The organism is Mesorhizobium sp. NPDC059025, assembly GCF_042739655.1.
Classification (GTDB): domain Bacteria; phylum Pseudomonadota; class Alphaproteobacteria; order Rhizobiales; family Rhizobiaceae; genus Mesorhizobium.
Genome location: NZ_JBHYIM010000008.1, coordinates 185,624 through 241,257, shown reverse-complemented (window position 1 = coordinate 241,257; position 55,634 = coordinate 185,624). Strand labels below are relative to the sequence as shown.

Sequence of the window (55,634 nt, the reverse complement as noted above, 5' to 3'; positions counted from 1 at the left end):
GCACGATGGCGCCGGGCGATAGTTTCAGATCGCGCGTGTCGGTATCGTCGGCATGCCGCGCTTCGATCGTCGTCGATGCACGGCGATAGTCCTTGATGCCGCACAGCGCGAGCGCCTGGGTGATCGAATGGGTCCGGGCGAAATAGTTGGCAATGTCGGGGAAATGCGCGGCGCGAAACCACGCCGTCGAGCGTGAAACCGGAACGCCGTCGGCCAGTCCGCGCATCTCGAGGCGGATGACCTCTTCGGAGACCTCAAGCCCGAGTGCTGCGGCAACCGCGGCGTTGGCAGGCTCGCGGCCCTGATCGAGCAGTTCGATCTGACGGTCCCGCGCCTGGCCTTCAAGTCCGGCGGAGAAGCGAGTCCTGGCACCGATCGGATAAGTGAGGCGCTTTTGACGCCGCACATAGGTGCCGCGTCCCTGTTCGCTGCGAAGCACACCTTCATGGACGAGGGCGGCGATGGCGGCACGGACCGTATGCCGGTTCACGCCGAACCGCATCGCAAGCTCGGCCTCGGGCGGCAGGCGGCCGTTCTCGTCGGCAAGGCCGCTACCGATGCCCCGCCGGATCTCGTCGCCGATCTGTCGCCACAGCGCGACGCCCACCCCTCGATGCAATGCCGACTTCGACATTTTTCCTCACATGCAGGGGGCCCGGCCCGCATCTATTTCGGTCAAAATAGTGCGGTCCCGCCCTTGTTGTCATTCTTCCGTCATTCAACGGGTCTAAGACAGGTTAAGTTATCTAGTTGTCTAGATCAATAGACAAATTTGAGGTTGGCATGAACATCACGGCGGATCAAACCGCGCGGCGGGACCGGATGGCGGTCCTGGCGCGCTGCAGCAGCGAGCGGCTGAATGCGTTGTGGACGACGCTCGGACTGCAGCCCGGGCACACCCCTTTGCGCGGACCCGAGGCTGGCCTGGTGATGCTGCGCGGACGTGTCGGCGGCACCGGCGAGCCATTCAATCTCGGCGAGGCGACCGTTACCCGCGCCAGCGTCAAGCTGGAGGATGGTTCGGTCGGTCATGCCATGATGCTCGGTCGCGATCACGCCAAGGCGCGGCTTTCGGCGGTCATCGATGCGCTCTGCCGCAATGCCGAGACTGCCGCGCGCATCGATGCCGAACTGATCCAGCCGATACGGCGCGAGCTCGACGTTGCCGACGAGACGCGCCGGCAACAGACAGCGGCCACGCGCGTCGACTTTTTCACCATGGTGCGAGGAGAGGACTGATGTTGAGCGAAGCGACCGGCTTGAAGGCGGTCACCATGGTGCGAGGAGAGGACTGATGCTGAATGAAGCGACTGCCCTGGAGGGCGGGTTCTCTGATCCGGTCCTGAATGCCCAATCCGTCTTTCGGGCCGTCATGGATGCGATGGCGAAGCCTGCGGCGATCGTCGAGGTCGACGCGGTGGTGACGCCACCCGCACCGCTCGGCCGCGCCGCCGGCGCCGTGGCCTGTGCCTTGATCGATGCCGATACGCCGTTCTGGCTGGATGCCTCGCTGGCTGAGCATGCCGCGCTGCGCGCATGGCTTGCCTTCCATACCGGCGCCCGCGAGATGGCGACCTGCGGTGACGTTGCATTCGCCCTGGTCGGCGCTCCCCTGACCATGCCGCCGCTGGAGCGCTTTGCTCAAGGGACCCAGGAATATCCCGATCGTTCCGCCACGCTGATCCTGCAGGTGCCGGGCCTCGAAGGCGGCACGCCGCTGACGTTCGAGGGGCCGGGCATCCGCGGTCGCGTCACGCTGGCGCCGCGTGGCCTGCCACGGGATTTCGCCGCGCAATGGAAAGCCAATCGTAAGCGGTTCCCGCGCGGCGTCGACCTCATCCTCGCCGCCGGCGATGCCATCGCCTGCCTGCCGCGCTCAGTGCGCCTCATCGAGATGGAGGGTTGATCGATGTATGTTGCAGTCAAGGGCGGCGAAGCCGCCATCGACAATGCCCACCGCCTGCTGGCCGATCGCCGTCGCGGCGACAGGTCGGTGCCGGCCCTGACGCTCGAACAGATCACCGAACAGCTTAGCATCGGCGTTGACCGCGTCATGAGCGAAGGCTCGCTCTACGACCGCCGGCTGGCGGCGCTCGCGATCAAGCAGGCGCGGGGCGACCTGATCGAGGCAATCTTCCTGGTGCGCGCCTATCGCACCACGTTGCCGCGCTTCGGGCATAGCGAGCCCGTCGATACCGGCGCCATGCTGGTCGAGCGGCGCGTGTCCGCCTGCTACAAGGATCTGCCCGGCGGCCAGTTGCTCGGACCGACCTTCGACTACACGCATCGCCTGCTCGATGAAGAACTCGAAGGCGATCCGCAGATCGAAACCGGAGCGCTGCGCGGTGGTGTCCAGGAGCCGGTCATGCGCGTGGCCGACATCCTCGGCCAGGAAGGGCTGATCGAGGACGACGGTTACATCGATCCCGCGCTCGAGCCCGGCGACATCAACCAGACGCCGACCGAGTTTCCGATGTCGCGCGCCATGCGGCTGCAGTCGCTGTCACGCGGCGATGAAGGGTTCCTGCTGGCGCTCGGCTATTCGACCCAGCGCGGCTATGCCCGCAGCCATCCCTTTGTCGGCGAAGTGCGCATCGGCGAGGTCGACGTCGAGGTGTTCATGCCGGAACTCGGCTTCGCCGTGCCGATAGGTCGCGTCCAGGTGACCGAATGCCAGATGGTCAACCAGTTCAAGGGATCGGCCAAGGCGCCGCCGCAGTTCACACGCGGCTATGGCCTTGTCTTCGGCCAGTCCGAGCGCAAGGCGATGGCGATGTCGCTGTGCGATCGTGCATTGCGGGCCGAGGAACTGGGCGAGGATCTGGTCGCAGCACCGCAGGACCAGGAGTTCGTGCTGTCGCATTGCGACAACGTCCAGGCCACCGGCTTCGTCGAACATCTGAAACTGCCGCACTACGTCGACTTCCAGGCCGAGCTCGGTCTGGTTCGCACCATGCGCTCCGAATACGAGCAGCGTACCGGCGAGGCGGTTCTTGAAACGAGGGAAGCCGCCGAATGAACGCGCAGGCATCAAACTACAACTTCGCCTATCTCGACGAACAGACCAAGCGCATGATCCGGCGCGCCATCCTCAAGGCGATCGCCGTGCCGGGTTACCAGGTGCCGTTCGCCAGCCGTGAAATGCCGATGCCCTATGGCTGGGGCACCGGCGGCGTCCAGGTGACGGCCTCGATCCTGGGGCCGGACGATGTGCTGAAGGTCATCGACCAGGGCGCCGACGATACCACCAACGCGGTCTCGATCCGCAAGTTCTTCCAGAAGGTTGCCGGCGTCGAGACGACTACGAGCACGCAAGACGCGACGATCATCCAGACCCGTCATCGCATTCCCGAAGCGCCGCTGCAGGAAGGCCAGGTGTTGGTCTACCAGGTGCCGATCCCCGAGCCGTTGCGCTTCCTCGAACCGCGCGAGACGGAAACCCGCAAGATGCATGCGCTGGAAGAATACGGCCTCATGCATGTGAAGCTTTATGAAGACATCGCCAGGAACGGCCATATCGCCACCACCTACGCCTATCCTGTGAAGGTCGAGGGTCGCTACGTGATGGATCCGTCGCCGACACCGAAATTCGACAATCCGAAGATGCACATGTCGCCGGCGCTGCAGTTGTTCGGCGCCGGGCGCGAGAAGCGCATCTATGCGGTGCCGCCGCATACCGAGGTGATCAGCCTCGATTTCGAGGATCATCCCTTCGAGGTGCAGCGTTTCGACAAGCCTTGCGCGCTGTGCGGCGCCGAGCAGGTTTATCTCGACGAAGTCGTGCTCGATGATCGCGGCGGGCGCATGTTCGTCTGCTCCGACACCCACCATTGCGAAAGCCGCCAGGCCGCTGGCCATCGCGGCGAGATGTCCGGCGAGGCCCTGTCATGACTGTTTCGGTGAGGATCGACCATTCGGAGGTCGAAACCGACAATCTGCCGTTGATGTCGGTCCGGTCGGTGAGCAAGCACTACGGCCAGCGCATCGGCTGCGCCGATGTCGATTTCGACATCTGGCCGGGGGAGGTGCTGGCGATCGTCGGCGAGTCCGGTTCGGGCAAGACGACATTGCTGAACTGCATTTCCACGCGCCTCGCCCCGACCGCGGGAACGGTGTCCTACCGCATGCGCGACGGCGAGATGCGCGACCTGTACGGGTTGGGCGAAGCCGAACGCCGTCTTTTGCTCCGCACCGACTGGGGCTTCGTCCACCAGAACCCGGCCGACGGCCTGCGCATGACGGTTTCTGCCGGCGCCAATGTCGGCGAGCGGTTGATGGCGGTCGGCGACCGGCACTATGGCAACATCCGCGACACCGCCACCGACTGGCTCGGCCGTGTCGAGATCGATGCAGACCGCATCGACGACCAGCCGCGCGCATTCTCCGGCGGCATGCGCCAGCGCCTGCAGATCGCCCGCAATCTGGTCACCGCGCCGCGCCTGGTCTTCATGGACGAACCCACCGGTGGCCTCGACGTCTCGGTGCAGGCGCGCCTGCTCGACCTGCTGCGCGGCCTCGTTCACGACCTCGGCCTCGCGGTCATCATCGTCACACATGATCTCGCCGTCGCGCGCCTGCTGTCGCATCGCATGATGGTGATGAAGGACGGCCGGGTCATCGAACACGGGCTGACCGACCGTCTGCTCGACGATCCGCAGGCGCCCTACACGCAACTGCTCGTTTCTTCGATCCTGCAAGTCTGAGGCGCGGTGATGACGCTACTTCTCAATGTTTCCGGTCTTGCCAAGACCTTCACCATGCATCTGCGCGGCGGCATCGAACTGCCGGTGATCATGGATGCCGCCTTCATGCTGGAAGGCGGCAAATGCGCCGTATTGGGCGGCCCGTCCGGCGCCGGCAAAAGCTCGATCCTGAAGATGCTCTACGGCAACTATGCCGTGAATGAAGGCAGTATCGAGATCCTGCATCGTGGCCACATGGTCGACCTGGCGACAGCCGCCCCGCGCACGGTGCTCGAGATCCGCCGCGAGACGATCGGCTATGTCAGCCAGTTTCTGCGTGTCGTGCCCCGCGTCAGCGCGCTCGACATCGTGGCCGAGCCGCTGGTCGAACGTGGCACCGATCGCAGCAAGGCAGCCGGCAAGGCGCGCGAGTTGTTGAGCCGTCTCAATTTGCCCGAGCGCCTCTGGGCCCTGCCGCCCGCGACCTTCTCGGGTGGTGAACAGCAACGCGTCAACATCGCGCGCGGTTTCATCACCGATCATCCGGTTCTGTTGCTTGACGAGCCGACCGCATCGCTCGACGCCACCAACCGCGCTGTCGTCGTCGAGATGATCGCGGAGAAGAAGCGGGCAGGGGTGGCGTTGCTCGGCATCTTCCACGACGCCGACGTACGCAATGCGGTGGCAGACATCGTCATCGACGTCACCGGCTTCGCGCCGGACCGAAAGGCGGCCTGACCATGCCGCGTCTTTCCGAAACCCCGGTTGTCGATCCGACAGCCCGCCTCGAGAACTGCACGCTCGGCCGCTACACCGAAGTGACCGAGGGTTGCCGTCTCACCGAAACGGAACTCGGCGACTACTCCTATATCATGCAGGACGGCCAGACCTGGTGCGTGACGATCGGCAAGTTCGCCAACATCGCCGCTTCGGTGCGCATCAACGCCACCAACCACCCGATGTCGCGCGCCACGCTGCATCACTTCACCTACCGCGCCGGCGACTATTTCGAGGACGCTGCGCATGAAGACGATTTCTTTGCCGCGCGCCGCGCCAACCGCGTCGTGGTCGGCCACGATACCTGGATCGGTCACGGCGTCACCATCCTGCCCGGCGTGACCATCGGTGACGGCGCGGTCGTTGGCTCCGGCGCCGTCGTCACCAGGGATGTCGAACCCTATACGATCGTCGCTGGTGTGCCGGCTAAGTTCATGCGCCGCCGCTTCGAGCCGCAGATCGCCGAACGCATGCAGGCACTGGCCTGGTGGGACTGGGACCACGCCGACCTGCGCGCCGCGCTCGATGATTTCCGCAACCTGAGCGCTGAAGCCTTCCTCGAACGCTACGAGGGCCGGTCCGGCAGTGCGATATCGGTGAATGGTCACACAGCTGACACGAACGGTACATCCGACCGTCATCGAGAAGCGGTAACCGGGTAACGAATTCCGGCCGGGCGTCGCGGCCTTGCCGGTCGCGGTCGCATGCCCGGACAGCCGAGCAACACGCGTCCATCGACGACCACTCAATTGGTGCTGGGGCCGTAGGCCCAAACCAGGAGCGATTTCATGAACGCCATCAGCATACGCAACCTTTCGAAGAATTTTGGCAAGAAGCGTGCACTCGACAATGTCAGCCTCGACATCGGCAAGGGCGAGATGGTCGCGCTGATCGGCGCCTCCGGTTCCGGCAAGAGCACGTTGCTGCGCCATATCTGCGGGCTGGAGACCGGCCAGACCGGCTCCAGCACGATCGAGATCTTCGGCGCCAGCCTGCAGAACAATGGCCGGCTCTCCGGCGGCGCCCGCGGTCTTCGCCGCAACATCGGCGTGATCTTCCAGCAGTTCAACCTGGTCAGCCGGCTTTCCGTATTGTCCAATGTGCTGATCGGCAATCTCGGCCGCATCCCCGTCTGGCGCGGTACGCTCGGGCTGTTCAGCGCCGAGGAAAAGCGGCTCGCCCGCGAGGCGCTGGCCAAGGTCGGCATCCCCGAAGTGGCCTGGCAGCGCGCCTCGACCCTGTCGGGCGGACAGCAGCAGCGCGCAGCGATCGCCCGCACGCTGGTGCAGCGCTCCAACATCCTGCTCGCCGACGAGCCGATCGCCTCGCTCGATCCGTCTTCGGCGCGCCGCGTCATGGAGGTGCTGGCTGGCGTCAATCGCGAGGACGGCATCACCTGCGTGGTGTCGTTGCACCAGGTCGAATATGCGCGCCGCTATTGCCCGCGCACCATCGCCCTGAAGGACGGCCGCGTCGTATTCGACGGCCCGTCCTCCAGGCTCACCCACAGAACACTGGTCGAACTCTACGGCTCGAATTCCGAAGAGTTGATCCTGCCCGAGGCTGTTCCGGATTTCGTCCCCGAATACCCGGAACCTGCAACCACCAAGAACCCGGACATGGCGCCGGCTTTCGCCTGAACAGAGAACCAACAGGAGACGTTGACATGAACGCTATGCTCAAGGCCATCGCCGCCACGGCGATCGCCTTCACCCTCACCGGTGCCGCTTATGCCGAGGAGATCAACTTCGGCATCATCTCGACCGAGTCCCAGCAGAACCTCAAGCCGAAGTGGGAGCCCTTCCTCGCCGACATGAAGAAGGAAACCGGCCTCGACGTGAAGCCGTTCTTCGCTTCTGACTATGCCGGCGTCATCGAAGGCATGCGTTTCGGCAAAGTTCAGATGGCCTGGTACGGCAACAAGTCGGCCATGGAAGCGGTGGATCGCGCCGATGGCGAGATCTTCGCCCAGACCGTCTCCGTTGACGGCAACCCTGGCTACTGGTCGCTGATCCTGGCGCCGAAGGACAGCAAGCTGAACACCGTCGAAGATCTGCTGAAGTGCGACAAGACCCTGAACTTCGGCCTCGGCGATCCGAACTCGACCTCTGGCTACCTCGTTCCGACCACCTTCGTCTTCGCGGCCAACAAGGTCGATCCGAAGAACTGCTTCAAGGCGGTCACCAACGCCAACCACGAGACCAACGCCATGGCCGTTGCCAACGGCCAGCTCGACGCTGCCGCCAACAACACCGAGAACCTCGCCCTCATCGAGAAGAACCAGCCTGCAGCCTTTGCCAAGATCAAGGTGATCTGGAAGTCGCCGCTGATCCCGTCCGACCCGATCGTCTGGCGCAAGGAACTGCCGCAGGCGACCAAGGACAAGCTGAAGAACTTCATCCTGACCTACGGCACCGACAAGTCGAAGGGTGACGTCGCCAAGGAAAAGGAAATCCTGGCCGGCCTGCAGTGGGCGCCGTTCCGTGCCTCGGACAACGATCAGCTGCTGCCGATCCGCGTCATGGAGCTGACCAAGGCCAAGGCCAAGATCGAAGCCGACGCCAACCTCTCGGAAGCCGACAAGAAGGCCAAGATCGAGAAGATCGATGCCGAGAAGGCCGGCTACGAGGCCAAGATCAAGGCCAAGGGCCAGAGCTGATCGGCTCCGGGCCGATCTATCTAGGCCTCGACATATCATGCCGGGCGGATTGACGCCCGGCATGACCCAAAGAGCGGGATGTGATGAAGATGGATTCCGCTCGACCCTCATGTTTTCTCGCATGATCTTTGTCCGGAAAAGTCTTTTCGGGATCATGCTCCAGCGAGCGCGATGATGACCCAAACGACGCATATCGGTGAAAACGAGAAACCACGCCCCGAGATCGGACGCGACTGGACCCGCGATGCCTGGACCGCCGTCACCTGGCTCGGCCTGGCTGTACTCCTGATCTGGAGCTGGGCGCCGGCCGAGATGTTCCGCTGGACCTATCTCTTCACCGATGCCGGCAACATGGCGCAATATGCGGCGGGTTTCTCGCACCCGAATTTCGGGGAATGGCGCTACTATCTGCAGGAGATGCTGGTCACCATCCAGATCGCGCTGTGGGGAACGTTCCTGGCGGCGATCCTCGCGGTTCCATTCGGCATCCTTTCGGCTTCCAACATGGCGCCGTGGTACATCGTCCAGCCGGTGCGCCGGCTGATGGACCTGTTCCGCTCCATCCATGAGCTCGTATACGCCGTGCTGTTCGTCGTCGCCGTCGGCCTCGGGCCTTTTGCCGGCGTCATGGCACTGTTCATCCACACCACCGGTATCCTGGCCAAGTTGTTCTCGGAAGCCGTCGAGGCGATCGACCCGCGGCCGGTCGAAGCGATCCGCGCCACCGGTGCGACACGCCTGCAGGAGGTGGTGTTCGGCGTGGTGCCGCAGGTTCTCCCACTGTGGATGTCCTATGCGCTCTATCGTTTCGAATCCAACGTGCGTGCCGCCACCGTACTCGGCGTCATCGGCGCCGGCGGCATCGGCCAGGTGCTGTTCGAGAGCATCCGTGGCTTCTACTACCCTGAAGCTGCCGCAATGCTCATCATCATGCTGGTGACGGTGTCTTTGATCGACGTCATCTCGCAGCAGTTGCGAAAGCTGTTCCTGTGATGCGCTACGCAGTCTATTTCACGCCTTCCGAGCACGATCCGCTGACCAGGGCCGCGGCCAACTGGCTCGGCCGCGATGCTTTTTCGGGCGAACTGCTTGCGGCGCCGTCCTTCGACGGCTTGCCGGCGGAGGAAATCTCCCGGCTGACGGGCGAGCCGCGCCGTTACGGTTTCCACGGTACCATCGTCGCGCCGTTCCGGCTCGCCGACGGTGTTGGCCTGGCCGATCTCGAAGAGAGCTTCGACCGGTTCTGTGCCAAGACCACCTCGTTCTTCATCGAGGGCCTGCGGATCGGGCAACTGGGTCCGCTGGGACAACTCGGCTCTTTCCTCGCGCTGTTGCCGACGGAAGCGGAATACCAGCTTTCCGCCTTCGCCGCCGATGCGGTCCTGCATTTCGCGCCGGTACGGGCAGCGCTGACGGAAGCCGAAATCGAGCGTCGCGATCCTTCGAAGCTCACCACGCGCCAGGCCGCCTACCTCAGGCGCCATGGCTACCCCTTCGTGATGGACGAGTTCCGCTTCCACATGACGCTGAGCGAGCGCCTGCCGGAGGAGACGCTGGCGCGGGTACAGCCAGCGCTGGAACGCCGCTTCGAAGCGTTCACGGGGCATCCCCTCGCCATCGACGGCCTTGCCCTGTTCATCGAGCGCGAAGCCGGCGCGCCCTTCACCGTGCATTCCTACCGGCCGCTGCGGCCACTTGAAGCCAGAAAGTCTGCCTGAGATGTCCCAAGATATCGTCCTGAAAAATGCCCGCGTCGTCCTCGAGGACGAGATCATCAACGGATCGGTCCTGTTTCGTAACGGCAAGATCGCCGCGATCGATAGCGGCGCGGCGGCAATCGGCGAGGACTGCGAGGGTGACTATGTCGTCCCAGGCCTGGTCGAACTGCACACGGACCATCTCGAGGCTCACTATTCGCCGCGCCCGGGCGTGCGCTGGGATTCCATCGCTGCCCTGCAGGCACATGACGCGCAGGTGGTTGCGTCGGGCATCACCACCGTCTTCGACTGCCTGCGCCTGGGTTCCGACGAGGATGGTGGCTTCCAGAAAGGCGAGATGCGCGCCATCGCGGACGCCATCGAGGTCGCCGTTGCCGAAGATCGGCTGCGCGCCAGCCACCTCATCCACCTGCGCTGCGAAGTCTCGGCAGCCGACGTGATCGATCAGTATGAAGACTTCAAGACCGACGGTTTCGTGCGGCTCGCTTCGCTGATGGACCACGCGCCCGGCCAGCGGCAATTCCAGACGCTGGACCAGTATGCGCTCTACTACAAGACCAAGCGCGGGCTGGACGACGCGGCTTTCGAGCGCTTCATGGCCAAGCGTGTCGCCGCTTCGCAGAAATATTCCGCCACACACCGCAAGACCATCGTCGAGGCCTGCAGCGAGCGCGGCATCGCACTCGCCAGCCATGACGACGCCACGGTCGAGCATGTCGAGGAATCGATCGCCTTCGGCGTCAAGCTGGCGGAGTTCCCGACCAGCATGGAAGCCGCCAGGGCGTCGCATGAAGCCGGCATCTCGGTGATGATGGGGGCCCCCAACATCGTTCGCGGCAAGTCGCATTCCGGCAATATCGCGGCGAGGGAACTGGCCGAGGCCGGCGTGCTCGACGTGCTGTCGTCCGACTATGTGCCGTTCAGCCTGATGCAGGCGCCGTTCATCCTGGCCGATGGCCCGCAAGGCAGGCCGCTCAACGAGACGATCAAGCTGGTGACCGCCGCGCCGGCGCGCACGGTTGGCCTGACCGACCGTGGCCGCATCGCGCCGGGACTGCGTGGCGACGTCGTGCGCGTGCGTCACGGCAAGGGTGTCCCGGTCGTGCGCTCCGTCTGGCGCGAGGGCCGTCGCGTTGCCTGACACAAGGTTGCAAGGGACGCTCGTCGTCGTGGTCGGCCCAAGCGGTGCCGGCAAGGACAGCGTCATCGGCTACGCGCGTGAGCGCCTGGCCGATCGCAGCGACATCCTGTTCGTGCGCCGTATCGTCACGCGCGAAGCGACGGCCGAGGCGGAAGACCATGACAGCCTGAGCGAGACTGCCTTCGACGAGGCGAGGCTAACCGGACGCTTCGCCGTGAGCTGGCGGGCGAACGGGTTGAGCTATGCCTTGCCGCGCAGCTCCATGGATCATGTTGATCGTGGCGGCACCGCCATCGCCAACGGATCGCGCGGCGCGATCGACGACATTCGTGCCGCCTTTGCCAATGTCGTCGTGGTCGGGCTGACTGCCAGGCCGGAGATCATCGCGGCCAGGCTTTCGGCGCGCGGACGCGAGACCGCGGAGGAGATCGGCCGCCGTGTCGAACGAGGACTGAAGCTCGGCGCCTATGGCCAGGACATCACCATCGATAACAGCACCGAACTGCGGACCGCCGGCGAAGCGCTGGTTTCGATCATCACCGGCAGGCTGTCGCTGGCGTCATAGCCTGTCGGCGCGGCGGCCGGCATATCGTCAGCGTCCGGCAAGTCTGGTGAAACCGTCAGCGCTCCAGCGCTCGCTGCCGATGCCGTGATGGCCGAAGAACAGTCCATCAGGATCGTAGCGGTCCTTCACGGCGAGCAGCCGTGGATAATGCGCTCCCCAGAATGCGTCCTGCCAGCGCTCTTCGAAGAAGTTGCTTTCGGCGACATAAGAGCCGGGTTCAGGAACAAGGCGCCTTACCTCGTCCATCGCTTTGTCGATGGCGGTGGCATTCTTCCGTGCCATGGCGAGGTCGGGCTCGTGGCCGGCAACGCCGGGATAGGCGGGGGGTCCTTCGGCTGCGCTGATCAAAAGCGCGAAGGCATCCAGCGCCGCCGGGTTGGTCGCGGTTTCGCGTGCCTGTTCCATGGCTTCGGGGAGAGCTCCGGCGAGCCCTTTGTTGGTGTGCAATGACACGCTTCGGTGGCGGCTTGCCGCAAACAGCATTTCGGCCAGTGCATCGCGCCGGTCATCGGCAAGCAGTGAGGCTGGCAGCCAGGCCGACTGGTAGCCGTGCAACACCTGGCCTGCTTCCTTGAGGTTGCCGGCCCAGAAGATGTTGTCAGCTGACGCGCCGGGACGATCGTCGAGCAGTACGGCGCCGGGAACCTTTTCGAGGAACCGCGGATCCCAGAAATGGCGCGCTGGAGCGGCGATGAAGACAGGATCAGCCTGGAACTGGAAAGCCTGATTTTCAGCACGCAGCCAGTCAAGGAATGGGCCCCAGATTGCCTCGGCCTCTTTCTGGCCTATCCTCTGGAAGAGCATGTTGATGACCAGCACATTGCCGGCGCGGAAGATGATCTGTTCGCCCCAGTTCGGATTGAACAGGGCGTGTGCATAGAAGTCCATGACGCGCGCGATCAGCCGTTTGTAATTCTCGTCGGAACTGGCCCGCACGGTCATCGCGACGACGCCGAAGAACTCCGGCAAGGCATGCGTGCGCAGGGTCAGCCGTGTCACGACACCGAAGCTTCCGCCACCGCCGCCCTTGAGTGCCCAGTAGAGATCGGGGTTGGTGCAGGCATTGGCGATCCTGACCTGGCCATCGGCGCTGACCACCTCCGCTTCCAGCAGGCTCCCGGCAGCCAGCCCATAAGCCTTGGAGAAGCTGCCGAAGCCGCCGCTCTGGATCAGGCCGGCGACACCGACTGTCAGGCAGCCGCCGCCCTGCACGTAACGGCCCGCCTTGGTGCTAACCTCATTGTAGGCCTTGCCCCACAACACACCGGCCCCGACCGAGACCGCGGGCATGGCTTGCCCCTTGCAGCCTGACGGCTGGAAGCTGTCATGGATGGTCACGTCATCCATATGGCGGGTCCAGATCAGGAGCGAGTCCGCCGCGTTGGACGTGCCCTGGTAACTGTGACCGCCGCCCTTGATCACCAGCCGCAATTTGTTGTCGCGGGCGAAATTCACCGCCGCCACCACATCCGCGGTCGAACGCGCAGCCACCGCATAGGCGCTGGGCCGCGACGTCCAGGCGCCGACCCATCCGAGTGTCTGGGTAAGTGACGGGTCGTCGCCGAGGTGGAACGGGTTATGAAGTCTCTGCCAGAATTGTGCACAGTCGGCGCTATCCGCTGAGCGAGCACAGGCATCGAAGGGGGAGGCCAATTTCATAAGCCGGCCGCCGACGCCCTGGCGGAGCTTTTCCCACGCCTGCTGCGACGGCCAGCCAGCGTCGCCCGGACGCACTCTGGCCGGCATCTGCACGGCGCCTGCGGACGCATCACCCCATCCGCCCAGGGCGATGGGAGCGGTCGCTGCCATCATCTGCATGAAATCCCGCCTGTTCATGTCCGTCGTCTCCACGCCAGCTGCGAGCGGAAGGGCTACGGCAAAGGTTCCCCGAGAAGAACAGTCAGGGGATGAGACTTGGCCCGATGGGACGAACGGCGGCAGCGAAAATGTTTCGAGGGACGAGCGGCGGCCCTGCCGGGACCTGTGCCGAACATCGGTCTTTTCCAGTTCGAGCCGGTCGGGCATGATCGTTTCCATGACGAAACCACCCGCCGACCGGATCGACCTCGATCGCCGCATCCTGCTGCGCGTTTTGCTGCTGGCCGCCGCCTTTCTGGCTGTCATCGCCTTCGTCAATGCAACGACGTTGAACACCGACGCGATGCGCAGCGGACGTGTCCTGGATGGCCGCATTCCCTGGATCCAGGAATATTCGAGTGCGATCGTGATCGTGATGCTGGTGCCGCTGGTGGCGCTGTGGGAACGGCACTTTCGGCTGGCCATAGCTGGTCTGCCACGCGCGATTGCTGTCCATGTCATCGGCAGCATCGTTTTTTCGGCGCTGCATGTCGCCGGCATGGTTCTGCTGCGCAAGGTCGTCTTCGCCATCGCCCTGGGGCAGGCCTACAATTTCTTCGATGAGCCGCTGACCGACCTTGCCTATGAATATCGCAAGGACGCGCTGACCTATGCCACGATCCTGCTGATGCTGACGCTGGTGCGTGGCATCGAGTTCAATCGCCCGCACTCCCAGCGGGAAAGACAGAGCGAACCCGCACGCCTGACGCTGAAATCAGGTGGCCGCACCATCCTCCTCGATGCGCATGCGGTCGAGTGGGCACGTGCCGCCGCCAACTACGTCGACGTGCATGCCAGAGGCAGCACGCATCTCGCGCGTATAAGCCTCTCTGCGCTTGAGGCGCAATTGAGGGAGGCCGGTGTCGATGCCGTGCGCGTGCACCGCTCGTGGATCGTCAACCGCGCAAAGATTGTCGAAATCGTTCCGCTGGGCGATGGCGATGTTCGTATCCGGACCGGCGAGGGGGCGGAGATCAGGGGATCGCGGCGTTACCGGCACCTGCTCGATGCGGCAGATGCCGCGAAGCCGGACGCTCGCGTGGCCTGATCTGCGTCTCAGGCGGAGAGCCTCGTCGTTTCTTCACCCAGGCCACCATGCTCGACGATGAAGTCCACAACCTCCTGCAGGCCCTTGCCGCGATGCAGGTCGGTGAACACGAATGGACGCTTGCCGCGCATCCTGGTGGCATCGGCCTCCATCACCTCGAGATCGACATGGACGTGAGGAGCCAGATCGCTCTTGTTGATCACCAGGAAATCGGAGCGGGTGATGCCCGGACCGCCCTTGCGCGGGATTTCCTCACCCTGGCAGACCGAGATGACGTAAAGCGTCAGGTCGGCAAGGTCCGGCGAGAAGGTGGCGGCGAGGTTGTCGCCGCCCGATTCGATGAAGACGATATCGAGATCGGGAAAACGCCGGTTCATCTCGGCGATCGCCTGCAGATTGATGGATGCGTCCTCGCGTATGGCCGTGTGCGGGCAGCCGCCGGTTTCCACGCCCATGATGCGGTCTTCCGGCAGCGCCTGGTGTCGCGCCAGGATCAGAGCATCCTCGCGCGTATAGATGTCGTTGGTCACCACCGCGATCGAATAGCGCTCGCGCAGTGCCTTGCAGAGTTTCTCTGTCAGCGTCGTCTTGCCTGAGCCGACAGGTCCGCCGATGCCGACGCGCAAGGGGCCATTTTTCTGTGTCATGAGCGAAAAAGCCTCGAATGCAGGGTTTCATGTTTGATGGCCATGACCTCGCCAAGGAAGGTCGCAGAGCCGAGATCGTCGAGGGTCGCATGCGCCGCGCGTCGCGCGGTATCGAGAACAACAGGTTCCAGTCGCGCCATCAGCATCGTGACGCCGCTTTGGCCGGTCACCGAGAGACGGATCGAGGCCTGCATCTGGTTGAGTGTGAAGGCCTGCAGGAACGCGGCAAGCGTGCTGTTCAACGTGATATCATGAGCGCCGGCGACCGCACCAACCGCGACCGGATAGGCGCAGGGGAGCGGCAGGCGCTGCAGGACTGCGCAAGGCCAGCTGTGCGCGGCGTCCAGGAAGGCCGAACCCTGCGAGAGGCTTTCCAGATGGCGTTCGCGGCCGCCGGCCAGGGCCTCCGCCAGCGCCACGAGGCCGGCGAGATCTTGATCCTCGCGCGCCAGTCGCCAGCTCTCGGCGAGCAGCACGGCGTCGTTCCAGGCCGATCCGCATTCGACAAGGTCGCTCAGCCAGGCTTCCAGGCCGCCGGTGTCGACGACCAGCCCGTCCTGTACCGCCTGTTCGAGGCCATGGCTGTAGCTGTAGGAACCGACCGGGAATACCGGCGAGAGCCAGGTCAGCAGCCTCAGCAGGGCGTGATCAGTCGTGGTGGTGGCCATGGCTCCCACCGTGATGGTGATCATGGTGGTGGTCGTCATCGTGGTGATGATGGTGCCCACCAAAATAGGCGCCGCGCAATGGGCTGAAGATGGCGTCGATTTCGCGCAGTCTTGCTCCCAGTCCCTCGAGCATCGCCTTGATGACATGGTCGCGCAGGATCAGGATGCGATCGCCTTCGATCTGTGCGGCGAGGTGCCGGTTGCCGATATGCCAGGCGAGTTCGGCTATATGCAGCGCGTCGCGCCCGCGGATTTCCAGCAGAGGCTCGCGCGCAGCCCGGATTTCGATCTCGCGGCCGTCTTCGGTCAGCAGCCTGTCGCCATGTTCCAGCACCACCGGCTCGGTGAAATCGGCCAGCAGCTTTTCGCCGCTCGCCAGCAGGATGAGCTTGCGACGCAGATGCCGTTCGTCGCGTTCGAGCACGGCATGATCGGCGGGTGGTCGCTGGCTGTGTGTCCCGTCGGCGCGGATGATCTCGATGGCCCTCATGATGGGCTTCCCCTCGTTGCTCAGAACAGGAAATAGCGCTGTGCCAGCGCCACGGTTTCCGCCGGCGGGCAGGTCAGCAGCCTGCCGTCGGCGCGCACCTCATAGGTCTCCGGGTCGACTTCCATGGCCGGCATCGCGTCGTTGAGTATCATCGAGCGCTTGCCGATGCCGCCGCGCGTGTTTGCGACCGCCACCATCTGCTTGTCGATGCCGATCTTTTCGCGCAGGCCGGAGGCCAGCGCGGCCTGCGACACGAAAGTCACCGAGCTTGCACTGAGCGCCTTGCCGAAGGCGCCGAACATCGGCCTGAAATGCACTGGCTGCGGCGTCGGGATGGAGCCGTTCGGGTCGCCCATCGGTACCGTCGCGATCATCCCGCCAAGCAGCACCATGTCGGGCTTCACTCCGAAGAAGGCTGGGTTCCACAGCACGAGGTCCGCGCGCTTGCCGATTTCGACGGAGCCGATTTCATGCGCCATGCCGTGGGCGATGGCGGGATTGATCGTGTATTTGGCGACATAGCGGCGGACACGGAAATTGTCGTTGCCGGCAGCATCCTCGGCCAGCGACCCACGCTGCCGCTTCATCTTGTCGGCGGTCTGCCAGCAGCGGATCACCATCTCGCCGACGCGGCCCATCGCCTGGCTGTCGGACGAGATGATCGAGAAGGCGCCCATGTCGTGCAGGATATCCTCGGCCGCGATGGTCTCCTTGCGGATGCGGCTTTCCGCGAAGGCGATGTCTTCGGGGATCGATGGCGAAAGGTGATGGCAGACCATCAGCATGTCGAGATGTTCGGCCACCGTGTTGATCGTGTAGGGCCGGGTCGGGTTCGTCGAAGCCGGCAGCACGTTGGGATACTGGCAGACGCGGATGATATCGGGCGCGTGGCCGCCGCCGGCGCCTTCCGTGTGGAACGAGTGGATCGTCCGACCCTTGAAGGCGGCAAGCGTGTCCTCGACGAAGCCGCTTTCGTTCAGCGTGTCGGTGTGGATGGCAACCTGCACGTCGAAGCGGTCGGCAACGGCCAGGCAATTGTCGATGGCCGCGGGCGTGGTGCCCCAGTCTTCATGCAGCTTCAGGCCGCAGGCGCCGCCAAGCACCATCTCTTCGAGAGCCCCCGGCAGCGAGGCATTGCCCTTGCCGAACAGGCCGATGTTCATCGGCATGCCGTCGAAGGCTTGGATCATGCGCGTGAGATGCCACGGGCCTGGCGTGCAGGTGGTGGCGAGCGTTCCATGCGCAGGCCCGGTGCCGCCGCCCACCATGCAGGTGACACCGGAGGTAAGGGCCTCTTCCACCTGCTGCGGCGAGATGAGATGGATGTGGCTGTCGATACCGCCAGCGGTCAGGATACGCCCTTCACCGGCGATGATTTCCGTACCGGGTCCAATGACGATGCTGACACCGGGCTGGGTATCGGGATTGCCGGCCTTGCCGATCGCGGCGATGCGCCCACCCAGAAGCCCGACATCGGCTTTGTAGACGCCTGTATGGTCGACGATCAGCGCGTTGGTAACCACCGTGTCCATGGCGCCTTCGGCACGCGAGAGCTGGCTTTGCCCCATGCCGTCGCGGATCACCTTGCCGCCGCCGAATTTCACCTCCTCGCCGTAGATCGTGAAATCCCTTTCTACCTCGATGAAGAGTTCCGTATCGGCCAGCCGCACCTTGTCGCCGGTCGTCGGTCCGTACATCTGCGCGTAGGTGGCGCGGCTTATCCTGGCTGGCATCGAATGTCTCCGTCGAAGGAATGCGGAGGCCGGCGAACCGGCCGCAGGCTCACAGTTTTCCCATCACCATCTGGCGAAAGCCGTAGATCGTGCGTTCGCCGCCGAAGGGAACCAGCGAGACGTCTCGCTCCTGTCCCGGTTCGAACCGGACGGCTGTGCCGGCAGCAATGTCCAGTCGCAGGCCGCGTGCCTTTTCACGATCGAAGCGCAACGCCGCATTGACCTCGAAGAAGTGATAATGGCTGCCGACCTGGATCGGCCGGTCGCCGGTGTTGGCGACCTTGATGGTGATGGCTTCAGCCGCCCGGTTCAGCTCGATGTCGCCGTCCGGCGTGATGATTTCTCCCGGGGTCATCATGGCCTCACCCGGTGATGGCCAGTGCAAGACCGGCCAGCGCCGTCGCGCCACCGGCGACGCGCATGGCGACAAGCGCCCTGTCGCGTGCGCCCAGGCGCCCAAGGCCGATGCCGGTCAGGATACCGGCGCCATGGAGAAGCGCGGTCGACAGCGCGAAACCCGCGGCGTAGGAGGCGAATGCTGCGGCGCCGATTTCGGCGCCATGCGCATGGCCATGGAAGAAGGCAAAGAAGCCGACGATGACGGCACCGGCTGCCGTTGGTACCCGCAGCGCCAGCGCGACGAGCAGGCCAAGCACCACCACGGAAGCCAGGATCATCGGCTCCACCAGCGGCAGCGGCATGCCGTAGAGACCGGCGACAAAACCCAGCAGCATCACGCCGACAAAAGCCGCCGGCACCATGAACAACGCCCGTCCGCCGAGCATTGCCGCCCACAGGCCGACCGCCACCATGGCGAGGATATGGTCCGGACCGGACAGTGGATGGCTGAAGCCGGCAGCGAAGGAGCCGTGTTCGGCGGGGTTGAGATGGGCGAAAGCCGGGCTGGCCGCCAGGCTGAGCGCCATCGTGGTGATCATGGTCGTCTTCTTCATGACTGTCGCCTCTCCTCTGTCCTTGCCTTTTCTGCCGTTCTCAACGGATCGGTTCATGCACGGTCACCAGCTTGGTGCCGTCGGGAAATGTCGCCTCGACCTGAATGTCATGGATCATCTCCGCGACGCCCTCCATGACCTGGGCGCGGGTGATGACATGTGCGCCTGCCTCCATGAGGTCGGCGACTGAGCGGCCGTCGCGCGCGCCTTCGACGAGGAAATCGGAAATCAGCGCGATCGCTTCCGGGTGGTTGAGCTTGACGCCCCGTTCCAGCCGGCGGCGCGCGACCATCGCCGCCATGGCGATCAAGAGCTTGTCCTTCTCCCGGGGTGTGAGGTTCATGGTTTCAACCGGCCCGTTTCGTTGTTTCGCATGTCTCTAGATTGACCAAACTTTGGGCAGCGGCTGCCCATTCAGCAGTCGCAGCAAGGGTGCCAGTCGCTTGCGCAAGGTGTAGCTGTCCGGCGCATGAAGCCTCGCCAGCAACTTTTCGACGCCGCTCACCTGCCAGTTGCTGACCGCACCATCCTCGCCGACGATCGCACGCGTCGCGTCCAGGTGGCGTCCGGCCTCGGGGGCGACCAGCAGGACCGTCGCCAGGGCGCGCTGGCCGCCGGCGATGGCGGCGCGTCCCAGTTGCGCGGCGAAATCCGGGCCCAGCCGGAAGTCTTCGGCGTGGATCGGTCGTCCCTCGACGCGAACCCGCCAGCGGTCATGGAAACGCGTTTCCGTCACAATCTCTCCCATCGCCTGCCGTCCGAACACCACGGCTTCCACCAGCAGCACAACGGCGTTGCCGTCCATGTCGACCTCCAGCCGGCGCGACAGTGCCGAACGGTCGAACAGGATCGTCTCCTGAGGAAGCCAAGCAAGATGTGTGCCTTTTCCGGCAGACAGCCGCGTTTCGACGACGGCTGCGCTCTCGGGCGACTTGTAGATGCGCTCACAGGCCTGGGTGGTGATGACTGCCGACGTGCCTTCGTTCGCCTGGACGGTCCAGTTCAGACGATCACCTCCGGTCAGTCCCCCGGCGGTGTTGATGAGGATCGCTTCGAATGGGTCGCGCATCACACGCGGCATGCGGATCTTGGCGCAGCCCTCCTGGAAGAGGCGGGCGATGCGCGATCGACCATGTCGCTGTTCCACCAGGATGCTGCCTTGCCCCTGCGCGCGTTGCGGGGCAAGAGCCGCCAGGCTTTCGGTCTTCGTCAGCATGCGCGCCCCTTCGAGCCTTGTCGCATGCCACTTTAAGAGAGTGCGAAGACTTGTCTACCGATCCTGCAGGATCATCTCGGACGCTTTTTCCGCGATCATGATAACCGGAGAGTTGGTGTTGCCGGAGACGATCGTCGGCATGATCGAGGCATCGACGACGCGCAGGCCGCCGAGGCCGTGGACGCGCAGCCGCTCATCGACCACCGCCATGGCATCCGAGCCCATCTTGCAGGTGCCGACGGGGTGGAAGATCGTCGTGGCGATGTCACCCACCTTGCGCACCAGATCGTCCCGGCCGGTGATCTGCGCACCGGGCAGCATCTCTTCCGGTTCGAAACGGGCGATCGCCTTGGCCTTCATCAGCCGGCGCGCGTGTTCGATCGAGGCGACCGCGACATGCCGGTCTCCTTCCGTCGAGAGATAGTTCGGCCGGATTTTCGCCGCCGCTTTCGGATCCGCGCTTTCCATATGCACGGTGCCGCGGCTTTCAGGCCGCAGGTTGCAGACCGAGACCGTTACCGCCGGGAAACGATGCAGCGGCTCGCCCAGCCGGTCGGTGCTGAGTGGCTGCACGTGATATTCGAGGTCCGGCGTGGCAAGCCTTGCGTCCGAGCGGGCGAAGATGCCGAGCTGGCTCGGCGCCATTGAAAGGGGGCCTGTGCGCCACAGCGCGTATTCCGCACCCATCGCCGCGCGGCGCACGAGGTTGTGATAGCGCTGGTTCAGCGTATCGGCGTTCTTGACCTTGAACACGGTGCGGATCTGCAGATGGTCCTGCAGGTTTTCGCCGACGCCTTCCAAGGCGTGCCGCGTCTCGATGCCCAGGTCGGACAGGAGCTCCGGCCTGCCGATACCGGACAGTTCGAGGATCTTCGGTGAGTTTATGGCGCCGGCTGCCAGGATCGTTTCTGCAGCCTTGGCGATCAGCAATTTGCCTTCATGGTGAAAGACCACGCCGGTGACGCGGCGTCCATCGAAGGCGAGCCGTTCGGTTTCGGCGCCGGTCAGGACGCGCAGGTTGGGGCGGTTGGCGATGCCGCGCAGGAACGCCTTGGAGGTGTTCCAGCGCACGCCTTTCTTCTGGTTGACCTCGAAATAGCCGGAACCTTCATTGGTGCCGCTGTTGAAGTCTTCGGTGCGTGGAATGCCGAGCTCCTCGGCCGCATCACGGAAGGCATCGAGGATCGGCCAGGACAGGCGCTGCTTCTCTACCCGCCATTCGCCACCGGCGCCGTGCATGGCGCTGTTGCCGCCGTGATAATCCTCCGACTTGCGGAAATAGGGCAGCACGTCGTCCCAGCCCCAGCCACCATTGCCGGCCTGGCGCCAGCCGTCATAGTCGGCCGCCTGGCCGCGCATGTAGATCATGCCGTTGATGGACGAGCAGCCACCGAGCACCTTGCCGCGCGGATAGTTCAGGCTGCGTCCGTTGAGGCCGGCATCCGGCTCGGTCTTCATCAGCCAGTCGGTGCGCGGATTGCCCATGCAGTAGAGATAGCCGATCGGGATATCGACCCAGTGGTAGCGATCGCTGCCGCCGGCTTCGAGCAGAAGCACCTTGTTGCGCGGGTCGGCCGACAGGCGGTTCGCGAGCACGCAGCCGGCGGAACCCGCGCCGACGATCACGAAGTCGAATTCGCCGAAGGAAGCGGGTTCGGTCACGGCTGCGCCTGCATCTTGGCGATGCGGTCCCACATCGGGTTCATCGCCTGGTTGATCTCGCCATAGAGTTGGTAGCGCGCGGCATAGGCAGGGGCAATCGAGCCATTGGGTGTATAAAGCCGCGCGGCCGAAGTCATCGCCGCGGCCCCTGTCGCGAAGTCGGTGAAGGCACCAACGCCGGTGCCGGCGGCGATCGCGGCGCCGAGAGCACCGGTCTCGCGGCTCCTCGCCACGGTGACGGGCACGCCCAGCACATCGGCGAAGATCTGCGCCCACACCCCGCTGCGCGAGCCGCCGCCGGACAGCACCGCCTCATCGAAATGCGCGCCGGCCCGGTAGAGTGTCTCGACATGGCGCTTGTGTTCGAAGGCGACACCTTCGAACAGTGCCCGCAGCATATGTGCGCGGCCATGCCAGCCGGCGATGCCGTAGAAGCCGGCGCGTGCGCGCCCGTTCTGCTGCGAGCCATAGAGGAACGGGTGGTAGATCGGCACGTCGCCGGCCGCATCGACGGAAGCGACCAGCTCGCTGGCGAGATCGAACGGTGACTTCCCATCGTCCACCTCGTGTTCGAGGAATTCGCGGGCGATCCATTCGAGGTTGGCGGCCGAAGTGGCACTGGATTCGATCGCCAGGTAACGCTGCGGGTCGAAGGTGGAGAGCATGAAGATCGACGGATCGCGGATAGGTTCGTCGGTGATGACCTGGTTGATGCTCCAGGTGCCGGCGATGATCGAGGCAGCACCCGTGCGTGTCACGCCCGAGCCGATTGCGCTCGCCACCACGTCGAACAGGCCGGCGATCACCGGCGTTCCGGCCTTCAGCCCTGTCAGCGCCGCGACCTGTGCTGTGACATGGCCGGCGATCTCCGCCGACTCCAACGCCGGCGGCAACAGGTCCATGCAGTCGTCGAGACCGTAGGCGGCGAGCAGGCCTTGCTCATAGCGGCGCGCCGGCATGCTGAGCAGGCCGCAGCCCGACATGTCGGTGGTGTCGCTCGAGCGCGCGCCGGTCAGCCGATTGACGACGAAGTCCTTGCACAGGAACACGGTGCCGATGCGCCGGAACAGCTCCGGTGCGAAGCGCTTGATCCAGGCAAGCAGCGTCGGCGTTTGCGCCGCCCAGGGCCGCTGCAGGCAATAGGGATAAGTGCGGTCGCCGACACTGGCCACGGCCCATTCGGCGACGATGCCGACCCCGCGCGTGTCGAGCGACTGGATGCCGATCAGCGGCGCGCCGTCACGGTCCAACGCGTAGAGGCCGTTGCCGTGTCCGGCGCAGCCGATCGCGACTATGTCGCCTGTTTCGATGCCGGCCTGCTCGATGCAGCGGCGGATGACCGTGACAGCGTTGGCCCAGAGTTCATTGAGATCGCGTTCGACATGGCCAGGCTTCGGCATCGACGAGCGGCCGTCGAGCGCGGCAACCGCCAGCTCCCGACCGGTCGTGTCGAAGATGATCGCCTTGATGACGGTGTTGCCGGCATCGAGGCCCAGAATGTAACGACCCATCGGTCTCCTCCCGAGGTGTTCCCTTCTCCCACAAGGGGAGAAGGGCATGGCATCAGTCCTCTTACGCCCGGTTGTACAGGTCCCAGGCCGTGGCGCCATCCGCGTTGTCGTGGATGATCGCCATCAGGCCGCGCACGACGGCGCTCGGGTTGGCGTGCTGGTAGATGTTGCGGCCGTAGACCATGCCGAGCGCGCCCTGCGCCATCAGTGCGGCCGATTTGTCGAACACGGCACGTAGGTCCTCCTTGCCGCCGCCGCGCACCAGCACCGGGCAGCGCGCCGTTTCCACCACGCGATGAAAATCTTCCGCCCGGGTGGTCGGATCGGCCTTGATGATGTCGGCGCCCATCTCGCGCGCCAGCCGCGTCAGCGTCACGATCTTCTCGGCATCGCCGTCCACCATGTAGCCGCCCTGTTCCACCGGCAGCATGGCCAGCGGCTCGATCATCAGCGGCATGCCGTACTTCTCGCAGTCGGCACGCACGCGGGCGATGTTCTGCACGCATTGCCGGAACAGGTCGGGTTCGTCGGGCAGCATGAACAGGTTCACCACCACGCAGGCGGCGTCCATCTCGATCGCGCCGACCAGCGGCTCGGCCTCGTTCTGCAGCACCGCCCACATCGCGCGGTGGCGGATGCGGTTGTAGGGGTTGCCCATGTCGATGCGCATGACCAGCGCCGGCTTGTCCTTGCCCGCAACCTCCTGGAGCAGGTCGGCCTGGCCGTAATTCATCTGGATGGCGTCGGGCCCCGCCTTCACCAGCTTCTCCACCACGCCGGCCATGTCCTCCAGCCCGACCAGGAAGTTCGGCTCGTTGCAAACGCCGTGGTCGATGGCGACGTCGAGGCAGCGGCCGCTGCCGAACAGCCTGTTCATGCGGACTTTTTTGTTCACGCGCATATCGCGCTCCTTTTGTCTGTCTCGGAGGGATTGGATAGGTCGACGCCGTGCTGGTGCTTGAGCAAAGCAAGGAACGCGGCGCGTTCCTGCGCAGCCTGCTCGGCACTCCATATCTTGTGGGCGGCGAGGATATCGAGCACTGCGTCGACAAGCTCTGTCGTCAGGCCGCCGGTGATGGCGATGGTGGTGCGGCGCAGGAAGATGTCGGCCAGCGTCTCGACCTGCTCACGCTCGACGATCAGCCGGATTTCATTGTGGCTGTAGCCGTAGCCCGGCAGCATGGTGTCAGCAGTCCTGGAAAGCTCGTCGGCGATAGCGCGGGCCGAACTGCCGTACCGCTCCAGCAGGGTCTGCGTGCGCGCCTTGCTGATCTTGTATTCGGACGCCAGGGCTGCGCACCATGTCGCGGGGTCCGCAGGGAAATCCCTGCCGCCGCCGATCGCGAGGTCTTCGGTCCCGATTTCGCGTGTCAGCCCCAGTCGTTCCAGCGCCATGTCGGCGGCCATTGCGCCGAAGGAACGGAAGGTGGTCCATTTCCCTCCGATCATGCACAGCGTTGCCGGCAACGCGCCGATCGGTTCGACGAATTCGCAGAAATGGTCACGCGGGATGCGTCCCGTGAAACTGTCCTCGCTGGCCGGCAATGGCCGCACGCCGGAGAAGCGGAAGACGATCTCCTCTTCGGCTATCTTGATCGACGGAAAGACAAAGGCGAGCGACTGCAGGATATAGCGCAGCTCGTCATCCTCGCAACGCACATGATCTGGATCGTCGACACGGATATCGGTCGAGCCGATCAGCACCTTGCCGAGATAGGGGAACAGGATGCAGATGCGTCCGTCCTCGTTTTCGTAATAGATCATCTGGCCGGCGAGAGCGTCGTGCAGTTCCTGGCTGTCGACGATGATATGCGACCCCTTGGTGCCACCCATCATGGTCGGTGCGGATGCACCGATCGACTTGTTGGTGAGGTCGATCCAGCCGCCGGTGGCGTTGATGATCAGGCGAGGGCGCACCGGCAGCGCTTCGCCGGAGATGGTGTCGGTCAGCGTCAGGCCGTCTTCATCGGAACCGACCTGTGCATAGTTGAGTGCATGCGCCGTGGGCGAGGCCGCCATGGCGTCGTGCAGCATCTCCAGGCCTAGCCGTTCCGGCCGGCTCACCCAGGCGTCGTAATAGGTCGCGGAGCTGCGCGTCGCCGGATTGATCGCCGGCCACGTCGCGAGCGTTTTCCGGGCACCACGAAAACTGTGCACGGGCATCAGCCGTCGCGACGCCGTGAAGACGTCGTAGAGCGTCAGTCCCGCCTTGATGACGAGCGCGCCACGCCGGCTCGGACGCCGGGTCAGGCCGAGGAAACGCACTGCGCCGTTGGCGATGCCGGAGAAGATGTCGAAGATCGGCACAGTGGTTGGCAGCGGCGCGACATAGTGGGGAGCATTGCGCAGCAGCCGGTCACGCTCGAGCAGCGATTCCTTCACCAGCTTGAATTCACCATTTTCCAGATAGCGCAGGCCGCCATGCACCATGCGCGACAGCGCGGCGCTGGCGCCGCTGCAATAGTCGCCCTTTTCGGCCAGCAGCACGTCGACGCCCTGCAAGGCCAGCTCACGGAAGACGCTGATGCCGTTGATGCCGCCGCCGATCACCAGCACGGCAATATCCGGCCGCTCTCGCAGCGCGGCGAGTGTTTCGTTGCGCGTCATGTCGGAAATGCCTCGGTTTACTCAGGCATCCATCTGGGTCAGATGCATGGCTATTGCTTTGTCGAGAGCCGCGACTTCATCACGGCTCAGCTTGACTTCGCCGGCACGTGCATTGTCGAGGGCCTGTTCGGGATTGCGGGCGCCGCACAGCGCGAAGGTGATGCCGGGCTGCGCCAGCGTCCAGGCGATGACGATCTGCGCCATCGAGGCCTTGTGCTGTTCCGAGATCGGCTGGATCGCCTGTTTCAGCGCCGCAACCTTCTGCCGGTTGGATGAAGAGAAGCGCGGATTGTCCTTGCGCTGGTCGTCGCCGGAGAAGGCCCGGCCCGGGTCGATCGAGCCGGTGAGCAGGCCGAGCGCCAGCGAGGAATAGCTGAGCGTCGCCACATTCTGTTGCCGGGTGATCGGCAGCAGCGTGCTTTCGATCTCACGGTCGATCATCGAATAGCGCTCCTGGATGGCATCGAGCTGTCCGGCGGTGACGTATTGCCTGAGCTCTTCGGCGTTGACGTTGCTGGCACCGATCGCGCGGATCTTGCCGGCGGCCTTCAGCTTCTCCAGCGCGGCGACCGTTTCGGCGATCGGCGTCGTCGGGTCCTGCCAATGCGTGATGTAGAGGTCGATATGGTCGGTGCCGAGCCGCCTAAGGCTCTGCTCGACCTCATAGGCGATGCCGTCGGCGCCCAGATAGCGGTGCACCGGCTTGTCTTCCTGATCGAAGAAATGGTTGCCCTTGCCGGAATGCCAGTTCAGGCCGCATTTCGTGGCGATCACGACCTTGTCGCGCTTTCCCTTGATCGCCTTGCCGACGATCTCCTCGCTGCGGCCGAGGCCGTAGGCAGGCGCCGTGTCGATCAGGCTGACGCCGGCATCGATCGAAGCTTCGATGGCTTTGATGGAAGCCTGTTCGTCGGTACCACCCCACATCCAGCCGCCGATTGCCCAGGTGCCGAGGCCGACGGCGGACGCCTGGATGCCGGATGCGCCGATGGCGCGCTGCATTTGACTGGAGTTCATGCTGCTTCTCTTTCGGCGAGGTCGATGATGCCGAGGCCGGTCGCCTCGTCGGTGACGATGATGTCGAGATGGTTGCCGCGCATGGCCGACAGGATCGGCGCGACCTTGCTCGGCCCGCTGGCGATGCCGATCGAGCGCGGGATGGTGGCGAATTCGTCCAGCGTCAGCGAAACCAGCGAGCGGTTCAGCGTGTAGTCGCTGAGCCCGCCGTCCCGGTCAATCAGATGCGCCAGCAGTTCACCCGAGGCGCCCGAGCGTTCGATGGCCTGGCGGTCGGCGCTGGAGGAGGGGTGCAGGTCGTAATAGGAGGAATCGTCGGTCAGGATCGAACCGACGCCGACCACGGCGATCGTGGCCTCCCGTGCCCGGCGGAACACGTCCGCCACGGCCCGCACGCTCATCAGCATTTCACGCTGTTCGGGCGTATCGGCGAAAAGCGGTGCATGGATCTGATAGGCACGGCCGCCGAGCTTGTCGGCCATCAGCGAGGCGACGTGGTTGACGTCGGTGTAATGCTTGCCCTGCACCAGTCCGGTCGCCGGGATGATCTCGACATCGTAGCGACGGCCGGGCTTGAGGCCGGCGACCAGCGCGCTGACACCCTTGCCACCGGTGATCGAGATGGTATCGCCATCCTTGATCGTTTCAAGCAGCAGGTTGGCTGCCGCTTCGCCGACACGCTGCAGGGCCGTCTGCGGGTTTTCTGAAACCGTCGGCACCACCACCGCGCGTTCGATGCCGCCAAGCCCGACCAGCCGCGTTTCGAGGTCGACCAGATGGTCGATCGGCGACTTGATCTTGATCTCGACGAGGCCGAGCTGATGGCCACGCTTGATCAGGCGGTTCACCGTTGCATGCGAGATACCGAGTTCCTTGGCGATCTCGGCCTGTGTCTTGCCCTCCATATAGTGGAGGACGAGCGCCTGATGCATCTGGCGCACGGTCGAGATGTCGTCGCGTGTGCTGGGAGGTGCCATGGTATCGCGCCTCAGGATTTCTTGGCGTGCAGGAAGTGGTCGGCGGATACCGCCGCCAGCAGGATGCAGCCCTTGATCATGTCCTGCCAGTAGACCGAGATGTCGAGCAGGATGAGCGAGCTGGTCACCACTGACAGCAGCGCGATGCCGAGGATGGCGCCGAAGATCGTTCCCGAGCCGCCTTTCAGCGATGCGCCGCCGATGACCGCCGCCGCGATGATGTTGAGCTCCATGCCCGCGCCGAAGGTCGGCGTCGCGGCGCCGAAGCGCGCCATGTAGATGACGCCGGCAACGCCTGAAAGCGTGGCGCACAGCACCGTCACCCAGAACTTCACCTGGTTGGTCTTGATGCCGGAGAACTGCGCTGCCTTCTCGTTGGAGCCTGTATAGAACACCTTGCGGAAGGCTGTCGCGCGCCGGAGCAGGAAGTCGAAGATCGCCACCACGACCACGAAAATGATGATGACATAAGGAATGCCCTGGAAGCTGCCCTGACCGATCGCCTTGAACTCCGGGGGCAGTGTGAACAGCGACAGCGGCGTGCCCTTGGTGATGACCAGGCACAGTCCGCGCACGATCACCATCGCGGCCAGCGAGGTGATGAAGTGGTTGAGCCCGACCACGGTAACGAAGAAACCCATCACCGCGCCGATCAGCGCGCTGACCGCGATGCCGATCAGGCTGGCGGTCCACGGGTCCAGCCCCATCAGGAACAGCGCGCCGGAAACCACCATGGAGAAGCACACCACCGAGCCGACGGACAGGTCGATGCCGCCGACGATGAGCAGGATGGTCATGCCGACAACGACGATGCCCTCGATCGAGAAGCTCATCAGCATGGCGCGGAAGTTGCCCCAGGTGAGGAAGTGCGGCGAGGCGAAGCTCATGGCGATGCACAGCGCCAGGATGATCACGATCAGGCCGGCCTCGCGCATCGAGGCAAGCCGGGCGAAGCTGGAACGGCTCGGGCCCGTGGCCTTGATGTCGGCATGCATGACGGTTTCTCCCGCTCTAGGCGACATGGTTTGCTTGTCCCTGGTTTGCTGCAGCTGGCTGCACACCGGAGGCCAGCATGATGATGGCTTCTTCGTCGAGTTCGCCCGCGCCGAGTTCGCCGGCGATGGCTCCTTCGCGCACGACCAGCACCCGGTCGCACAGGCCGATGAGTTCGGGCAGTTCCGAGGAGATGACGAGGATGCCGACGCCCTGGCTGGCGAGATCGCGCAGCAGGCGGTGGATCTCGACCTTGGCACCGACATCAATGCCACGCGTCGGCTCGTCCATGATGATGACCTTGGGCGAAACCGAAAGCTGCTTGGCGATCGCCACTTTCTGCTGGTTGCCGCCCGAAAGCGTCGAGACAGCCGCGTCGATGCCAGCCATGCGCACGCCGAGGCGCCTGGCGAGGCTCGCCGCCTGCTCGGCCTCGGCACGACGGTCGAGCAGGCCGAAGCGGCCGGTGAGCTTGCCGAGGTCGAGCGCCGACACATTGGCGGCGATCGAGAGGTCGAGGAACACGCCGGAACCCTTGCGGTCCTCGGAAAGATAGACGAGGCCGGCCTGCACGGCGTCGGCATAGCTGCGGATGGCGAGAGGCTTGCCGTCGAGCGCGACGCTGCCGGCGCTTGCCTGTCGCAAGCCGCAGATCGTCTGCGCGATCTCGCTGCGTCCGGCGCCGATGAGGCCACCGATGCCGAGGATTTCGCCGGCTTTGAGGTCGAGGTCGACATCGGCGAAGCGGCTGCCGTCGGACAGGCCCTTGACGGAGAGCAGGGTTCGGCCGGGTGCAGCATCGACGGAGAGCTTGTCGGGATAGAGCTGGGTGATCTCGCGTCCGACCATCTTGCGCACGACGTCGTCAGGCGACGTCGCCGCGATGGCTTCGGTCGCGACATAGCGTCCGTCGCGGAAGACGGTGACGCGGTCGCAGAGCGAAAAGATCTCGGCCATGCGGTGGCTGATATAGATCACGGAGATGCCGCGTGCCTTCAGGTCGCGCACGATCGAAAACAGCCGCTGGGCCTCGGTTTCGGTCAGCGCCGCGGTCGGCTCGTCGAGGATCAGCACCTTGCAGTCGAGCGTGAGCGCCTTGGCGATCTCGACCAGTTGCTGGCTGGAAATGGAAAGGTCTGCGACCTTGGTGCGCACCGGAATGGGCGCGAGCTGGTTCATCGCCTTTTCGGCTTGGGCATAGACTTCGCCGTAATTCATCAGCGGCGCGCGGCGGGCGTTGATTGCTGCCATGCAGATGTTTTCAGCAACCGTCGCGTCCTGGCAGAGCGCGATCTCCTGGTGCACCAGCGCAATGCCGAGCTTCTGTGCCGCAGCGGGCGATGCGATCGCAACCGGCTGGCCGTCGATCAGGATCTCGCCTTCATCGGGCTGCAGCACGCCGCCGATCATGTTCATCAGCGTCGACTTGCCGGCGCCGTTCTCGCCGCACAGCGCGTGCACCTCGCCGCGCCGCAGTTCGAGCGCGACGCCGCTCAGCGCCTTGACCGGGCCGAACGCCTTGGAGAGGTTGCGGATCTGAAGGACGGGCGCGTCGGTCACGCCATGCTCCTGCGAAAGGGTCTGAAAAGGTGCCGGAAGGGAGGGTCCCTTCCGGCCAGTCGGTGGTCGGGCCGAAGCTTACTCTTCGATGCCCTTGGTGCCACGCCGCTTGAGATATTTGTCCCAGTAGAAATCGTCGGCGTTGTCCTTGGTCACGATCGAGAAGCCGTTGTCGACGAAAGGCACCTTCATGGCATTGGTGCCGGCGCGCTTGGCGTCGTTCATCGGGTCGATCAGTTCGGGGTGCTTGGCCAGCCAGAGCAGCATGAAGCCCATGTAACCCTGCATGCCCTGGTTGGGGTTGACCGAACCGAAGATCTCGCCGGCCTTGATCATGTCGAGGATCTTGGCGTTGACGTCGGCCAGCATGACCTTGATCTTGCCGCCGCCTTCCTTGGCCGCCTGGGCGGCGCCGATCGCCGAATTGGCTTCCGGCATGAAGACGGCACCGAGATCGGGATGCGCCTGCGCGAGGCTGAGCACCGCCTGATATGCCTTGGTCGGGTCCTGGTTGGAAGCGGCACGGCCGACCAGCTTCATGTCAGGCCACTTGGCTTCCATGCGGGCGACGAAAGCGGCGACGCGCTTGTCGTGATTGTCCTGGCCGGGGTTCTCCAGCACGGCATATTCGCCTTTGCCGCCCATCGATTCAGCGACGGCGTCGGCGGCGTAGGTGCCTTCGGCGACGTTGTCGGAGGTGATGTAGGAGACGCGTTTGGAATTCGGCGAGTCGGCCGCGAAGGTCACGACCGCCGTGCCCTGTTCGATGGCGCGGTTGATCGGCTCGATGAACGGATCGGAATTCATCGGGTGAACCAGGATGCCGGCCGGCTTCTGGGCGAGCGCCTGGTCGAAGCTGGCGATCTGCTTGTTCACGTCGTATTCCGGCGTGCCGGTATAGGCGGTCTCGCAGCCGAACTGCTGGCCGGCCTGCTTGAACATTTCATAGACCGGGAACCAGTATTCGACGCCCGAGACCATGACGTTCATGACGTATTTTTCGCCGGGCTGGCATTTGAACGGGTTGGCGGTTTCAGCAAGCGCCGGAGTCGAACTCATGAAGGTCGACGCCGCTGCCGCCATGGCGAGCGTGCTCAGAAATTTGCGCAAGTTTCCTCCCTTGGCCGAAGCCATTCCTCAAGAACCGTCGCGGCGCTTTTGCACCGTTTCATGGATTGATTGCAGCCGGACTTCCTCCCGAAGCCAGCAGCAGGATCATTGCAGCATGCGACGATACTGTCAATAAAATTCATATACTGAAATATATTTCAGATCAATCGGCCATTCGACGGAAAATGAACGTCTCGTGACTTGCGCAAATCGGGCCGGTTCTGGCAACTGGCCATGCCTTCGTGGCTGCGGCAAGGAGTGATGATGACCGCCAGTATCAGGGATTTCGGTTTGGCCTGCGGCTCGCTGCCTGTGGGTGTGCTGAACGCCATCACCGATGTCGCCGGCGTCCGCGTCGGCCATGTCACGCTGCGCGATGGCGATATCAACACCGGGGTCACTGCCATCCTGCCGCATGGCGGCAATCTTTTCCGCAGCAAGGTGAGGGCGGCATCCGAAGTCATCAACGGCTTCGGCAAGGCCGTCGGGCTGGTGCAGCTCGACGAACTCGGCACCCTCGAGACGCCGTTGCTTTTGACCAACACGCTGTCCGTCGGCACCTGCGCCACCGCCCTGGTCCGGGAAGCGATCCGCCAGAACCCCGACATCGGCCGCCGCACCGGCACCGTCAATCCCGTCGTCGCCGAGTGCAATGACGGTCCGCTCAACGACATCCAGGCGCTGGCGGTTGGCGAGGAGCACGCGCTGGCCGCCATCGAAGCCGCCGGGGAAGGGCCGGTCGAGCAGGGTAGCGTTGGTGCCGGCACCGGCATGACCTGCTTCGGCTTCAAGGGTGGCATCGGCACCGCGTCGCGCCGCGTCAGGCTCGACGGTCGCGATCATCATCTCGGCGCGCTTGTGCTTTCCAATTTCGGCCGCGCCGGCGACCTCGTCCTGCCGGAGGGTCGCCGTCCCGACCCGCGCCGGGCGAGCGAGCCGGAAAGCGGCTCGGTGATCATTGTGCTGGCCACCGACATCCCGCTCGAGCACCGGCAGCTGAAACGTGTCGCCCGTCGCGCCGGCGCCGGTATCGCCAGGCTTGGCGCGTTCTGGGGCCATGGCAGCGGCGATATCGCCATAGCTTTCTCGACCGCCGACCCGGTCGACCATGATGAAAAGCGCGGTCTTGTCTCGATTCAGGTCTTGAACGAGTCGCGCATCGACCTGCTTTTCCAGGCTGTCGCCGACGCAACCCAGGAAGCGGTGCTGAATTCCATGCTGGCCTCGCCTGTTTTCGAAGGCAGGGATGGTGCGCGCCGGCCATCTCTGGCCGATTGGCTGCGAGCCAACGCCTGAGCCTTCTTCTCTCAGGCAGGGAGAAGCCTCTTCTCGCCGTGTCGTGAACGACGATGCAACCCTCGCGGGCGAACACCGCGGGGTGCTTTCGTGCGCTTCTGGATTGGATGTCCACAAACCCACTGGCGTCACCGATGTTTATGGACATTAGTCTTGACAGAAATACATATGTTCAATACCCGTCAGGCATCAGAACAGCCTGCATGTGGGAGGAGTGACTGCTATGGCTTCCAATATTGCGTTGACGGGCCTTGCCCGTGATCTCGAGGAGCGCGGCAAGTCCGGAAAGCCGATCCGCATCGGCCTGATCGGTTCGGGTGAGATGGGCACCGACATCGTCACGCGCGTCGCCCACATGTCCGGCATCGAGATCGGCGCGATCTCCGAATTGAACATTCCCAATGCCCACAAGGCCGTCGACATCGCCTTCCAGGAAGGCGGCCATTCGAAGGAAGTCTCGAACGCTTCGGCCATGACAGAGGCCATGGAAGCCGGCAAGGTTGCCGTCACCAACGATGCCGACCTCATCATCAACAACGACCTGATCGACGTCGTCATCGATGCAACGGGCGTTCCGGCCGTCGGCGCCGAGATCGGCCTGCGCGCCATGGAGCACGGCAAGCACCTCGTCATGATGAATGTCGAGGCCGACGTCACCATCGGTGCCTATCTGAAAAGCGAAGCCGATCGTCTCGGCGTCACCTATTCGCTCGGTGCAGGCGACGAGCCGTCCTCCTGCATGGAGCTGATCGAATTCGTCTCGGCCATGGGCCACCCCATCGTCGCCGCCGGCAAGGGCAAGAACAATCCACTCAACATCGACGCCACGCCTCCCGCCTATGAGGAAGAAGCGGCGCGCCGTCACATGAATGTGCGCATGCTGGTCGAGTTCGTCGACGGCTCCAAGACCATGGTCGAGATGGCGGCGATCGCCAATGCCACCGGCCTCGTGCCCGACAAGGCCGGCATGCATGGACCGGCCGCAACGCTGGGCGAACTCAACAAGGTGCTGGTCCCGGAAAAGGACGGCGGCGTCCTCTCCAGGGTTGGCGTCGTCGACTACTCAATCGGCAAGGGCGTCGCGCCTGGCGTGTTCGTCGTCGCCGACATGTCGCATCCGCGCGTCTCGGAGCGCATGGAAGACCTGAAGATGGGCAAGGGCCCGTACTTCACCTTCCATCGGCCCTATCACCTGACCTCGCTCGAGGTGCCGCTGACCTGCGCCCGCGTCGTGCTCTACGGCAAGGCCGACATGGTGCCACTGGCCAAGCCAGTCGCCGAGGTCTGTGCCGTCGCCAAGAAGGACATGCAGCCGGGCGACAAGCTCGATGCCATCGGCGAATATTGCTACCGCGCCTGGATCATGACCGCGCCCGAAGCGCGCGCCGCCAAGGCCATTCCGTGCGGCCTGCTGCAGGGCGGTTCGGTGACGGCGCCGATCAAGAAGGGCGACCTGATCACCTATGCCAACGCCGCTCCGGCGCCAGGCTCCAAGATCGCCGAGCTGCGCGCCCGGCAGGACAAGCTCGTCTACGGCAACTGAGGAAGCATCATCATGGCCACCGCCAGGAAAGCCGCGAACAGCGACGCGGCACAACCCAACCTGCCATTTGCCTTCCGCAAATACACGGCTGAGCAGCTGCGCGACGTGCTGCACAAGATGTACTTGATCCGCCGCTTCGAGGAAGGTGCCGAAGACGCCTACATGCGTGGCCTGATCCACGGCACCATGCACCTGTCCATCGGCCAGGAAGCCAGCGCCATGGGTATCTGCATGCCGCTCACCGACCAGGACCAGATCACCTCCACCCATCGCGGCCATGGGCACTGCATCGCCAAGGGTGCCGATGTGAAGCGCATGTTCGCCGAGTTCTTCGGCAAGACCACCGGCTACTGCAAGGGCCGTGGCGGTTCCATGCACATCGCCGACGTCACCAAGGGCAATCTCGGCGCCAACGGCATCGTCGCCGGCGGCATCCCGATCGCGGTCGGCGCAGCCCTTGCCGCCAAGAAGCTCAAGACCGGCAAGGTCGCGGTCTCCTTCTTCGGCGATGGCGCCAACAATGAGGGCGCTTTCCATGAGGCGCTCAACATGGCAGCCGTGTGGAAACTGCCGGTGATCTTCGTGTGCGAGAACAACGGCTACGGCATGTCGACATCGACCGAGCGTTCGACGGCAGTGAAGAACATCGCCGACCGCGCCAGCGCCTATGCGATGCCGGGCGTCATCGTCGACGGCAACAATTTCTCCGAAGTGGCCGAGGCTGCCGACGCGGCTGTCGAGAGAGCCCGTGCCGGTGAAGGCCCGACGCTGATCGAATCCAAGACCTACCGCTATCGCGGCCATTCCAAGAGCGATCGCAACCGTTATCGCACCAAGGAAGAGATCGAGGACTGGATGGCCAACCGCGATCCGATCGCGCTGTTCGAGGCCGAGCTGAAGGAGTTCGGCATCATCGACGACGCCGGCATCGAGGCGGTGCGTGAAGCCGTGAAAAAAGAGATTGCCGCGGGCATCGAGTTCGCCAAGGACAGCCCGAGCCCGGAAATCCGCGACCTTGAGAATTACGTCTATACGGAGGTTGCGTGATGGACGTCGCAGTGCGTGAACTGAGTTATGCCCAGGCCATCCAGGAAGCCATGGCGATCGCCATGGAGCAGGATGAGCGCGTCTTCCTGATGGGCGAGGATATCGGCGTATATGGCGGCGCCTTCCAGGTCACTGGCGATCTTGTCGAGCGTTTCGGCTCCGAGCGCGTCATGGATACGCCGATCTCGGAACTGGGCGGTGCCGGCGTTGCCGTCGGTGCGGCCCTGACCGGCCTGCGTCCGATCTTCGAATTCCAGTTCTCCGATTTCGCCACGCTTGCCATGGAGCAGATCGTCAACCAGGCCGCCAAGATGCGCTTCATGCTGGGCGGCGAGGTTTCGGTTCCGGTGGTCATGCGGTTCCCGGCCGGTTCCGGCACTGGTGCCGCCGCGCAGCACAGCCAGAGCCTGGAAGCATGGCTCGGCCATGTGCCCGGCCTGAAGGTGATCCAGCCGGCGACCCCACATGATGTAAAGGGCATGCTGCTGGCGGCCGTCGCCGATCCGGACCCGGTCATGATCTTCGAGCACAAGCTGCTCTACAAGATGAAGGGCCCGGTGCCGGAAGGCCACTATACCGTGCCGATCGGCAAGGCGGACGTCCGCCGCCAGGGTCGCGACCTCACCATCGTCGCCACATCGATCATGGTGCACAAGGCGCTTGAGGCGGCCGCCGCACTGCAGGCCGAAGACATCGACATCGAGGTCATCGACCTGCGCACCGTCCGTCCGATGGACAAGCAGACCATCATCGACAGCGTCAAGAAGACCTCGCGGCTGCTCTGCGTCTACGAAGCGGTGAAGACGCTGGGCATCGGCGCGGAAGTCAGCGCTGCCGTCGCCGAAAGCGACGCCTTCGACTATCTCGATGCGCCGATCGTGCGCCTGGGCGGCGCCGAAGTCCCGATCCCGTACAATCCGGATCTCGAAAAGGCAACGGTGCCGCAGGTGCCTGATATCATCGCGGCTGCGCGCGACCTCGCCAAGGGGAAGCGCTGACGATGCCGGTCGAAGTCATCCTTCCCAAGGTCGACATGGACATGGCGACAGGGCAGATCTCGCGCTGGTTCTTCGAAGAAGGCGCCAGCGTCAAGCAGGGCGATGTCCTGTTTGAGATCGAGACCGACAAGGCGGCGATGGAGATTGACGCACCGGCTTCCGGCACGCTGCGCAACATCACCGGCAAGGAAGGCGTCGACATCCCTGTCGGCGCGCCGGTGGCCTGGATCTATGCCGAAGGCGAGGATGTCGGCACGACTGCGCCCGCCGCGCCTGTACCGGCACCCATCGAGCCGCAGCCCGTCGCGAACGGCAAGATTGAAACACCGATGTCCTCCTCCCAGGACAAGGCCGCGCAGACCGCGCTCGCCGTGCAGGAGACGCCTGCGCCGGCCGGCGCGGTCCGCGCCACGCCGCTGGCGCGCCGCCTGGCACGCGAAGCGGGGCTCGACCTGGCAGGCATCACCGGTTCCGGCCCGCATGGCCGCGTGGTGAAGGCGGATGTCGAGGCGGCGATTGCCGGTGGTGGCGTGGCGAAAGCCGCATCCGCCGCAGCGCCAGCCGCTGCTGCTCCGTCGGCCGCCACGCCTGCGGTCAAGCCGATGTCGGACGACGCGGTGCTCAAGCTGTTCGAACAGGGCTCCTACGACCTCGTCCCGCACGACAATATGAGGAAGACCATCGCCCGGCGTCTGGTCGAGGCGAAGTCGACCATCCCGCATTTCTACCTCACCCTCGACTGCGAGCTGGACGCGCTGCTCAAGCTGCGCTCCGAGCTCAATGCGGCTGCGCCGATGAAGAAGACCGAAAAGGGCGATGCCCCGGCCTACAAGCTTTCGGTCAACGACATGATCATCAAGGCGATGGCACAGGCGCTGGTTGCCGTGCCGGATGCCAATGCGTCGTGGACGGATACGGCCATGGTCAAGCACAAGCATGCCGATGTCGGCGTGGCGGTGTCGATCCCGGGCGGGCTGATCACGCCGATCGTCAGGAAGGCCGACCAGAAGACGCTGTCGGTGATCTCCAACGAGATGAAGGACCTGGCCAGGCGTGCGCGCGACCGCAAGCTGAAGCCGGAAGAGTATCAGGGCGGCACCACGGCGGTGTCGAACCTGGGCATGTTCGGCATCAAGGACTTCGCCGCCGTCATCAACCCGCCGCATGCGACGATCCTGGCGGTTGGTGCGGGCGAGGAACGTGCTGTGGTGAAGGGCGGCGAGATCAGGATCGCCACCGTGATGTCGGTGACACTGTCGACCGACCACCGCGCCGTCGACGGTGCGCTGGGAGCCGAACTGCTCGGTGCCTTCAAGCGCATCATCGAAAACCCGATGACCATGCTGGTCTAGAATTCCTCCTGGCGGGGGCGCCGTCTCCCTTCGGGGAGGCGGCGATAGACTAGGCCCGTTCCACGGGCATCGCAACGTGCTCGGTCCTGCATGGCGGACCGGCCGGGAATCGCGTTATCCGGCCTGAACATCACACGCCAGGATATGCCGTGACCAATCCGCCTGAAATCTCGCTCGTTCCCCCGCAGATTGCCGCAGACAATGCCGCCAAAGGCTTGCGCCTGCGCGAAAGGTTCGGACGTGGCGGCACCGAGATCGGCGTCGGCCGTGCCCGCGAACTGGTCGAGCGCCGGGCGCTGCAGCCCTCGACCATCCGGCGCATGGTGAGTTTCTTCGCTCGCCATGAAGTGGACAAGCGCGCCAGGAACTTCGGCAATGAAGACAACCCCTCCGCCGGTTATGTGGCGTGGCTGTTGTGGGGCGGCGACGAGGGCCGCGCCTGGGCCATCGAACTCAAGAAGGTTATCGGCAACGCGCCAGATATCTAGCCGGCCCGAGTATCGGCGTGGGATCGATCCTTAGAGCGTTTCCGTTTTTCACGGAAACGCGGAAACGCTCTAAGTTGTTGTTTTAGTGGCATTTTTTTTCGCCAAGTGATTCCATTTGGCTACAAAATGCTCTAGAGCCGGAAGCCGAGCCCGCTCAGCCTGTCGGATATCTCTCGCCAGTTCGCGCAGGCAGCGTGCGCGCCCTTGGCCTTCAGCCGCTCGCCATGGCCGGCATAGGTATGGCCACCGCCCGTGTAGCCGATCGCCGTCATGCCGGCGGCAACGGCGCCTTCGACGCCGAAAGGCGAGTCCTCGATCACCACGCAGTTCGAGGGATCTGCGCCCATCTTCTCGGCGGCATAGAGGAAGATGTCCGGAGCCGGTTTACCACGCTTCACCATGGAGGAAGAGAAGATCGCGTCGCCGAAATGCGGCGCGAGTCCGGTGACGTCGAGGCTGTGGTGGATGCGTTGCAGCGACGATGACGAGGCGACGCAGCGGCCTGCTTCCAGCGTGCGCAGAAATGAACCAATACCGGTGGTCGGATTGAGTTTTTCGCTGAACAGGTCGCGGGTCACTGTCCACAGGTCGTCTTCCTGTTCCGGTTGCAGGTGATGGCCTGTCAGCTCCTTGATCCGGATGATGATGTCGGCCTGCTTCATGCCGACGCATTGGGCGATGATGTCGGCACCGACGCCGCTCATGCCATGTTTTTCGTAGACGCGCTCATAGGCCTCCGCGGCCAGCGGTTCGCTGTCCACCAGAACGCCGTCGCAATCGAAGATAATCAACTGTTGTGCCGCCACGCCTTGCCCCGAGTAAGCGATAATTTCGGCACATCGCTATCGGCAAAAAGACGAATGTTCAAGGAGGCGGTCAGGTCCGATGCCCAACTTTCCGCTTGTCGGTCGTTTCAAGCGCGGTCTGCATGGCCCGCCTCGACTGTGCACTGTCGGGCACGATCCAGTTCGGCTCCGCGCCGAGGAAGCGATCGAGGAACGCCACCGCATAGGCCGGCATCTCGGTGACGTTCTCACGGTACGACCACCAGGTGCGCAGGTCGTCGGCGCACTGGTCGATGGTCGGCGCCTGGCCGAATTCCTGTTCGTATACGGCAGCGATCGCCGATACGCAGTAGTTGGTGTAGAGAAAACCCTCCGGCCAGAATTGCACGATTTCGGCCATGCCCGCATCGGCGGGCGGCAGGTCCGGGCGTGGCCCGTTGCCGATCGCCTTGGCCGGCTCCTGGCGGATCAGTTCGCGCAGCACGAGACCGGCGGCGAAGATGATGAAATCGGCGCGGTTGACCTCGGCAAAACGCTTCTGCGCTTCCATGATCTCGATCCAGTCGAGGAAGGCCCTGGTCAGCCGCGTTTCGTCGATGTCGAACCGTAGGCCATAGGTCGCCTCCACGGACCGCGCGCTCGCGCGGAATGTCGCCCTGAACCAGCGCAGTCGACGCAGCTGGTGGCCAAGATCCGGCATAAGCGCCAGTTCGTCTTTGAATCGCAGGTCCATCGCACGTCCTTTGACGCTGACTTTAGAGCGTTTCCGTTTTCACGGGAACGCGGAAACGCTCCAATTTTTGTTCTACGCAATTCCGGGCGGAAAACCGCTGCGCACCTTTCCTGGAACCACAATCACACGCGCTGTGCCGCCAAATGTGGTGGATCAGTCGTTTCCGGGTTCCATCTGAAAATCATACATATTGACATCCAAGAAAACAAATGTTCTCTAACTTTCGTCTTGGTACTGTCATGAAGTCATGGCGGGACCAGGGGCTTGGGAGGAGATATCCTTATGGCAATCTGGCAGTGGGCACTGCTCGCGCTCGCGCTCGTCTGGGGGCTGCAGTCCCTAGGCGTCTGGCTGCAGATGCGGCACTATTCCGACGTCTTCAAAGGCATCACCAACAAATACGCCGACGGCTTCGTCGGTGCCGGCAATCATCGCGGCCGCTTTGCCAAGGGCATCATCGTCCTGGTGGTGGTGACGCCTGATCTCGTCGTGCGCCGCCTGCTCGTGATGAGCGGCCGTTCGGTGTTCGCCAAGTTCAGGCGGTTTGAAGAATTCGAGGGCGTCGCCCTCGATCGTATCCGGTCCAATCCTGCGATCATGGGGGAGGGGGAACCCGGTGTGGCCGAGGCCGTGAAGCGAGCGATCGAACAGATCGACCGGGCACGGCTGGAGCCGGGAAAGAAGCCGGGTCTGACCGGCTTGAAGACAGTCAGCGCATAGAGCAATTCCAGCAAAAGTGCGCAGCGGTTTTGCGCCCGGAATTGCGTAGAAACAAAGAGTTGGAGCGTTTCCGCATTTCCGTGAAAAACGGAAACGCTCCGTAACGAATGCTGCCGCCGTAGGGGACAGACGGCGGACGGTCCAAGGAGGAGATATGTCTGTAATTTCATTGTTGGCGCAGCACGCCGACATGGCCGTCCAGCACCTGCATGCAGCAGGTGCGGTGGTCCAGGATGCTGCCTTGCACGGCAAGCTTGCCGTTTCTCATGCCAGCGACAATCTTGTCGTTCTGGCGCAGGCCGACAGCGGCCCCATCACCGTCGAACAGTTCAAGGAGAAGCTGAACGAAGTCGCCAAGGAAGAGCAGCTCGGCTGGCTCACCGCCATCGGTAAATATTTCATCGGCATCTTCCAGAAAGGCGGCGAGGTCTTCGCCGGCTTCGTGACTGGCATCATCCCGACACTGGTGGTGCTGATGACGGCATTCTACGCCATCACCGAACTGGTCGGCGAGGAACGCGTGCATGGCCTTGCCCGTGGCGCCGGCCGCATCGCGCTCACCCGCTATACGGTGCTGCCGCTGCTTGCCGTCTTCTTCCTCACCAACCCGATGGCCTACACCTTCGGCTCCTTCCTCGAAGAAAAGCACAAGCCCGCCTTCTACGACGCGGCAGTATCCTACGTGCATCCGCCGCTTGGCCTCTTCCCGCACATCAATCCCGGCGAATATTTCGTCTGGGGCGGCGTGCTGGTCGCGCTGCTCGAACTGGAGAAGAAGGGCGTGGTCGTTGCCGGCTACCACATCAAGGTGGCGATCTGGTACGCCATCGTCGGTCTCGTCGTCATCCTGCTCAAGGGCATGCTGACCGAGCGCATCACCGCCATCATGGCACGCCGCCAGGGCGTCGAGCTGTAAGGGGCGGGAAACATCATGGCAAAGACCTACAAGGCCGTAAAAATCTCCAAGGGCTCCGGGGGCTGGGGCGGCCCGCTCGTCATCGAGCCGACCGCGCAGCGCAGCAAGGTCGTCTCCGTCACCGGCGGTGGCGTCCATCCGATCGCCCAGCAGATCGCCGAAATGACGGGGGCTGAAGCCGTCGATGGCTTCAAATCGCCGCCCATCGAAAGCGAGATGGCCGTCGTCGTCGTCGATTGCGGCGGCACAGCGCGTTGCGGCGTCTATCCGCGCAAGCGCATCCCGACCGTCAACGTCACGCCGGTCGGCCAGTCCGGGCCTCTCGCCCAGTTCATCCTGGAAGACATCTATGTTTCGGGCGTCAAGCCGGCCAACATCGTCATGGCCGATGGCTCCGAAGCGGTAACCACTGCGGGGGGAGCAGCGGCAATGAGTTCAAGCAACAGCAATTCGCCCTCGGCGGCTGCCCAGCCGCTGCCGAGTGAAGGTGGCATGATCGGGCTGATCTCCTCGATCGGCCGCGTCATGGGTCGTGTCGTCGGCATCTTCTTCAACGCCGGCCGCCGAACCATCGACCAGGTGATCCGCAACGTGCTGCCCTTCATGGCCTTTGTGACCATGCTGATCGGCCTCATCCTCTACACCGGGATCGGCGACGTGCTGGCGCAGCCGATGGGTCCGCTGGCCAACAACATCGTCGGCTTGCTGATCATCTCGGCGATCTGCGGCCTGCCGTTCCTCTCGCCCATCCTCGGGCCGGGCGCGGTCATCGCCCAGGTCATCGGTGTCGCCATCATCGGTCCGCAGATCGCCAACGGCACCATTTCGCCGGCCATGGCGCTGCCGGCGCTGTTTGCCTACAACACCCAGGTCGGCTGCGACTTCGTCCCGGTCGGTCTGGCGCTTGGCGAAGCCAAGCCCAAGACGATCGAGATCGGTGTGCCGGCGGTGCTCATCAGCCGCCAGATCATGGGTCCCGTGTCCGTGCTTCTCGCATGGGTAGTCAGTCTGCTGGTCCTGTAACGACAAGAAGGAGATTCGCCGCATCATGACGGTTCTGTTGGAAACGCGGGTAACCGCAGTTGGACCCGAAGTGGCGGATCTCGCCGAGGGCGGCGTGGTCATCCTGTTCGCGGATGGCTCGCCGCCGGAGCTCGCCGAGGTTTCGGTGATGCACAAGGCCGTACAGGGCCCCAGCGACGGCGCGCCGCAGGTCGGCGCGTCGATCGCCATCGGCGCGGTGTCGGCAACGATCACCGCAATCGGCTCCACAGCGTGGAGCAAGGTGCGCGAGATCGGCCATGTCGTCATCTCGTTCAACGGGGCGACGGAAGCGGAGCGGCCTGGCGAAATCTGTGCCAGCACCGTCGACACAGGTGACCTCGTCCAGGCCCTCAGGCAGGACGCACTGATCACCATCGCCGCCTGAAATCCCTGGCGCCGCGGCCCTTGCGCAAGGCCATGGCGCTTTTCTCTTCGACTGCGCCCCTTCCGGGATCGGCCGGAATATCTGATAGGATTGCCCGTATGGAACGCTCGACCATTGTCAGAGTGCATGAAGGTTTGCACGCCCGCCCCGCGACCCGCTTCGTGCGGCTCGCCAAGAGCTTCGAGTCGGAAGTCGAGATCGTGAAGGCAGGCAAGGCGGTGAGCGCCAAGAGCTCGGTCAAGCTGATGCTTCTGGGCGTCAAGGAGAACCAGGAAGTCACCGTGCGTGCCAATGGCGCCGACGCAGCCGAAGCGGTCGAGGCGTTGATCGGCTATCTGGAGAATCCGCGCGCCGGGCTCGAGGAAGACGATGCCGCCGGTGAGCACAGGGAACTCAACGGTGAGATCGCCAAGCCTGTCGTCACTGTCCCTGCACCGGAGACAACAGCGTCGGGCGGCCTGCGTGGTATTGCCGCCAGCGAAGGCGTCGCCGTCGGTCCGGCCTTCGCGCATTTCCCGCCGGAAATCCGCCCGCAGGCACGCACGTTGACCGCCGAAGAAGCCGAGGCCGAGATCGTGCGTTTCGGTCATGCCGTCGCTGCCGTCCAGGCACGCATGGACAAGGCGCTGGCCAGTGATAGCCTGGCCGGCGGCGATCGTGGCATCGTCGCTGCCTTGCGTGACCTTGCTGCCGACGACACGTTGATCGGTGAGGCCGAAGCGATGATCCGCGCCGGCACCGATGCCGTCGCCGCAGTCATCGCCACCGCCACCAGGCTCGCCGCCGAGTTCGGTTCGGTCGAAGACCCATATCTCAATGCCCGCGCCGACGACGTCCAGGCCGTCGGCCGCCAGATCTGCCTCGCCTTGCTCGGCCAGGACGATATCAGCCTGGAAGATATCCCGCAGGGCGCCATCCTGATCGCAGAGGATATCGGCGCATGGGACCTGTCGCGCGCACCGTTGAAACGCATCGGCGGCATCGTCTGCGGCCATGGCGGCGCGACCTCCCACATCGCCATCATTGCGCGTTCGCATGGCATTCCCGCGGTGCTGGGCCTCGGTGCCCGTGTGATGGAACTGCGCGATGCAAAGGAAGTCGCTCTCGACGGCAACGGCGGCCTGGTCGTTGCCGACCCGGCCGCCGACGTGAAGGCCGACTATACCCGCCGCATCGAGGAAGCCGCCAGGGAACGGCACGCGCTCGACGTGTTCAAGGAGGTGACGCCCAAGCGCGCCGATGGCACGGTCATCGAAGTGGCCGCCAACATCGGTTCGCTCGAAGAGATCGAGGCCGCACAGGCTGCGGGCGCCATGGGCGTCGGCCTGTTCCGAACCGAGCTCCTTTTCATGCGTCACATGCACCTGCCTTCGGAAGACATGCAGGCGGAGACCTATGCGGCATTGGCGCGAGCGTTTGCGCCTCATCCGGTCATCGTGCGCACGCTCGATATCGGTGGCGACAAGCCGGTGGCCGGCATCGAATTCCCGGAAGAGGAAAATCCGTTCCTTGGCTGGCGTGGCATCCGCATGTGTCTCGACCGGCCTGATATCTTCAAGCCACAGCTGAAGGCGCTGCTGCGTGCAGCGGTGCACGGCAACGTCAAGGTGATGCTGCCGATGGTGTCGGATATTGCCGAAGTGCGGCGTGCCAGGGCACTTGTCGACGAATGCGCGGCCGAATTGCAGCGCGACGGCATACAATTCGCCCATTTCCAGCTCGGTGTGATGATCGAGACGCCGGCGGCCGTTCTGATCGCCCCGTTGCTGGCGAAGGAGGTTTCCTTCTTTTCGATCGGCACCAATGACCTCACTCAATACGTCATGGCTGCCGACCGCCTCAATCCGACGGTGGCTGCACTGAACGACGTCGCCAATCCGGCGGTGATGGCGGCGATCGAGATGACGGCGAAGGCTGGCGTCGAGGCAGGCATCATGGTCGGCATGTGCGGTGAGGCGGCGGCCCGTCCGGATCTCATTGCGGAATTCCTGCGCATGGGACTGACCGAGCTGTCGATGAGCCCTGCCTCGATCTCACGCGCCAAGAAGCGCATTGTCGAGCTGTCGCAGGCGTAGGCCGCCGGGCCACTGGAGCGCCCGGGAGGACGCTCCAGTGCTACAGCAGGTGCGCCAGCAGCGTTGCAAACACCGTCGTCAGCTCGTCGAGCGGATCGTTGCCGTCGCAGGCCATCAGGATGCGGTCGAGCCTGGCGTCAGTGGCAAGCAAGGCGATCTCGAGCAGGTCTGGCTCGGGTTTCGAGCTGGTGTCGACGCTGGCAAGGCCGACTGCAAGCGCGACAGGTGCCAGGCAGGAAATCGCGAATGTGCGACCGGAGCGGACGGCGGTTGTCGCTGTCTCGCCCTGTCGCAACGGGTCATGGTTGAGGAATTCCACCACGAGTGCCGCGCTCAGCGCCGCGACCAATGCGACGCGGCCCGCCCAGTCGCTCTCATGGGACAGTCTCTTGAAAAGCTCTGCATGCTGCCGCTCGACGGCTGCGTGCACGGCGGTGAAGTTCGCCTCGCGCACCCGCACGCCGTCTGCCTTCCTCTCGGCAAGAACGGCCTTTGCCAGCGCATACATATCACGCCGGAACGCGCGTTCGCCGGCCAGCGCCGCATCGCCGGATGCGAAATAGACACCAAGCGACTTTGGCGTCAGTCCGCTCATGCGGCCGCTGCGCTCGCGTGGCACCAGCGTTTCGGCCACCGACATCATGTCGTCGAAGGCGCTTGCGGCATGACCAAGCAGGCCCTCGATCTCGCGGATCGGAAACGTTGGACGAGCTTCGTCGCCTAGCCGTGCCTGCTGGGCAGGGCTGTCGTGCCGGTGCCGGCGGATGACGTGGCGCACGTCGCGCAAACGGTCCTTCAGGTTGACGCGGACCTCTTCGGAGATTTCACGCAGCATCGTCTTTTCTCTGCTTCCTATCAGCCGGGTATAGGCGGCATGGCCGTGTCAGCCAATTGTTTATATCGTGCAGGACCGGTCAAAAGACGATAGTGGCCATATGACGAATCGGGAACGGTTCGGTCGCAGTGCTTACAGGGAGGGATGCAGTGGCAAGAAAGCCGCAGCGGCAGGCGGGGACAGGGGAGGGCGGAACCGGCGAGAACGGAGCGGTGGCGGCCGAAAGCAAGGCCGATCGCCTGCGCATCCGCGCCGCCTGGATGTATTTCATCGAACAGATGACCCAGAACGAGATCGCCGACGTGCTTGGTGTCGGCCGCGTCACCGTCGTCAGGATGCTTGCCGAGGCGCGCGCCCGTAACGAGGTCAAGATCGCCATCGAAAGCGAGTTGTCCGAAATCGTGCGGCTGGAGCGGGCCCTGGAAAGGACCTTCGGCCTGGAACAGGCACTCGTCGCGCCGCTCTCCAGCGCGGATTCCGACCCGATCCCCGGTATTGCCGCCAAGACAGGCGCCTATCTTTCGGAATCGATGCGTTCAGGCATGCGTGTCGGCGTCGGCTGGGGCCGCACGCTGTTCTCGACCTTGCCCTTCATCGGCGCCAAGTCGCTCAGTGACTTCAAGGTGATCTCCCTGCTTGGCGGCGTCGGCGTCGCGCGGCGCTACAATCCGGCCGAGTTCGCCTGGCGCTTCGCTCAGGTCTTCCAGGGCGACGGCTATCTCATTCCGGCGCCCGCAGTGGTCGACAGTGTCGAGACCAAGGTTGCGCTGGTGGAGCGTTGTGGCCTCGAAGAGATTTTCGAGATGGCCGATGCGCTGGATGCCGTGCTTTTGTCGATCGGCGGCATTGCCTCGGCGACGACCTTCTATCGTGGCGGCTTCCTGAAGGAAGCCGAGCGTGAAGCACTGCTGGCGCGTGGCGCTGTCGGCGACCTTCTGTTCCATTTCTTCAACCGCAGCGGCGATCTCGTAGATCATCCGGTGAACGATCGCGTCATGTCGGTGGAAGTCGATCGCCTGCGCCGGGCGCCGTTGCGCATCCTCACCTCGGGTGGACAGGAGAAGATCGAGGCGCTGCTTGGCGCCATGCATCTCGTCAAGCCGACCGTGCTGATCACCGACGAGGAAAGTGCGCGGCGCATGCTGGAAGCGCAGGGGAACGCTGCAGGCTGAGGGCGGGCGGCGTGGCCGCTCGCTGGTTCAGATATTCGGAACCTCGATGTGGTCCTCGCCGCGGAAGTGGCTCGGCGGCGCGACGATCACACGCTTGAAGGCACGGCTGAAGGCGGCTTCCGATTCATAGCCGAGCCGGTTGGCGACGACCGCGATCTTCAGCCGGTCCTGCGTCAGCCATTGCCTGGCCTGGTGCATGCGGACCTGAGTGACGTATCTGGCCGGCGTCTCGCCGACGGTTGATGCGAAGCGTTCCGCAAAGCCCGAGCGCGAAGCGCCCATGCTACGTGCCAGCGTCTCGACGCTCCAGTCGCGGTTCGGTTCGAGATGGATTGCCGCCAGCACCTTGCCGAGCTCGCGGTCGCGTACCGCCGCGATCCAGCCCTTCGAGTCGCCGCAGCCGCGCTCGACCCACGAGCGGATGATCGAGGCGGCAAGTACGTCCGCCAGCCGGGCGACGATGCCGGCGGAGCCAACCCGTTCCATCTTGATCTCGCGCGCCATCGCTTCCAGCAAATGCGGGATGCTTGGCTCATACTCCTCAAGACCATGCGTGCGCATCACATCCGGCATCATGCCGAGCAACGGGTGCAGGCTGTCGAGGTTGAAATACATGGTGCCGCAGAACAGAAGCGTGCCCGGCACGCAATTTTCCGTCTGTGTCTCCGTCTTCATGCAGTAGACGTTCTTGCAGACTTCGGTGACTTCATAGCCCCTGAATTGCGTGGTCGGCACGTCGGGTGAACTGGCCAGTGCATGCGGGGCGCCACGCGGCACCAGAACTGCATCGCCGGCATTCATCTCGAACCAGTCGCCATTGGGCAAGCGCATCCAGCATGCCTTCTGGCCGACGAAATAGAAGCGGGCGGCATCCTGTGCCGGGAACTCCAGTCCCCACGGCTCCTTCATCTCGCAGCGGCCGTATTGCACGCCGTCGAGGCGCAGGCCACGCAGGATGTCGGTCAGCGGATCTCCGGTCGGAGAGACCGATGGTGGTGGTGAATTTTTGGACGAACGGTCAAGCATAATGGTGTTTCTAACATGGAAACTCCACGCGGTCACCTCCATCTGTTGCACTGCAACCAATTCGGAGACTGACAATGACCGACCCCGCGACAGCGGCGCTGGACGCGCCCGTACTGTCTTCCGCCGAGGAACGCGCCGAGCCGGCCTGGGGTGCCGTCGTCTCGCTGGCGCTTGGCGTCTTCGGGCTCGTGACAGCTGAATTCCTCCCGGCCAGCCTGCTTACGCCGATGGCGCAGGACCTCGGCGTCAGCGAAGGCGCTGCCGGCCAGGCGGTGACAGCCACCGCGATCGTCGGCGCCATCGCAGCGCCCACCATGGCGATCATCACCCGCCGCCTCGACCGCAAGATCCTGATGTGGGTCCTGACCTTCCTGCTCATCGTCTCAAGCCTCATCGCGGCCTTCGCGTCCTCGCTTGGCATGCTTTTGGCGGCGCGCGTGGTGCTTGGTGTCGCGCTTGGCGGCTTCTGGGCTATGTCAGGCGCCATGACCATGCGCCTGGTACCGGTGCGACTGCTGCCGCGGGCGATGTCGATCATTCTCGGCGGCGTTTCGGTGGCTACCGTCTGTGCCGCACCGGTCGGCGCCTATGTCGGTGACATCTGGGGCTGGCGCACGGCTTTCCTGATCGCCGCCATTGTCGGGACGGTCACGCTGCTGGCGCAGGTCGCCACGCTTCCGAGCCTGCCGCCGTCCAGCGTCGCCAGCCTGCGCATCCTGGCGGATGTCGCCCGGCGCCCGGCCATCGCTGTCGGCCTGCTCTTCATCCTGTTCATCGCATCGGGTCATTTTGCAGGTTTCACTTATGTTCGCGCTTTCCTCGAGCAGGTTCCGCTGCTGAGTGTCGAAAACATCTCGTTGGTGCTGCTTGCCTTCGGCATTGGCGGTTTCATCGGCAATCTCGTCGGCGGCTTCATCGTGGAGCGCAGCCTGAAGCTTGCCGCTGGCATGTCGCCGTTGCTGATCGCGATCTCGACGCTGGTCCTGCTTGTCTTCGGCGCCTCGCCGCTGACCTCGGCCATCGCCGTCACGGCCTGGGGTTTCGCCTTCGGCGCCATACCGGTTTCGGTGCAGACCTGGATGCTGCGCGCAGCGCCCGATCAGGCTGAAAGCGCCGGCGGCCTCATGGTCACGGCCTTCCAGGTGGCGATTGCGACAGGTGCTGTCGTCGGCGGCCTGCTGGTCGACCACATCGGTGTTTCGAGCGCGTTCGCCTATGCAGGCATCGCGACGTTGCTGGCCGCGGTGACGGCTTTCCTGCTCGGACCGAAGACCGAAAAAGCTTGAGGTCGCAGTGAGATCCGATTTTACCGTTTAGAACAGGTCTGAAAACGAAATCGGCGCGGATCCGGATCCGCGCCGTCTCATTTTTCGGGGAGATGCCAATCCGTCAGCGTGAGCCGACTGGAAGAACGAGGAACCTGGTTGTAACCGAAGGTGGTGGCGTCGGAATCGGCGATGCCCGTCGGATCATCGTGACGGCTGCATCGTCGAGAGCCTTGTCACCCGAAGATCGGGTAAGGGCGACAGACAGGATTGTGCCACTGGAATCGAAGGTGAACCGTACCGTGGCATCGCCGCCCCCACGCCGGCCCAAGCTTACTGAACGCCTGTAGCGCAGGATATGTGCGCCAACTTTGCTGGTCCACTGCGATGGCGTGACTGAACTGCCCGTGGTGCCGCTGCTTCCACCTGCCTTCGGGATGTTGGTACCGTCCCGGGCGGCTTTCTGTTGGGCGAGCGAATTGACCGGCTTCTTCTTTTCGACTTTCTCGGGCTTTTCGGTCTTGGTTTCCTTGACCGGCTCTGGCTTCTTCTTTTCGAGCGGCTTCTTCTTCTCAACCGGCTTCACCACCGGTTTCGGCTTTTCAGTCTCGGGACGTGGTTCGGGAATAGCCATCGCGACTTCGGGCAGAGGGGCTTCGACGAGGTCCGGAACCACGTCCTCGGCGACTTCAGGCTTCGGCGCCTCCATCTCCGGCTCCGGTTCCGTCACCTCTTCGACAGGCTTCTCGACCTCTTCCTCGATAGGTTTGATCTCTTCCGTGATTTCTTGCGGTTTCAAGGAAGCTTCGTTGTCGACGATATCCGCGCTGTCAATCGGCGGTGTCTCGGCATTGATGACCATCGGTGGCAGGTCGAGCATGATGGCGGGCGGGGCCGCAGGTGGCGGTGTGCTTTCCGATCCCCCACTGTACAGATACCAGCCGCCACCAGTATGAATCGACGCAACGATGAGAGCGGCGCTCGACCACAGCGTCAGTTCGCGGCGGCTGAAGCCGCCGAACAGGCCGCCTTGTGCCGCGGCGGCTGTCACTGCGCTGCTCCGGCGGCAGGCGTTGTCGTCGGAACCGTTTCCAGTCCGACCAGCGCGACCTTCAGGTAGCCCGCGCCGCGCATCAGGTTCATCACCTCCATCAGATCGCCATAGGCGACGACACGGTCGGCACGCAGGAAGATGCGCTTCTGCTTGTCGCCCTTGGCGATCGTGTCCAGTTGCTGCTGAAAGGTGTTTCGGTCCACCGTCTGCTGGCCGATTGCCAGGCTGAGGTCGTCCTTCAGCGTGACATAGAGCGGCTCTTCAGGCTTGGGTGCGGGCGTTGCCGTGGAAGCAGGCAGGTCGACATTGATGTCGACGGTTGCCAGCGGTGCGGCGACCATGAAGATGATGAGCAGGACCAGCATGACGTCGATGAACGGCGTCACGTTGATCTCGTGGTTCTCCTGCATATCGTCGTCGTCGAACGACTGCTTGATGCCGCCGGCCATAGCGCTTCTCCTAGACGGCTACCGCGGGTGCCTGATGGCCATTTGCGGGCCTGGCGGTTGCGGCGGCATGCGAACGCACTGTGGCGTGAACCGAAGAAACACGATCGAGGTCGCGACTGACCAGGCGTTGCACTCCGGCGGCGGCGTCCGCCAGCCCCTGGCGATATCCGGTGATGGAGCGCGCGAAGACGTTGTAGATGACCACGGCCGGAATGGCGGCGATCAGGCCGACGGCGGTGGCGAGCAGCGCTTCGGCGATGCCGGGCGCGACGACGGCAAGGTTGGTGGTCTGCGCTTCCGAAATGCCGATGAAGGAGTTCATGATGCCCCACACCGTGCCGAACAGGCCGACGAAGGGAGCGGTCGAGCCGATCGTGGCCAGCACGCCCGTGCCGCGGCTGAGCCGTCGACCTGCCTGCGCCTGGATGCGCATCAGGCGCGATTCCACGCGTTCCTTCACGCCGGCGGCATCGTAGCCGCCATCGTCCTGGCGCGACATTTCCAGTTCTTCGGCGGCCGCCCGTACCAGCACGGCGCCGATGCCGGCACCCTTGCCGAGCGCCTGCGTCGCGTCATCGAGCCGGCGCGCGCCTGTGATGCCGCGCAAGGCCTTGGCAAGGCGTGCCTTGGAACCGGCGATCTCCAACGATTTGGCCAGCCAAACGGTCCATGTGACCAGCGAGGCGAAGGCGAGGCCGATCATGACGCCCTTCACCACCCAGTCCGCGCTCATGAACATGCCCCAGGGAGACAGGTTGTGCGGCAGGGTCGCCTTGGCGATCGATAGTGCTTCTGCAGCATTCGGGGCGCCAGGCGCCGGGGCGATTTCGGTTGGCGCCGGTTGTGCCGACATCGCGGGTGCGGGCTGAGTTGCCGGTGCGGGCTGGACTGCGGGAGCCGGCGTCGCGCCTTGCGCTGAATTCGTGTTTGGCGCTGCCGGCGCCACGCCTTCGCCGGCAGGTGCCGCAATTGGTGCGCTGCTTTCGACTGGCGCCGTTTGTTGAGCCAGTGCCGGGGCGACGTTGATCGCGATCAGGCCGGCAACGGCAACAATGCGGGCGGCCTGGCCGAATGTGCTCTTCCGGCCTGTCTGGTTCGCGACGCTGAGGCGCATATCGTCTTGCAAGGTCTCGTCTCCACTTTACGGAGCCGAGACGATCCGGCGGTTTGGTGATGATCCACTCAGGTCTCGGCTCATACGAGCGAGAGCGACCTAACATTGTTGAGTATGATTATCAAGAATTTGCAGCTTCACTTTGCGTATCTTTTACCCAGGCAATTTTGCGCGGCAGGGGCAATGGTCTCGGTCTACGCCCTTGCGGGCTCCGTCAACGGCACCGTGAGGCCGACCTTGACGCGGTCCATTGCGACAAAGGTCCGGAATTTCTTGACGTTGTTGTTGGAGAAAAACAGCCGCCGCGTCAGCGCTTCGTAGTCGGCCATGGTGCCCACGACGATGATCAGGATGAAATCCGCTTCGCCGGTCACATAGTAGCACTGCTGCACTTCCGGCGCGGCGGAGAACTCGCGCTTGGCGACGTCGAGCAGTTCGGCGGTCTCGCTGACCACCTCCACCTCGACGAAGATGGTGATGGCCTGTCCGACCTTGGCGGGATCGACGATGGCGACATTGGCCGCGATTACGCCAGCCTCTTCGAGACGCCGGATACGGCGCTGTACGGCGGGAGCCGACAGGTTGACCGCTTCGCCGACCAGCCGCTGCGGCGTGGTGTTGTCCTTCTGCAGGATGGCGAGGATCGCCAGGTCGAAACTGTCGAGTTCGATTGCCGGTTTCGCCACCATGCTGCCTCGTGAAACAAACTTGCGCGGATCTTGGCGGAATACAGCGCAATTTGCACCTGCGATGCAATACATCTTCGCTGATGACGCGAAAGAGGTGCAGATGTTCCTGATCAACCCCCATCCGGACCATAATAAGCCCCTGCTTCCGGCCGATGCCGGGGTTCTCGGCGCCGCCGGCGCGCACGAGGTGGGGCGCTTCCTGGAGTTCAGGGGGAGTGCTGCTGCCACGCCGCTCGTGGCCTTGCCCAGGTTGGCGGACGTATTGGGTGTCGGATCGATCCATGTGAAGGACGAGGGACAGCGTCTCGGTCTCGGCAGTTTCAAGGCGCTCGGCGGCGCCTATGCGGTGATCCGGCTTGTGCTGGAAGAAGCCGCCCGCCATTTCGAATGTGATGTCGACTTTGCCGATCTCGATCGGCCCAGCGTGCGCGCCGTTGCCGCCAAAATGACCTTTGCCTGCGCCACCGACGGCAATCATGGCCGCTCCGTCGCGCAGGGTGCGCAGCTTGTCGGTGCACGATCCGTTATCTTCGTGCACGGCGGTGTCAGCGACGAACGGGTCGCTGCGATCGCCCGCTTCGGCGCCGAGATGATCCGGGTCCGCGGCACCTATGATGAGACCGTGGCAGAGGCCGCGCGTGTCGCGGAGCGCGAAGGCTGGTCGATCGTGTCGGATACGTCATGGCCTGGCTATGAACGCATCCCCGGCCTTGTGATGCAGGGCTATACGGCCATAGCCCATGAGGCTTTGAGCCAGCTCGACAGGCCGCCGACCCATGTCTTCGTGCAGGCCGGCGTTGGCGGCATCGCCGCGGCGCTGGCGGGGCACTTCGCCGAGACGCTTGCAAGTGACTGCCCGACTTTCGTGGTGGTCGAGCCGGCCCGCGCGGCCTGCATCCTGGAGACCGCCCGTACCGGTCGCGTGACCAGGATCGAGCACGGCGAGCCGACCGTGATGGCGATGCTGGAATGTTATGAGCCCTCCCTGGTTGCCTGGCGCGTGCTGTCGCGTCTCGCCGACGCCTTCATGACGGTGGAGGAAGACGACGCCATTGCAGCTATGAGGCGCCTGGCCTTGCCCGCGGGTCATGACCCGGCGATCGTCTCCGGCGAAAGCGGCTGTGTCGGCCTCGCCGGGCTGACCCGGGCGCTGGCCGAGCCCGAGTTGAAGGCGGCACTGAAGCTCGACGCCTCCTCCCGCATCCTTCTAGTCAATACCGAGGGCGCAACCGATCCCGGCCTCTACGAATTGCTGGTCGGTGCAGATCCGGCTGTCGTCGGCGCCAATGAGGTAATGCCCGCATGATCGAAACGGCTTTGCTGGAACGTGAGATGACGGCGTGGCGGCGAGACCTGCACGCACACCCGGAATTCGGCTTCGAGGAAAAGCGCACCGCCGCCTTCGTTGCCGCGAAGCTGCGCGAATTCGGTCTCGACGATGTCACCGAAGGCGTTGGTGGCACTGGAGTTGTTGGCACGCTGAGACGCGGCTCGAGCAACCGTGCCATTGCGCTGCGCGCCGATATGGACGCTCTGCGCATCACCGAGCAGGGAAGCGCCGACTACCGGTCGCAGAACCAGGGCGTCATGCATACCTGTGGCCACGACGGCCATACCACCATGCTGCTCGGCGCGGCCAGACGACTGGCGGAGGAGGGCGGTTTCGACGGCACCGTTCGTTTCGTCTTCCAGCCAGCGGAAGAGTGGGGCAGAGGCGCGCTCGCCATGCTGGATGACGGCCTGATGTCGCGCTTTCCGTTCGAGGAGATCTACGGCCTGCACAACATGCCGGGGCTGCCGGTCGGTCACTTCGAAACACGCGTTGGCTCGTTCATGTCGGCCGAGGACAATTTCGAGATCGTGCTCAAGGGCGTCGGTGGCCATGCAGCCCGGCCGCATTGGGGCAATGAGGTGCTGGTCGCCGCCTGCGCGCTCGTCACCAACCTGCAGACGATCGTGTCGCGACGCCTCAGCCCGACCGATATCGGCGTCGTCTCGGTGACCGAGCTGATCACCGACGGCACGCGCAATGCGTTGCCCGGCCTTGCCCGGATTCTCGGCGATGCCCGCAGCTTCCGTCCCGAGGTCAGCGCCGAGATCGAGCGGCAGATGCGCATCATCGCCGAGGGCACGGCACTCGCCCACAATGTCGGTGCAGAAATCATCTACACGCGCGAATTCGTGCCGTTGGTGAATGATGCCGCGCTGGTCGAGGAGGCTTTTGCCGCCGCGGCGACGGTTTTCAAGCCGGAGGCGATCGCAACCGCAAAAGAGCCGATGACCGGCTCGGAAGACTTCGCCAGGTTCCTCGAGCATGTCCCGGGTTGTTTCGTCTTCGTCGGCAATGGCGAGAACTCGGCGCCGCTGCACAATCCGACCTTCGACTTCAACGATGCGGCTCTGCTGCATGGGACCGGCTTTCACGTCGCCATCACCCGGCGCCGTTTGCCTGAACGGCAATAGCCCGAAAAGGAAAAGGCCGGCGAGGCCGGCCTTTTTTATCCGGTCACTCGCCGCGCATGGTGGCCTGGAAAGTCGGCAGATGTTTCTTCTGCGCTTCCAGCATGCGTTCGCGATAGACGCCGTAGATCACGTCGGTGTCGTGCAGCGTCACGCCCGCGATCGTCGGCGAGGCGAAGACCGGCAGCTCGACGCCGCGCTTCGACAGCTGGTCGGCCGTGCGGGCGATCAGCTCATGCGCCATGATCATGGCCAGCACCGTCGACGAGCCGGAAACCGGGCGGCTCCAGCCCTCCACCGGCACGATGGCGTCCTCGATCGGCGAGCAGGTGTCGATCACCAGGTCTGCTGCATCGGCGAGCCGCATGCCGGAGGAATGCGTGGCTGGCTTGTCGAGATTGTTTTTCGAGGTGATCGCCACCACGAAGATGCCGCGCTTCTTGGCATAGATCGCGGTGTCGATGCCCGAGGCGTTGCGGCCGCTGTGGCCGAAGATGATGATCGAGTCGCCCTTGTTGAGCGGCTGGTGGTCGAGGAATTTCTCGGCATATTTTTCCGTGCGCTCCAGCCAGAGCAGTTCGCGCACGCCACCGGCGC

General features: G+C 64.1%; 57 protein-coding genes (2 of these 57 running past the window's edge). 29 read left to right on the top strand and 28 right to left on the bottom strand.

Features of this window, described 5'->3' with window-relative positions:
* Positions 1–634, bottom strand: the 5' portion of a protein-coding gene (gene phnF / locus ACFWYE_RS20480; protein ID WP_379113882.1) for a phosphonate metabolism transcriptional regulator PhnF. The gene continues 104 nt to the left of window position 1, outside the view; only the first 634 of its 738 coding nucleotides appear in the window; it begins with the start codon at positions 632–634; its stop codon lies off the left edge, out of view.
* Between the two features lie 149 nt (positions 635–783).
* Here phnF and phnG point away from each other — a divergent pair, with 149 nt between their 5' ends.
* From phnG to phnN, 13 genes are all read left to right on the top strand, one after another.
* A complete protein-coding gene (gene phnG / locus ACFWYE_RS20475) occupies positions 784–1,239 on the top strand; it encodes a phosphonate C-P lyase system protein PhnG (protein WP_379113880.1) in 456 nt (151 codons plus the stop codon).
* A 55-nt stretch (positions 1,240–1,294) separates the two neighbouring features.
* Positions 1,295–1,906, top strand: a complete 612-nt coding sequence (gene phnH / locus ACFWYE_RS20470; protein ID WP_379113878.1) for a phosphonate C-P lyase system protein PhnH — start codon at positions 1,295–1,297, stop codon at positions 1,904–1,906.
* A 3-nt stretch (positions 1,907–1,909) separates the two neighbouring features.
* Positions 1,910–3,019: a carbon-phosphorus lyase complex subunit PhnI gene (locus ACFWYE_RS20465; RefSeq protein WP_379113876.1), complete on the top strand. Its 1,110-nt coding sequence runs from the start codon at positions 1,910–1,912 to the stop codon at positions 3,017–3,019.
* The gene (locus tag ACFWYE_RS20460) at positions 3,016–3,891 is read left to right on the top strand and encodes an alpha-D-ribose 1-methylphosphonate 5-phosphate C-P-lyase PhnJ (RefSeq protein ID WP_379113874.1); all 876 of its coding nucleotides are present in this window, start codon (positions 3,016–3,018) and stop codon (positions 3,889–3,891) included. The genes ACFWYE_RS20465 and ACFWYE_RS20460 overlap by 4 nt, the downstream gene beginning before the upstream one ends.
* Positions 3,892–3,944: 53 nt before the next feature.
* Positions 3,945–4,703 (top strand): phosphonate C-P lyase system protein PhnK, encoded by a 759-nt coding sequence (phnK, locus tag ACFWYE_RS20455; RefSeq protein WP_379113958.1) that lies wholly within the window; start codon positions 3,945–3,947, stop codon positions 4,701–4,703.
* Between the two features lie 9 nt (positions 4,704–4,712).
* Positions 4,713–5,420, top strand: coding sequence for a phosphonate C-P lyase system protein PhnL (phnL, locus tag ACFWYE_RS20450; RefSeq protein ID WP_379113872.1), 708 nt, complete (start codon positions 4,713–4,715; stop codon positions 5,418–5,420).
* A 2-nt stretch (positions 5,421–5,422) separates the two neighbouring features.
* Positions 5,423–6,121 (top strand): DapH/DapD/GlmU-related protein, encoded by a 699-nt coding sequence (locus tag ACFWYE_RS20445; protein WP_379062413.1) that lies wholly within the window; start codon positions 5,423–5,425, stop codon positions 6,119–6,121.
* 126 nt (positions 6,122–6,247) lie between these two features.
* Positions 6,248–7,099 (top strand): phosphonate ABC transporter ATP-binding protein, encoded by an 852-nt coding sequence (gene phnC, locus ACFWYE_RS20440; protein ID WP_326895500.1) that lies wholly within the window; start codon positions 6,248–6,250, stop codon positions 7,097–7,099.
* A gap of 26 nt (positions 7,100–7,125) precedes the next feature.
* Positions 7,126–8,118, top strand: coding sequence for a phosphonate ABC transporter substrate-binding protein (phnD, locus tag ACFWYE_RS20435; RefSeq protein ID WP_379062411.1), 993 nt, complete (start codon positions 7,126–7,128; stop codon positions 8,116–8,118).
* Between the two features lie 174 nt (positions 8,119–8,292).
* On the top strand, positions 8,293–9,111 hold the full coding sequence (gene phnE, locus ACFWYE_RS20430) for a phosphonate ABC transporter, permease protein PhnE (protein ID WP_129411032.1): 819 nt from the start codon (positions 8,293–8,295) through the stop codon (positions 9,109–9,111).
* Positions 9,111–9,836, top strand: coding sequence for a DUF1045 domain-containing protein (locus ACFWYE_RS20425; protein ID WP_379073161.1), 726 nt, complete (start codon positions 9,111–9,113; stop codon positions 9,834–9,836). Before phnE ends, ACFWYE_RS20425 begins: the two co-directional genes overlap by 1 nt.
* Before the next feature lies 1 nt (position 9,837).
* Entirely contained in the window at positions 9,838–10,977 is a 1,140-nt protein-coding gene (locus tag ACFWYE_RS20420) for an alpha-D-ribose 1-methylphosphonate 5-triphosphate diphosphatase (RefSeq protein WP_379113870.1), read from the top strand.
* 7 nt (positions 10,978–10,984) lie between these two features.
* On the top strand, positions 10,985–11,542 hold the full coding sequence (gene phnN, locus ACFWYE_RS20415) for a phosphonate metabolism protein/1,5-bisphosphokinase (PRPP-forming) PhnN (RefSeq protein ID WP_379113868.1): 558 nt from the start codon (positions 10,985–10,987) through the stop codon (positions 11,540–11,542).
* A gap of 27 nt (positions 11,543–11,569) precedes the next feature.
* Here phnN and ACFWYE_RS20410 read toward each other — a convergent pair whose 3' ends face one another.
* A complete protein-coding gene (locus ACFWYE_RS20410) occupies positions 11,570–13,378 on the bottom strand; it encodes an FAD-binding protein (RefSeq protein ID WP_379113866.1) in 1,809 nt (602 codons plus the stop codon).
* A 199-nt stretch (positions 13,379–13,577) separates the two neighbouring features.
* On the opposite strand from ACFWYE_RS20410, the gene ACFWYE_RS20405 reads away from it, so the two are divergent.
* Positions 13,578–14,447 carry a LytTR family DNA-binding domain-containing protein gene (locus ACFWYE_RS20405; protein ID WP_379113864.1) on the top strand — a complete coding sequence of 290 codons (870 nt, stop codon included), beginning with the start codon at positions 13,578–13,580 and terminating at the stop codon, positions 14,445–14,447.
* A gap of 8 nt (positions 14,448–14,455) precedes the next feature.
* On the opposite strand, the gene ureG is transcribed toward ACFWYE_RS20405, so the two are convergent.
* From ureG to ACFWYE_RS20320, 17 genes are all read right to left on the bottom strand, one after another.
* Positions 14,456–15,094, bottom strand: coding sequence for an urease accessory protein UreG (gene ureG, locus ACFWYE_RS20400; RefSeq protein WP_379062398.1), 639 nt, complete (start codon positions 15,092–15,094; stop codon positions 14,456–14,458).
* Complete coding sequence (locus ACFWYE_RS20395; protein WP_379113956.1) at positions 15,091–15,786, bottom strand: urease accessory protein UreF; 696 nt, start codon at positions 15,784–15,786, stop codon at positions 15,091–15,093. The genes ureG and ACFWYE_RS20395 overlap by 4 nt, the downstream gene beginning before the upstream one ends.
* Positions 15,743–16,255: an urease accessory protein UreE gene (gene ureE, locus ACFWYE_RS20390; RefSeq protein ID WP_379113954.1), complete on the bottom strand. Its 513-nt coding sequence runs from the start codon at positions 16,253–16,255 to the stop codon at positions 15,743–15,745. The genes ACFWYE_RS20395 and ureE overlap by 44 nt, the downstream gene beginning before the upstream one ends.
* A 17-nt stretch (positions 16,256–16,272) precedes the next feature.
* Positions 16,273–17,985, bottom strand: coding sequence for an urease subunit alpha (gene ureC, locus ACFWYE_RS20385; protein WP_379113862.1), 1,713 nt, complete (start codon positions 17,983–17,985; stop codon positions 16,273–16,275).
* 49 nt (positions 17,986–18,034) lie between these two features.
* Positions 18,035–18,340 carry an urease subunit beta gene (locus tag ACFWYE_RS20380; RefSeq protein WP_379113953.1) on the bottom strand — a complete coding sequence of 102 codons (306 nt, stop codon included), beginning with the start codon at positions 18,338–18,340 and terminating at the stop codon, positions 18,035–18,037.
* 7 nt (positions 18,341–18,347) lie between these two features.
* Positions 18,348–18,938: a HupE/UreJ family protein gene (locus ACFWYE_RS20375; RefSeq protein WP_379113860.1), complete on the bottom strand. Its 591-nt coding sequence runs from the start codon at positions 18,936–18,938 to the stop codon at positions 18,348–18,350.
* A gap of 40 nt (positions 18,939–18,978) precedes the next feature.
* Positions 18,979–19,281, bottom strand: a complete 303-nt coding sequence (locus ACFWYE_RS20370) for an urease subunit gamma (protein ID WP_379113858.1) — start codon at positions 19,279–19,281, stop codon at positions 18,979–18,981.
* 36 nt (positions 19,282–19,317) lie between these two features.
* Positions 19,318–20,154, bottom strand: a complete 837-nt coding sequence (locus ACFWYE_RS20365) for an urease accessory protein UreD (RefSeq protein WP_379113856.1) — start codon at positions 20,152–20,154, stop codon at positions 19,318–19,320.
* Between the two features lie 54 nt (positions 20,155–20,208).
* Positions 20,209–21,816: a GMC family oxidoreductase gene (locus tag ACFWYE_RS20360; RefSeq protein WP_379113854.1), complete on the bottom strand. Its 1,608-nt coding sequence runs from the start codon at positions 21,814–21,816 to the stop codon at positions 20,209–20,211.
* Positions 21,813–23,327, bottom strand: a complete 1,515-nt coding sequence (locus tag ACFWYE_RS20355) for an FGGY-family carbohydrate kinase (protein ID WP_379113853.1) — start codon at positions 23,325–23,327, stop codon at positions 21,813–21,815. Before ACFWYE_RS20355 ends, ACFWYE_RS20360 begins: the two co-directional genes overlap by 4 nt.
* A gap of 61 nt (positions 23,328–23,388) precedes the next feature.
* The gene (locus ACFWYE_RS20350) at positions 23,389–24,228 is read right to left on the bottom strand and encodes a class I fructose-bisphosphate aldolase (RefSeq protein ID WP_379113851.1); all 840 of its coding nucleotides are present in this window, start codon (positions 24,226–24,228) and stop codon (positions 23,389–23,391) included.
* On the bottom strand, positions 24,219–25,934 hold the full coding sequence (locus ACFWYE_RS20345; protein WP_379113850.1) for a glycerol-3-phosphate dehydrogenase/oxidase: 1,716 nt from the start codon (positions 25,932–25,934) through the stop codon (positions 24,219–24,221). The genes ACFWYE_RS20350 and ACFWYE_RS20345 overlap by 10 nt, the downstream gene beginning before the upstream one ends.
* Positions 25,935–25,955: 21 nt before the next feature.
* Complete coding sequence (locus ACFWYE_RS20340) at positions 25,956–26,951, bottom strand: aldo/keto reductase (protein WP_379113848.1); 996 nt, start codon at positions 26,949–26,951, stop codon at positions 25,956–25,958.
* The gene (locus tag ACFWYE_RS20335) at positions 26,948–27,928 is read right to left on the bottom strand and encodes a sugar-binding transcriptional regulator (protein WP_379113846.1); all 981 of its coding nucleotides are present in this window, start codon (positions 27,926–27,928) and stop codon (positions 26,948–26,950) included. Before ACFWYE_RS20335 ends, ACFWYE_RS20340 begins: the two co-directional genes overlap by 4 nt.
* Positions 27,929–27,939: 11 nt before the next feature.
* On the bottom strand, positions 27,940–28,923 hold the full coding sequence (locus tag ACFWYE_RS20330) for an ABC transporter permease (protein WP_144378377.1): 984 nt from the start codon (positions 28,921–28,923) through the stop codon (positions 27,940–27,942).
* 16 nt (positions 28,924–28,939) lie between these two features.
* Complete coding sequence (locus tag ACFWYE_RS20325; protein WP_379113844.1) at positions 28,940–30,481, bottom strand: sugar ABC transporter ATP-binding protein; 1,542 nt, start codon at positions 30,479–30,481, stop codon at positions 28,940–28,942.
* A 78-nt stretch (positions 30,482–30,559) separates the two neighbouring features.
* Positions 30,560–31,591, bottom strand: coding sequence for a substrate-binding domain-containing protein (locus tag ACFWYE_RS20320; protein ID WP_379062374.1), 1,032 nt, complete (start codon positions 31,589–31,591; stop codon positions 30,560–30,562).
* Between the two features lie 264 nt (positions 31,592–31,855).
* Between ACFWYE_RS20320 and ACFWYE_RS20315 the strand changes: the two genes are divergently transcribed.
* From ACFWYE_RS20315 to ACFWYE_RS20290, 6 genes are all read left to right on the top strand, one after another.
* A complete protein-coding gene (locus ACFWYE_RS20315; protein WP_379113842.1) occupies positions 31,856–32,887 on the top strand; it encodes a P1 family peptidase in 1,032 nt (343 codons plus the stop codon).
* 223 nt (positions 32,888–33,110) lie between these two features.
* Positions 33,111–34,430, top strand: a complete 1,320-nt coding sequence (locus tag ACFWYE_RS20310) for an NAD(P)H-dependent oxidoreductase (protein ID WP_379113840.1) — start codon at positions 33,111–33,113, stop codon at positions 34,428–34,430.
* A gap of 12 nt (positions 34,431–34,442) precedes the next feature.
* Positions 34,443–35,477 carry a thiamine pyrophosphate-dependent dehydrogenase E1 component subunit alpha gene (locus ACFWYE_RS20305; protein WP_379062370.1) on the top strand — a complete coding sequence of 345 codons (1,035 nt, stop codon included), beginning with the start codon at positions 34,443–34,445 and terminating at the stop codon, positions 35,475–35,477.
* Positions 35,477–36,475 (top strand): alpha-ketoacid dehydrogenase subunit beta, encoded by a 999-nt coding sequence (locus ACFWYE_RS20300; protein ID WP_379073156.1) that lies wholly within the window; start codon positions 35,477–35,479, stop codon positions 36,473–36,475. Before ACFWYE_RS20305 ends, ACFWYE_RS20300 begins: the two co-directional genes overlap by 1 nt.
* A gap of 2 nt (positions 36,476–36,477) precedes the next feature.
* Positions 36,478–37,827 carry a pyruvate dehydrogenase complex dihydrolipoamide acetyltransferase gene (locus tag ACFWYE_RS20295; RefSeq protein WP_379062368.1) on the top strand — a complete coding sequence of 450 codons (1,350 nt, stop codon included), beginning with the start codon at positions 36,478–36,480 and terminating at the stop codon, positions 37,825–37,827.
* 149 nt (positions 37,828–37,976) lie between these two features.
* Complete coding sequence (locus ACFWYE_RS20290) at positions 37,977–38,315, top strand: hypothetical protein (RefSeq protein ID WP_379062366.1); 339 nt, start codon at positions 37,977–37,979, stop codon at positions 38,313–38,315.
* A 131-nt stretch (positions 38,316–38,446) separates the two neighbouring features.
* Here ACFWYE_RS20290 and ACFWYE_RS20285 read toward each other — a convergent pair whose 3' ends face one another.
* Together ACFWYE_RS20285 and ACFWYE_RS20280 are read right to left on the bottom strand one after the other, a co-directional pair.
* A complete protein-coding gene (locus ACFWYE_RS20285) occupies positions 38,447–39,121 on the bottom strand; it encodes an HAD family hydrolase (RefSeq protein WP_379062364.1) in 675 nt (224 codons plus the stop codon).
* A 70-nt stretch (positions 39,122–39,191) separates the two neighbouring features.
* On the bottom strand, positions 39,192–39,833 hold the full coding sequence (locus tag ACFWYE_RS20280; RefSeq protein WP_379113838.1) for a hypothetical protein: 642 nt from the start codon (positions 39,831–39,833) through the stop codon (positions 39,192–39,194).
* 282 nt (positions 39,834–40,115) lie between these two features.
* Between ACFWYE_RS20280 and ACFWYE_RS20275 the strand changes: the two genes are divergently transcribed.
* The 5 genes from ACFWYE_RS20275 to ptsP all read left to right on the top strand — a co-directional run bounded on the left by ACFWYE_RS20275 (position 40,116) and on the right by ptsP (position 44,973).
* Positions 40,116–40,553 (top strand): transcriptional regulator GutM, encoded by a 438-nt coding sequence (locus ACFWYE_RS20275; protein WP_379062362.1) that lies wholly within the window; start codon positions 40,116–40,118, stop codon positions 40,551–40,553.
* A 154-nt stretch (positions 40,554–40,707) separates the two neighbouring features.
* Positions 40,708–41,469, top strand: a complete 762-nt coding sequence (locus ACFWYE_RS20270) for a PTS glucitol/sorbitol transporter subunit IIC (protein ID WP_101937913.1) — start codon at positions 40,708–40,710, stop codon at positions 41,467–41,469.
* 15 nt (positions 41,470–41,484) lie between these two features.
* A complete protein-coding gene (locus tag ACFWYE_RS20265) occupies positions 41,485–42,492 on the top strand; it encodes a PTS glucitol/sorbitol transporter subunit IIB (protein ID WP_379113836.1) in 1,008 nt (335 codons plus the stop codon).
* A gap of 25 nt (positions 42,493–42,517) precedes the next feature.
* Positions 42,518–42,898, top strand: a complete 381-nt coding sequence (locus tag ACFWYE_RS20260) for a PTS glucitol/sorbitol transporter subunit IIA (RefSeq protein ID WP_326895529.1) — start codon at positions 42,518–42,520, stop codon at positions 42,896–42,898.
* Between the two features lie 98 nt (positions 42,899–42,996).
* A complete protein-coding gene (gene ptsP / locus ACFWYE_RS20255) occupies positions 42,997–44,973 on the top strand; it encodes a phosphoenolpyruvate--protein phosphotransferase (protein WP_379113834.1) in 1,977 nt (658 codons plus the stop codon).
* Between the two features lie 40 nt (positions 44,974–45,013).
* Here ptsP and ACFWYE_RS20250 read toward each other — a convergent pair whose 3' ends face one another.
* Entirely contained in the window at positions 45,014–45,808 is a 795-nt protein-coding gene (locus ACFWYE_RS20250; RefSeq protein WP_379113832.1) for a hypothetical protein, read from the bottom strand.
* Positions 45,809–45,957: 149 nt separating this feature from the next.
* Between ACFWYE_RS20250 and ACFWYE_RS20245 the strand changes: the two genes are divergently transcribed.
* A complete protein-coding gene (locus tag ACFWYE_RS20245; protein WP_379113830.1) occupies positions 45,958–46,980 on the top strand; it encodes a sugar-binding transcriptional regulator in 1,023 nt (340 codons plus the stop codon).
* A 27-nt stretch (positions 46,981–47,007) separates the two neighbouring features.
* Here the strand turns inward: ACFWYE_RS20245 and ACFWYE_RS20240 are convergent, their stop codons facing one another.
* Entirely contained in the window at positions 47,008–48,006 is a 999-nt protein-coding gene (locus tag ACFWYE_RS20240; protein ID WP_379113828.1) for an AraC family transcriptional regulator, read from the bottom strand.
* A gap of 74 nt (positions 48,007–48,080) precedes the next feature.
* Here ACFWYE_RS20240 and ACFWYE_RS20235 point away from each other — a divergent pair, with 74 nt between their 5' ends.
* A complete protein-coding gene (locus ACFWYE_RS20235) occupies positions 48,081–49,292 on the top strand; it encodes an MFS transporter (RefSeq protein ID WP_379113826.1) in 1,212 nt (403 codons plus the stop codon).
* Positions 49,293–49,395: 103 nt separating this feature from the next.
* Here ACFWYE_RS20235 and ACFWYE_RS20230 read toward each other — a convergent pair whose 3' ends face one another.
* From ACFWYE_RS20230 to ACFWYE_RS20215, 4 genes are all read right to left on the bottom strand, one after another.
* On the bottom strand, positions 49,396–50,322 hold the full coding sequence (locus tag ACFWYE_RS20230; RefSeq protein ID WP_379113824.1) for an energy transducer TonB: 927 nt from the start codon (positions 50,320–50,322) through the stop codon (positions 49,396–49,398).
* Entirely contained in the window at positions 50,319–50,774 is a 456-nt protein-coding gene (exbD, locus tag ACFWYE_RS20225; protein ID WP_379113822.1) for a TonB system transport protein ExbD, read from the bottom strand. The genes ACFWYE_RS20230 and exbD overlap by 4 nt, the downstream gene beginning before the upstream one ends.
* A 10-nt stretch (positions 50,775–50,784) precedes the next feature.
* The gene (gene exbB / locus ACFWYE_RS20220; RefSeq protein WP_379113951.1) at positions 50,785–51,888 is read right to left on the bottom strand and encodes a tonB-system energizer ExbB; all 1,104 of its coding nucleotides are present in this window, start codon (positions 51,886–51,888) and stop codon (positions 50,785–50,787) included.
* Positions 51,889–52,082: 194 nt separating this feature from the next.
* The gene (locus tag ACFWYE_RS20215) at positions 52,083–52,577 is read right to left on the bottom strand and encodes an Lrp/AsnC family transcriptional regulator (RefSeq protein WP_379113820.1); all 495 of its coding nucleotides are present in this window, start codon (positions 52,575–52,577) and stop codon (positions 52,083–52,085) included.
* Positions 52,578–52,677: 100 nt separating this feature from the next.
* Here ACFWYE_RS20215 and ACFWYE_RS20210 point away from each other — a divergent pair, with 100 nt between their 5' ends.
* Together ACFWYE_RS20210 and ACFWYE_RS20205 are read left to right on the top strand one after the other, a co-directional pair.
* Positions 52,678–53,883, top strand: coding sequence for a diaminopropionate ammonia-lyase (locus ACFWYE_RS20210; protein WP_379113818.1), 1,206 nt, complete (start codon positions 52,678–52,680; stop codon positions 53,881–53,883).
* Positions 53,880–55,040, top strand: coding sequence for a M20 aminoacylase family protein (locus ACFWYE_RS20205; RefSeq protein WP_379113816.1), 1,161 nt, complete (start codon positions 53,880–53,882; stop codon positions 55,038–55,040). Before ACFWYE_RS20210 ends, ACFWYE_RS20205 begins: the two co-directional genes overlap by 4 nt.
* A 43-nt stretch (positions 55,041–55,083) precedes the next feature.
* Here the strand turns inward: ACFWYE_RS20205 and ACFWYE_RS20200 are convergent, their stop codons facing one another.
* Positions 55,084–55,634, bottom strand: the 3' portion of a protein-coding gene (locus tag ACFWYE_RS20200; protein ID WP_379062338.1) for a sugar isomerase domain-containing protein. 241 nt of this gene lie beyond the right edge of the window; only the last 551 of its 792 coding nucleotides appear in the window; its start codon lies beyond the right edge, outside the window — the gene reads right to left on this strand; the stop codon is at positions 55,084–55,086.

What these genes read in the sequence shown, in the direction of transcription:
- phnG (WP_379113880.1), top strand. Translation starts at nt 784, where the DNA reads ATGAACATCACGGCGGATCAAACCGCGCGGCGGGACCGGATGGCGGTC.
- phnH (WP_379113878.1), top strand. Translation starts at nt 1,295, where the DNA reads ATGCTGAATGAAGCGACTGCCCTGGAGGGCGGGTTCTCTGATCCGGTC.
- ACFWYE_RS20465 (WP_379113876.1), top strand. Translation starts at nt 1,910, where the DNA reads ATGTATGTTGCAGTCAAGGGCGGCGAAGCCGCCATCGACAATGCCCAC.
- ACFWYE_RS20460 (WP_379113874.1), top strand. Translation starts at nt 3,016, where the DNA reads ATGAACGCGCAGGCATCAAACTACAACTTCGCCTATCTCGACGAACAG.
- phnK (WP_379113958.1), top strand. Translation starts at nt 3,945, where the DNA reads ATGTCGGTCCGGTCGGTGAGCAAGCACTACGGCCAGCGCATCGGCTGC.
- phnL (WP_379113872.1), top strand. Translation starts at nt 4,713, where the DNA reads ATGACGCTACTTCTCAATGTTTCCGGTCTTGCCAAGACCTTCACCATG.
- ACFWYE_RS20445 (WP_379062413.1), top strand. Translation starts at nt 5,423, where the DNA reads ATGCCGCGTCTTTCCGAAACCCCGGTTGTCGATCCGACAGCCCGCCTC.
- phnC (WP_326895500.1), top strand. Translation starts at nt 6,248, where the DNA reads ATGAACGCCATCAGCATACGCAACCTTTCGAAGAATTTTGGCAAGAAG.
- phnD (WP_379062411.1), top strand. Translation starts at nt 7,126, where the DNA reads ATGAACGCTATGCTCAAGGCCATCGCCGCCACGGCGATCGCCTTCACC.
- phnE (WP_129411032.1), top strand. Translation starts at nt 8,293, where the DNA reads ATGACCCAAACGACGCATATCGGTGAAAACGAGAAACCACGCCCCGAG.
- ACFWYE_RS20425 (WP_379073161.1), top strand. Translation starts at nt 9,111, where the DNA reads ATGCGCTACGCAGTCTATTTCACGCCTTCCGAGCACGATCCGCTGACC.
- ACFWYE_RS20420 (WP_379113870.1), top strand. Translation starts at nt 9,838, where the DNA reads ATGTCCCAAGATATCGTCCTGAAAAATGCCCGCGTCGTCCTCGAGGAC.
- ACFWYE_RS20410 (WP_379113866.1), bottom strand. Translation starts at nt 13,378, where the DNA reads ATGAACAGGCGGGATTTCATGCAGATGATGGCAGCGACCGCTCCCATC.
- ACFWYE_RS20405 (WP_379113864.1), top strand. Translation starts at nt 13,578, where the DNA reads ATGACGAAACCACCCGCCGACCGGATCGACCTCGATCGCCGCATCCTG.
- ureG (WP_379062398.1), bottom strand. Translation starts at nt 15,094, where the DNA reads ATGACACAGAAAAATGGCCCCTTGCGCGTCGGCATCGGCGGACCTGTC.
- ACFWYE_RS20395 (WP_379113956.1), bottom strand. Translation starts at nt 15,786, where the DNA reads ATGATCACCATCACGGTGGGAGCCATGGCCACCACCACGACTGATCAC.
- ureC (WP_379113862.1), bottom strand. Translation starts at nt 17,985, where the DNA reads ATGCCAGCCAGGATAAGCCGCGCCACCTACGCGCAGATGTACGGACCG.
- ACFWYE_RS20380 (WP_379113953.1), bottom strand. Translation starts at nt 18,340, where the DNA reads ATGACCCCGGGAGAAATCATCACGCCGGACGGCGACATCGAGCTGAAC.
- ACFWYE_RS20375 (WP_379113860.1), bottom strand. Translation starts at nt 18,938, where the DNA reads ATGAAGAAGACGACCATGATCACCACGATGGCGCTCAGCCTGGCGGCC.
- ACFWYE_RS20370 (WP_379113858.1), bottom strand. Translation starts at nt 19,281, where the DNA reads ATGAACCTCACACCCCGGGAGAAGGACAAGCTCTTGATCGCCATGGCG.
- ACFWYE_RS20365 (WP_379113856.1), bottom strand. Translation starts at nt 20,154, where the DNA reads ATGCTGACGAAGACCGAAAGCCTGGCGGCTCTTGCCCCGCAACGCGCG.
- ACFWYE_RS20355 (WP_379113853.1), bottom strand. Translation starts at nt 23,327, where the DNA reads ATGGGTCGTTACATTCTGGGCCTCGATGCCGGCAACACCGTCATCAAG.
- ACFWYE_RS20350 (WP_379113851.1), bottom strand. Translation starts at nt 24,228, where the DNA reads ATGCGCGTGAACAAAAAAGTCCGCATGAACAGGCTGTTCGGCAGCGGC.
- ACFWYE_RS20345 (WP_379113850.1), bottom strand. Translation starts at nt 25,934, where the DNA reads ATGACGCGCAACGAAACACTCGCCGCGCTGCGAGAGCGGCCGGATATT.
- ACFWYE_RS20340 (WP_379113848.1), bottom strand. Translation starts at nt 26,951, where the DNA reads ATGAACTCCAGTCAAATGCAGCGCGCCATCGGCGCATCCGGCATCCAG.
- ACFWYE_RS20335 (WP_379113846.1), bottom strand. Translation starts at nt 27,928, where the DNA reads ATGGCACCTCCCAGCACACGCGACGACATCTCGACCGTGCGCCAGATG.
- ACFWYE_RS20330 (WP_144378377.1), bottom strand. Translation starts at nt 28,923, where the DNA reads ATGCATGCCGACATCAAGGCCACGGGCCCGAGCCGTTCCAGCTTCGCC.
- ACFWYE_RS20315 (WP_379113842.1), top strand. Translation starts at nt 31,856, where the DNA reads ATGACCGCCAGTATCAGGGATTTCGGTTTGGCCTGCGGCTCGCTGCCT.
- ACFWYE_RS20310 (WP_379113840.1), top strand. Translation starts at nt 33,111, where the DNA reads ATGGCTTCCAATATTGCGTTGACGGGCCTTGCCCGTGATCTCGAGGAG.
- ACFWYE_RS20305 (WP_379062370.1), top strand. Translation starts at nt 34,443, where the DNA reads ATGGCCACCGCCAGGAAAGCCGCGAACAGCGACGCGGCACAACCCAAC.
- ACFWYE_RS20300 (WP_379073156.1), top strand. Translation starts at nt 35,477, where the DNA reads ATGGACGTCGCAGTGCGTGAACTGAGTTATGCCCAGGCCATCCAGGAA.
- ACFWYE_RS20295 (WP_379062368.1), top strand. Translation starts at nt 36,478, where the DNA reads ATGCCGGTCGAAGTCATCCTTCCCAAGGTCGACATGGACATGGCGACA.
- ACFWYE_RS20280 (WP_379113838.1), bottom strand. Translation starts at nt 39,833, where the DNA reads ATGGACCTGCGATTCAAAGACGAACTGGCGCTTATGCCGGATCTTGGC.
- ACFWYE_RS20275 (WP_379062362.1), top strand. Translation starts at nt 40,116, where the DNA reads ATGGCAATCTGGCAGTGGGCACTGCTCGCGCTCGCGCTCGTCTGGGGG.
- ACFWYE_RS20270 (WP_101937913.1), top strand. Translation starts at nt 40,708, where the DNA reads ATGTCTGTAATTTCATTGTTGGCGCAGCACGCCGACATGGCCGTCCAG.
- ACFWYE_RS20265 (WP_379113836.1), top strand. Translation starts at nt 41,485, where the DNA reads ATGGCAAAGACCTACAAGGCCGTAAAAATCTCCAAGGGCTCCGGGGGC.
- ACFWYE_RS20260 (WP_326895529.1), top strand. Translation starts at nt 42,518, where the DNA reads ATGACGGTTCTGTTGGAAACGCGGGTAACCGCAGTTGGACCCGAAGTG.
- ptsP (WP_379113834.1), top strand. Translation starts at nt 42,997, where the DNA reads ATGGAACGCTCGACCATTGTCAGAGTGCATGAAGGTTTGCACGCCCGC.
- ACFWYE_RS20250 (WP_379113832.1), bottom strand. Translation starts at nt 45,808, where the DNA reads ATGCTGCGTGAAATCTCCGAAGAGGTCCGCGTCAACCTGAAGGACCGT.
- ACFWYE_RS20240 (WP_379113828.1), bottom strand. Translation starts at nt 48,006, where the DNA reads ATGCTTGACCGTTCGTCCAAAAATTCACCACCACCATCGGTCTCTCCG.
- ACFWYE_RS20235 (WP_379113826.1), top strand. Translation starts at nt 48,081, where the DNA reads ATGACCGACCCCGCGACAGCGGCGCTGGACGCGCCCGTACTGTCTTCC.
- exbD (WP_379113822.1), bottom strand. Translation starts at nt 50,774, where the DNA reads ATGGCCGGCGGCATCAAGCAGTCGTTCGACGACGACGATATGCAGGAG.
- exbB (WP_379113951.1), bottom strand. Translation starts at nt 51,888, where the DNA reads ATGCGCCTCAGCGTCGCGAACCAGACAGGCCGGAAGAGCACATTCGGC.
- ACFWYE_RS20215 (WP_379113820.1), bottom strand. Translation starts at nt 52,577, where the DNA reads ATGGTGGCGAAACCGGCAATCGAACTCGACAGTTTCGACCTGGCGATC.
- ACFWYE_RS20210 (WP_379113818.1), top strand. Translation starts at nt 52,678, where the DNA reads ATGTTCCTGATCAACCCCCATCCGGACCATAATAAGCCCCTGCTTCCG.
- ACFWYE_RS20205 (WP_379113816.1), top strand. Translation starts at nt 53,880, where the DNA reads ATGATCGAAACGGCTTTGCTGGAACGTGAGATGACGGCGTGGCGGCGA.